This window comes from Dendronalium sp. ChiSLP03b (assembly GCF_034531165.2).
GTDB lineage: Bacteria > Cyanobacteriota > Cyanobacteriia > Cyanobacteriales > Nostocaceae > Dendronalium > Dendronalium minutum.
This window is the reverse complement of sequence record NZ_JAVRBR020000042.1, coordinates 1-57671: the sequence shown is the minus strand read 5'-3', so window position 1 is coordinate 57671 and position 57671 is coordinate 1. Positions and strand designations below refer to the sequence as shown.

Sequence of the window (57671 nt, the reverse complement as noted above, 5' to 3'; positions counted from 1 at the left end):
AACCAAAAGGTGCATCCCACTGGTTACCAGTGACGCGAGTACTGGTAAAGATTCCTCCTGGGGCTTCAAACAAGGAGAGATTTTTAACAACGCCCTGGGCTTGTGCATCTGAAGCTATCCCCAGCCAAAGGGGATAGAACGTGGTGGCAAACTCATAACGGCGGCGTTTTCCACTTTGGAAATGATAATCCAGATAAAGTCCCTTTTCTTCATCCCAGAGACACCGATCGATACGATCGCGGCGGATATCTGCGCGATCGCGCCATTGCTTCACTAGTTCTTCGTTCCCTAAAATATTGTATATTTGTGCCAAATCCTGTTCCATTTGATAAAGCAAACTGTTAAGGCACACAGGAGCGTAGTGGAGAATGTCAATACTGAAAGGGCCAAAGCGATTGGTGATATCAAAGCCGGACTCGCGCATAGTGCGATCGCCTTTGTAAAACAGGCGAGTCAGTTCATCATTTTCGCGATCGTAGAACAGAGTGACATCATAATCCTCAATTTCAAACCTTTGGTAGTACTCTTTCACGCGATCGTAGTGGCTGCGTCCTTCCTCATCCCGCTCGGAAAACAAGACTTCCGGGGCAGGGCCTTCGCCAAAAGCATAAAATCGGGACAGACCTGTGGCCGGATTCAAGTGGGGTGGCACTACCCAGTAGTAGTAAAACTGCTCTAACATTGGTAAAGCTGACTTGAGCCACTCTTCATCCTGGGTGTGTTGGAACAGCGCTAGCACCATCATGCTGAGAACGGGGGGCTGCGATCGCGACAGCATGTAAGTTCGGTTGGCATTGAGGATAGTGCCGTAATGCTGAACCTGATACAGCAGTTGATCTACTTGGCTTTGTGCCAGTTCCGATTCTCCATCTCGCAACAGCCCCAGTAATATAAAGTAGCTGTCCCAACCATACATTTCGTTAAAACGTCCGCCAGGCACGACATAAGGCCCTGGTAGGTACAGCAACCCATGCTCTTTAATCGCTTCAACTTCAGTCGGTAGAGTGCGAATTTCAAGTTGTTGCATATCCTTTGCAGATAGCGATCGCTCTAGCACAGACTGAACGTTGGGACTTTCTTCTGAGGGCGAAATATATACAAGCCAGCGACTTTCTTTTTTGTGTTCTAGCTTGGTATCCTTTGCAGATTGCAACAAGTGTTCGTGCGATCGCGTTAACGTTTTCCACGTTCGTTTGATATAGGCTCGCACAGCGTCAATCTGCGCGGTAGTGAATGGCGATGAAGTGTTGGTATTAGTAGTCATAATCTCGTTTTAAAAAGGCAGCTATGCTAGAGGCAGTGAAAGAGGACGCGGGGACACGGAGAATATTTCAGTACAGTTCTTTGCGTCTTCCCGTCTCTCCCTGTTTGCGTCTCTTAACTCCTTACTCAGCACTGACTAACAGGGCAACTGGAAAATGGGCGAGGGCTATGCCGATAGATAGCGTTCCTGTAGCCTGCAAGGTTTGCTCGGTTAAAACGTTTTTCCAGGCTGAGGAAGTACCATTGGGTAATTGCAGATGTGTATCTTGCCACACAGCTTCGCCTAAGGGATCGTCTCCAGGCTGAATCAGGCTAGTCAAAAAGCGTAGCGCGATCGCGATCGCTGTTTGATTGCCTTGTCGCCGTGCAAAAGCGATAATGCGATCGGCATGGGTTCCTTTGATTTCTAAGGGCAGATAGTCACCTTCTTGGAATAATGAGAAATAGTCTGTTCTGGCTTTGAGTACTTGAGCTGTTAAAAACAGTTTGATTCTGCCGTCTGTTTTGTGGTTAAGCAATTCCCGAATCAGTCCCAGAATGTCAGTTTTGAGCTGTTCTCGGATGGCACTCAAGTAAGCACGTCGCTGCTCAAAATCCACGGGACGACGGTTATCTGGATCGACTAGACTCAGTTCCCACAGTTCTGTTCCCTGGTAGAAGTCAGGTACGCCGGGTGCAGTAGCTTTCAATAGAGTCTGAGAAAGGGAATTGAACATCCCATAGTAGGCAATTCGCTGCTGAAAGGGGCGAAAAGCTTCTAGAAATTGCCCAGATATTGAGGGATCTAGTACTTTCTCAATAAAGGAGGCACATGCTTCTTCGTACTCGCTATCAGGACGCAACCATGCGGTATGGACTTTTGCTTCCCGAATCGCTTTAATCATGTAATCCTTCACCCGTTCCACTAAGGACGATTGTTCGCGATCGTCAAAGGGAAATGCACCTACCAAAGTTTGATATAGAAAATACTCATCGTTGCGGTCGGGCATTGCAAACCCGTGGCGATCGCTACGACGATCTTGGTTAAGATAACTCCAGGTATTTACCTGCTGTTCCCACTCTTCTGGAAGTTCCGATAACACATTCAACCTGGCTCGTAAATCTTCGCCGCGCTTGGTATCGTGGGTGGCTGTGGCGTTCATTGTATGAGGCCAAGTTGCTTGGTGCTTTTGGTTAAAAGCATGAAAGTCAGCTACGGAAATCCCAAAATGACTGGGATTACCACCAACTTCGTTGAGCGATAGCAAACGGTTGTAAACATATAGCGTAGTATCTTCTACGCCTTTGGCCATCAATGGGCCGCTGTATTGCTGCATCCTTAAGACAAAGTATATCCACTGCTCGCGTTCTGTCTGGGTAAGAGAGTCATCGAACTCCAGCAACATCACCTTTTCAATAAAGGTCAGCTCGTTTTGCAACAAGGGCACTTGTTCTCTAGCTTGACGAATTACTTCCTGGATGCAGGCGCGATCGCTATCTGAAATTCCATCGGAGGTGATGTAGGTGCGGTAAATAGGAAACAGCGTTAAAACTTCTGCGATCGCTCGTTTGAGTCCATTCAGGGTAAAGTCATTGCCATAGCGATATTTACTGGAAATATTCTTTAGCAAAATAGATAGATTATCAATGTCACCTGCTAAGTTTTTCTCCAGTATTAAATGTTTTTTATCCTTTACTAAAGATGCATAATCTACTCGCGAACCGATAAAGGCATGGTAAATTTTATCGAACGCTGATTGATTTTCTGTTTGGCAAAATATACCACTTACATAATTTAAAAAATCATATCCTGATGTACCTTGGATTTGCCAATTTTCCGGCAGGTCTTCGGTGAGTTCTAAGATTTTTTCAACTGTGATGTAAACATCACCCATCTTTTCCCGCAGCCTTTCCAGATATTGTAAGGGATTATAGAGACCATCGATATGATCGATTCGTAAGCCTGTAAATTTACCTTCTTCAACTAGTTTTTCAATCAGAGAATGGGTGTTATTAAATACGCGCAGTTCTTCTACTTTCACAGAAATGAGTTCGTTGACAGTAAAGAAACGGCGGTAGTTCATTTCTTCCGCTCCAACTTTCCAAAAGGAGAGGCGGTAAAATTGCTCTCTTAATAATTCATCTAACAAGTTAAAGCTATCTGAATTACCCACCTCACCATTAAAGATTTTCAGATTTTCCTCAATGAATTCGTGGATGGCATCGTTTGTATTGTAAAGTTCCCAAATCAATCCTTTGATAAATGCAATTTGGTCTTGTCGCTGTTTGCCGACAACCTCAGAAGGCACATTTTTCAGGATGTAGAGAATGCCCAGTAATTTGATGAAATCTGGATGATTGCGTCCTAGCGTGCGGGTGATTTTGCCCAGATTGTAGGTGAGAAATTTGGTGTAGGACTCTAGCCGTAACGGCAATTTCAAACTGTAATAATTGACAGTTAAGCCAGTTTGTGCGTATTGCAGTCGAATATCACCTTTTTCTAAGGATACTCCATAGAAATCTCCCAGCAGCGGAGCGAGAATTCGCTCTTGGCGATCGCCAAATGGAACATTCCAACTCAGGTCGAAGTAGTCGGTATAGTCAGAATCTGGCCCGTGTTCCAATACGTCCATTAAGTAGTGGTTTTCGCTACTATAAGCCATGTGGTTGGGCACAATATCTTGTAACCAGCCCATCCCCAAAGATTGTAGTTCGCTGACCAATGCCTCAAACTCTTCGGTAGTTCCGAGTTCTGAATTAAGTCGAGCAGCATCTACTACATCATAGCCATGAGTACTACCAAAGCGTGCCTGAAAAATCGGCGAAGCATATAAATCGGAAATGCCTAAATCTGCTAGATAAGCTGCGATCGCTCTAGCATTTTCAAAGCCAAATTGAGGGGTGAATTGAATTCGATAGGTTGTGGTCGGGATTCGCATAGATTTGTTTCTAGTCAAGGGGAGATGAGGGAGAAGGACACGGGGACGCGGAGATTAAGACAAGTGACTTTTAACTTCTGCCTTCTGCCCCCTGCCTCCTGCCTTCTAATTCATATAGCACTAGACTAGTGGGTTGGAGTTTGAGTTCTTGCGCCGCAGTCAAATGTTCGGGTGCTTGAGAACCTGGCCCGTTCCATGATGTGTCTGCTGAGTCTAATACTTTGCGAGCATTTTGCTGACTTGGCAGGATAAGTGTCACGGGAGAGTCATTGAAATTTAGCACAAAGATTAGTTCGCTTTCTTCGCACCAACGCCGCACTATAACTAGTTGTTGGTCTTCATCGCCAGTGGCTTGGATGAAGTTGCGGTCTTGATTGAGCAGTGCGGGATGAGTTTTGCGTAAATTAATTAATTGGCGATACCAATCCCACAAAACTTTATGTTGGCCTTCGTTGCGTAATTCCCAGTTAAGTTTAGAACGCAAAAAAGTTTCTGCTGATTCTGGATCTGGCGGGCCTTCTTCATAGTGAAACGCTTCAAATTCTTGTTTGCGTCCGGCGCGCACGGCTTGAATTAAATCTGGGTCGGAGTGACTGACAAAGTAAGTAAAAGGTGCAGTTTCGCCGTATTCTTCTCCCATAAACAGCAGCGGTAAGTACGGCGACAGCAGCACAGCGCCAGCAGCTAACTTCAGTCCTTCATATGAGATGCGATCCCACAGGCGATCGCCTTTCATTTGATTGCCAATTTGATCGTGATTTTGGATGCATACTACAAACTGTGACAGCGGGCGATCGCGGCAAGATACACCATGAAAGCGCTGGCGGTGGGGGGCGTATTTCCAATCGTAAACGAAGGTATCTGTATAAGCTTTTGCCAACTGGGCACATTGCCCGAAGTCTTGATAATAGCCTTGGCGATCGCCTGTTAAAAGTGCGTGCAATGCATGGTGAAAATCATCGCTCCACTGAGCATCGAGTCCGTAGCCACCCAGTTCTGGCGGCCGAATGATTTGCGGATTATTTAAGTCACTTTCTGCAATTAAGTAGCGTTTGCGGTTTTCTCCTTGGGAGAAGTGATGCACCGCTTCTGCCAGTTCCCACAAAAAATGTTTGGCTCCCAGATCGTAAATTGCTTGAATTGCATCTAGCCGCAATGCATCAATGTGAAATTCTCGCAACCAATAAAGTGCATTTTCGATGAAATAGTTTCGCACGCATTGACTGTGGGCATCGTCGAAATTCAGCGCACTGCCCCACGGTGTCTTATAGGTTTGAGTAAAGTAGGGCGCGAACTGAGACATATAGTTGCCTTCCGGGCCAAAGTGGTTGTAGACCACATCCAGCACAACAGCAATGCCGTGTTCGTGGCAAGCATTCACCAGTTGTTTGAGAGCCGCTGCGTTACCGTAAGAACTTTGCACCGCAAACGGGTAAACACCATCATAGCCCCAGTTGCGAAATGCTAAATTAGGCTCAATATGGGTGTCTCCCGGAAACTGAGCAATGGGCATGATTTCAATGGCATTAATTCCCAGTTTCTGCAAATCCGGCAAGCGGGAAATTATGGCAGTGAAGGTTCCTTCGGGTGTGAATGTTCCAACATGGAGTTCATAGAAAATCATCGACTCCAATGAAATACCAGTCCACGTCTCATCCGTCCATTCAAACTGATGCTCGACAACTTGAGACGGCCCGTGGACACCTTGAGGCTGAGACTGCGATGCTGGATCGGCAAAAGCGTTTTCATCATTCAAGACATACCGATAAAGCGTACCTGGATACACATCATTCACTTTTGCCTGCCAGTATCCCTCTGTTGAAGGTTTGAGCGGCATTACCTGCTGCTGTGGCGACAAAATTTGCACCCCGACGCTATTTGATGTTGGAGACCAAACTGTAAACTCACATTCTCCGTTACCCAAGTAGTGAGCGCCAATTCTCACGCCGTATCCCTCCCGTTAGCTAATGTGTTGTGCCGAATTTTGGTATGGTCGTCAATGCACTTTATTGCAAAGTGTTAACAAACACACCAGATAGCATCATGGTTGTTCTACCGGACAATTGGCTAGCACCCGGAGGCGTATTTTTTCTAGTGTTACAGCAATTACTAGTACTGCGATCGCTGCATCACTTGATAACTAAAATCTATGACAAAATAGTTTTATTGTCCTACAGCCAATGCAATCAGCTACAACCTATGGTTTCTACCATCAAGCGCCGCTACAGTTTGGACGAATATCGCGCGCTCGAAGAAAAAGCGGAAGGACGCAGCGAATATCGAGATGGAGAAATCGTACCGATGCCTGGAGGAACGCTTAAACATAGCCGCATCGGTGGTAATATTTTTGCCTTTCTCAAGTTTCTGCTGCGCGATACTCAATTCGAGCCAATTAACAGTGATTTACGGCTGTGGATTCCTGAATATCGACGCGGAGTATATCCAGACGTAATGATTTTTGATGGCGAACCGCAACTGAACGGCGACCGCTTAGATGAAGTTTTGAATCCTACCCTGATTGTTGAAGTACTATCTCCTTCCACCGCAGATTACGACCGACAAAACAAATTTCGGATATATCGATCGATTCCTGGTTTTAGCGAATATTTATTAGTCGAGCAGAATGAACCTTTTATCGAACGCTATAGCAAGCAAACCCAAGGTTGGTTGCTCAGTGAATTTAACAGCTTGGAGCAGTCTATTTCCCTAGAGTCACTAGGGATTGAGTTGCCGATGGCGGAAATTTATCGCGGCGTTGCTTTTGAGTAAAATAGCTCTGGCTGAAAGAGGCGATCGCTTTCTGTAAAAGGGTGTTTGAAAAGTTGTGAGAGGTAAAAATCTATGCCAAACGCCTCACCATGATGCGAATCATAGCAAGATAGATAAAAGTCTCCGAGGTTTGCGCTAATAGTTCATAGTCTTTGTTCAAACGCCGACAGCCAGTCAGCCAACCCAAAGTTCTTTCTACCACCCAACGTTTAGGCAATAAAACAAAACCCTTGTGTTCATGGGGTCGCAGCACAACTTGTACAATCCATCGGTAAAAATCCATCACCCAGTGCATGAAGGGATTGCCATCGTAACCACCATCAACCCAGATAGTATTCAGGCGTGAAACCTGATTTCCCATCTGTTTCACCTTCTGAAGTACTTGTTTACTGCCTGAGCGTTCGTCCACGCTAGCGGCGCTGACCAACACTCGCAGTAATAACCCCAGGGTATCTACTGTCAAAAACCGCTAGCGTCCTTTGATCTTTTTACCAGCATCATATCCTACATCTTGATTAACCCTCCAAAAGCTATTACTGCTGCTGCCCATAAAGAGCGCCCGTATTTTTTATCGCCTTTGGACTTCTGGCGATCAATAGACTTGTCCGAAAACTCCTCGCGCCAGATTGTTCAAAGCTTTGAGACTAAGCTTTGATATCTTCGTAAAAACGTAGTTATAAGGGTTTGAGATAGTTAGTTATAGTTTAGAGGCATAAAAATTAAATCCTTGTTTTTCAAAATTCCTTATTATTCCTAATAGCTAAGTTGGGAAAATTAAACTACCAATCATGAACCCTGACGTTGATGCTTATGAACAACGGTATCGAGAGCGGGTAGTTAATAACCTTAAAAAAAAGCTCAGGCTTTTGGTTTAGAACTTACCCCCATTTCTGACCCGACGCAATGTGTTTCTTGAGAGTTAATCAATGGCGCGTTTTTCACTCCCGCAAAATATGAAAGAAACACATTCCAATTCAAAACCCGAAATTTTTACTGGGTAAGGGTTATAAAATGTGTTTCTTAGGAGAAGTTTACTTATCCTCTCGCACAGGCAATGGCATATCCAGAATCTCCATCAGCAAATCCAGACGAGAGGGACGCGTTAGCAGTGGAACGAGATTTGGCAAGCTGTAATAGTCACCCTCGAAAGTAAACGTATCTACAGGTGCTTGCTGCTGCTTCAGTTGACTCTCAACCCAATTGTAATGAGTACCCACACGGACAATCACCACATTAGGCATTACTGCGAACTCCCGACAGTAGGTCTTGTAGACTTCACCGAAGTAAGGAGCCGCATTCTCGCCTTCATCCGTTACCAGAATTATCTGGTCAACTACCTGCTTCTTCTTGCGCATTGCTTCCAATCCACAGCCGATACTAGTACCACCGCCCGCCTTAATGTGCTGGAAAGCACGCTCCCAGTCAGTCAACTCCTTGCCCTTTGCCGTAACAGTGTAAGGAATGGTGTCGAAGGTGTAGACAAACAGTTCTGCCTGAGTGATACCAGAGATTAGGGCTGCGAGTTGCTTACCGATCGCGATCGCATTTTCCATTGAACCAGACTTATCTACCAGTAAGGCGGTTGGACGAGCGATCGCACCGCGCCGCTTCACCTGCTCGTTAGTCACTTTTTCCAAACGTGCAACAGTGTCTGCGTCGAAATTTGCTGTGTCTGACGCAATCTGTGCTTTGAATGCTGAGACACGCCCACTTTTAGAAGCCTCCTCCAGCTTGGAATCAATCAGCTTCTTGACTTCTGGGCGATCCATTGCACCTCTGGTCTGGAGAGACTTGAGGTTGTTGATCGCTTCTTGAGGAGTCATGCTGTCGATCAACGCCACCAGCACAACTGGTGTAAGTTGCTTGATTGCACCGATCGCGATCGTGTAGGGAATCTTGAACTCCACAATTAGCCGTGCCTGTTCTGCCGCACTTTCTACCTTAGCAAGCTGCTTAAGCATATCTGCTAACGAACCCTCTGGAGGAGTATCGCGGAACAGAATCGCATTTGCTCGCTCATTCGGCTTGATGTGCAGCGAAGCATACAAGTGCTTCATTGCTTTGCGACCTCTGAGGGCAGCGCGATCGAACAAAGCGGGATTGCTCTCCCGTGCCTTCAGGTAACGCCGCACCGCAGTACGAGCCGAACGAGGCAGCTTATTTTGCTGCTGCTTCATGAAGTCCACCACACGAGCCACCTGATAGGGTGGAAACTCTTGCAGCATGATAAATCCAGCATCTCGGTGTTCATTCAAATTGCTAGTTAGCAAGTGAGCAACAAACACTTCCTTGTGGTCACGAACATCACCATGACGCTGATACCAAACTGCCAGGTGTCCGTAGAAGATGGGATCGAGTTCAACAATTAACTTGTGAATTTCTGCGACTTGCTCAAGCTTGCGGTGAGGAGTTGTGAGCAAACTGTTGAGCATTTCCAAGCGCAGGTCACGTTCTGCGGTATTCATAGGAACCTCCTTTAAGAATTTTGGATTTTGGATTTACGATTTTGGATTGCAATCTAAAATCCAAAATTGAAGGAGGCAGATGTTGCACGCGGGGTGATAAAGTCACCGCGCAAGTTGTAGAAGCATTTTGTTTAACTTGTGCAGAGTTATGTAAGCTTCTGCGATCGGGGCGCGGCAACAACTGCCAAGTAAAAGGGATTGGGGATTAGGGATTGGGGACTGGGAAAGAGCGCGGAAAAATTATCGATGCTCTTACTCGCCGCTATTGCGACAGCACTTTTTGAAAGCAGCAACCAGAACCACAAGGACAAAGGTCATTGTTACCAAGCTTTTCTTGTAATTCCTTGTCGCCATGAACAAAGCGATCGCCACGTTTAACAGCTTTTTCAGATGGATAGCCACGACGACGTTTACTAGATGGTTCAAAAGCAGAAATCGTCAAATTTGTCGAAATCTTCAGGCTCTCGATCCAGTTTGATGTTGAAAGAATTAATCTTCTTCATCGTCCTCACCTCCATTTATTAAATAGATATCGAAACTACTTGAGAGAAACGACGGCTTCCGCTTCTTCTAATTGCTGCTTAAGTGTTTCAGCAGCTTCCTGATTTAGTTCTGCCTGAACTACTTGAGGAAGGGAATCTACAAAATCTTTTGCTTCTTTTAGTCCTAGTCCGGTCACCGTCCGGATGACCTTGAGTAAAGCAATCTTTTTGTCTGCTGGAACCGACACCAACAAGACATCAAACTCTGTCTGAATCTGCGGTTGAGCTTCATCTTGTTTGTCAATCCTAACGAGTTTAGGTTTAGAAATATCAACATTGAAGGTTGTTTCAATCTGCTTCACCAATTGAGTGGTTTCATTGAGAGTTAGAGACTTGAGTTGTTCTAAAATTTCTAGGGTTTTCACAGACATAACAACCTCCAAGAGTTGCAGTTAACTCATAGTTAATAATTTATAAAATCACCTCGTGCAAGTTGAAAAAGCTGTTGATTCACACACGGGATTTGAACCCGTAATCGCTTGATCTTCAGTCAAGTGCCTGTTCCAATTCGGCTAGTATGTAAGCTTTTTCTGTTAGGGCACGAAGTGAAAATTTTAGTTTTTAGCAAGTTGATTTAAAATAAATCGAATTTCCTTTTTGTTACACTGCTGTTTACTGGCAGCATAAATTTTTTGACCTTTAGACATTGCAGCAGAACGGTGAATCAGACCTTTGAAAACATCCATCACATAATCAGTTTGCGGTGGAAAATCTGCAAAGGTAATGAGATACCAAATTTCGTTCAGCTTGTGGTATTGATGATAATCATCAACGATGACAACATCCGTTTGCTCTGGCTTTTGCTTTTGCTTTCGAGGCACTTTCTGGACTGCACAAAGAATACCAGTTTGAGGATGAATATAGAAGCGATCGCGATAACTTCCATCTAACTGAATTTGACGGTTAGACTTGCTGTAAATACCACCATCAATTATTTCTACATGCCGTTCAACGTAATCCCACAAATGATCGAGAACATGCTGTCCTGCCATTGTGCTGGGATCTAAACGTTGACACAGTTCGCTGTAAATGTCATTCCAAGGCTGTCCGACTTTCGAGCGCAAAAACCTACGCAGGGGACCAAGATGATCTGAAAGATATTTGGATTTATTTATTGGTTTAATCAGGTAAGGATTCAACAATCCATCCTGACTCGCTTCTTCGGTGATTTTGTGTAATTGCTTTTTAAAGCCTGTCAGCTTTTTGAGACTGATTCTCCTCCCACCGCGAGGACGTTCAATCACAATTTCGCTCAAACGATGTTCGCTCATACCTCACGTTGTTGAAATATAGTTTTACTGATTGAGTTGCGCTCAAACATGAGTTAGCAAGCATCATCGAACTCACCTCCATATAAGTGATTGAGTTAAGGTTATAAACAAATACGATTTAAATAATTAGAATTCCGCGCAAGTTAGCAAAGCAATTTTCACAGTTGCCTTTACCATTTTGGCTACGCTCCCATCAAAGGAAGCGACAGGGATTGAACCTGCATATCCGTTGCCGGATAGTGTGTAGGCTTTACAAGTTAGGGCGCGGAATAAAACTTAAATTACTCCGTGCAAGTTCAAGAAGCTTTTTACAGCACGGTCGCTCTTACCAAAATATTGGCAGTGGGCACGCACGCTAAATCTGCGAGAGACTTAGAAATCATGCTTCGCTTGCTCGATCACTCGAATTTTGCTACCTTAGGGCCGTTATCAATATGTATGTATGCTTCTTGTGTTAGGGTACGGATGATTAAGCACTTTAACCATAAACAGCTTCAGGTCGAACGATCAAATCGCCACTAGGACGGCGATCTACTATGTAAGCAGAGAGGCGATCGCTATTCACATCTAAATGCCGAGCAACGCGTTCCTTTACTGTTACATCATTCATACCTGTTGTAATTCCCAATTGTGTTTCTACAACATCAACAGAACGTCCTTCAAATCGAATATGAACCATCACAATCACCTCTTTTTTTAATTACGAATTACGAATTACGAATTACGAATTATTAATGGATCTGATCGGAATTGAACCGATACCCTCCCTGTGAGAGTTGCACTCACACCTCGTGCAAGTTGAAAAAGCTGTGGTGACACACGCAGGAATCGCACCTGCAACTTATCGTTTTAGAGACGATTGCTCTACTATTGAGCTAGTATGTAAGCTTTTTCTGTCAGGGCACAAGTGAGATCCGGGATCTCTACCATTAGAGCTACAGACCCAAGTTTGAATGGTTGCGATGCTCTGATTGAGGCGATCGCAACTTTAATCAAAGTCAAGACAAGTGGAGCCGTCGGGAATTGAACCCGACTCCTGCAACCGTCCGTTTGTTGGTTTCGGAGCAGTCGAACGCCAATCGCGGCCCCAAAAAGTGATATCTATGCAGTTGTCAAGGTTCTGGGAGGTTTTGCCTCTTGGGGAGGCTTTTGTGTTGATACTACATTTATATTACATATAATACATAGTGTCAAGGGGATACTACAAATTTTTTCGGGAAGTGAGAGGGCAATTGTTAGTTAGTGCTTGTATTGCCCTCTATGTCTCAGGTTTAGCGGTTATGCCAATGAGGAGATGTGTAATTGGCTCTCGTTCCATAGCTTGTAGACAAAAAACTCTGCGCGAGCGCTCATCATAGTAAGAAATATCCCTTCATGAGCTTCAGCACTGTCAGCAATCCAGCTACCCCACAAGCTGACTTCTACAAACTCGTCATCTACTGTCATTACAGAAACCTTTGAATTGGATTCCTGCCACAGTGCTGCTTCTAGATGCGCCAGTTCGGGGATGTCCGCAGGCAGCAAGAAGGAAGCACGACCGGGTTCGACATGGAGGGTTTGCCCCAGACGCATTGCTAAAATGACTCGCTGAGCAATTAGCATCTCCAACGAAGTCATCACCCGCTCCATGTACAGTCCAACCTCGGTATAGTTTAGTTTCAACATCTGCTTCTCTCCAATCGTGTTGTTGGCGTTAGTGCTGAGTGAAGATACTCACTCGAAACTCAGCACTCATTACTCACTGTCCTGCTGTTTCCAAAACTGTTCTGCAAAGGCAACAGCAGGGTGAATCGGAGCCTTGGGCTTGCTTTTGAGCGTCATACCGATTTCGTGTAACAAGCGATCGCTTTTGGTTGAATTACACTTCTCGCAAGCTGTCACCACATTGTCCCAAGTGTGAGTTCCACCTTTAGAACGGGGAATGACGTGATCGATCGTCAGGCGCTTGGTGTTGCCACAGTACTGACAGGTGTGGTTATCGCGGCGAAATATTTCTTTGCTTCTCACCGCTGGAACTTTCCAATGCCGCTCAGGATTGCCGTTGGTCAAACGAATGTGTTCGGGAATCTCTAGTACGACATTGGGAGAGCGCACTTTCCATAGTTTCGTACTGCCAAACTCCAGTGATTCGGCCTGACCCGTGACCAGTAGCACGATCGCCCGTTTCAGGTTGATCCTTGCTAGGGGAAGATAGTTCTTGGAGAAGACAACTACTTGGTTTTGCAGTATGTGTAGTTGCTGACTTTGTTGTTGCGCTGGCATAAAATCCACTCCTCAAAAAATAATCCCCGCCTCTGATAGCCAGGAGCGGGGGTTTGGGGATACTACTGTTTGCCCTATATTGGTGTCAGGTTCGCCCTGCACCTCCCGCTCTTATCGATCGATCTGGATTGAGCCATCCAGCAATAGCTGTAAACTTGCTTTCACTGGCTGATTTAACGCCGACAAAACGATACGCACCCTCAAACGCAAACAGCACAGATTCTCTGCCCAAACTCGGATGAAGTTGGCATGGCATTGTGCTGCGTAAGGTCGAGGAGAGAAGGCGTATCATGGAAATTTTGTAGTACTTATATTACAATATTTATATACTACATTTGTAGCATTAAATTGTCCACCTTTTTATTTAATTCAGGTAGACCAGATATGGATACACGTAAACAAAGTTCCATTACGGAAATGCAGGTAACGAGTATCCGACTGGAAGCAGAGTTAAAAGAACGATTGCGTGAGATTGCAAAAGAGCAAGGGTATCAAGCACTAATACGAAACCTGCTCTGGCAATACGTTGAGCAACAAAATGCCCTCTCTCGTAAAGAATCATCCTCTCACACTCCGCTACTTTCTCTGTCGGATATTCGAGCTACTTTTGCAGCGATCGCTCAACAAGAAGAACAATGTGCCATAACAGGTCAATGTATTCGACCGCGACAGACCATGTGGTTGGGATTGACTAACGATGGCAACCTGGTTCCACTTGCCGCATTACCTACTTGATTCTAATTTGGAAGGGATGGCATTCTTCCCTTTCAAATTACTGCTAACGCTTTAGCTGCCCGTAATTTAGCAGGAATGATACAACTAGCAGATATTCTGTGAAAGCGATCGCTGATAGTGATATAAATGCACTACTAAAAGAGAACTGGGCTAAATCTATCGCACTTGCTTGGTGTTCAATTCAAAGCCAGCTTCTAAACTTGTTAGAAGATTTGGAATAGCTGCGTTTGAGTTTATATCTGCAACTAAACTAAGGAGAGAATTATGTTGAAATTGTTCAATAAGAAATTTCTAACATTAGCAGTTTTGATGGCAAGTTCAGTTACTGGATATATAAGTTGCGACCTACCAGCATTAGCAGAATCAGAAGCTTGTGAATACTGGGAAGTAACAGCTACATCTATCAATGTTCGAGATAACAATAGTACTCGTGCTAAAATTATTGCCACCTTACCTAAAGGAGCAGTGATTCAACTTCATGGTTGGTCACAGGATGGAAAGTGGGCTGATATTTCTACACAACAATATCAAGGTTGGGTATTCGCGGATTACCTAAAATGCTATGGCAAGTAACAATGAGCGCGTCATTAAGTGGCTAAAGCCTGCAATCAGATACCGATAGAGGAACGACAAGTTTTGCATGTAGCTTAGTTGCAGTCAACAGTTTGAGCGGATCAAAGTACACTCCTTAACCTTGAAGCATCGCTTTTTGCTACGTCGTATCTTCCCTAACACACCACCAGGTTGCCACCAAGGAGAAGGAATAACGATAGCGTTATGAGTGTTAGGAAGCTTGACGAGTGTATTTGAAATACTAGACATAAAATTTTTAGAGAATGTTGTTATCAAAGCGAACAAGTCATAGGAATTTCGCGGGTAGCAATACCCGCGAAAGTATTGATTGGGAGCGTATCCGAGTAAATATTAAAAGAATATAAAGAATAATCAAAGTTTAGCTGTTCTTTATGTTTGTTTTAATTTTCTACATCTTTGTTTACATAAAATTCAGCTTTTATGAGTCTGATGCTTCACGCGTCCGACATGGGTATGCGAAGCATCCGGATCGTAGTATCTTTAGTTTGAGAAGATGGGAGTACACTCATCTACTCTGAACCATCTCTTCTTACCACGGGGCATCTTTACTAACACACGACCAGGTTGCCACCAGGGAGAAGGAATAACGATACCGTTACGACCATTGGGGAGCTTGACGAGTGTACCTGGAATAATAGACATAAAACTTTTCTGAGAATTATTGTGATTAAAGCGAACAAGTCATAGGAATTTCGCGGGTATTGCTACCCGCGAAAGTATTAACCAGGAACGTATTTAAAGAATTATTAACAAAATCTGAAGAATAATCTAAGTTTAGCTGTTCTTTATATTTCCTTTTAATCTTTTACATATTTCTTTACTCAATGAGGTTGCATTGCAATGTCTCTATCTGGTTTAAGAATACTCAGATCTGTTTCGTAAATAAAATCTTAAGGATACCCAATTCATTGCTGGGCATGACTTTCAAAGAATAAACGCTTGATTTGCCCAAATTCCTGAAACCCTTACGAGACAAAGACTTTACTCTAGTTTACAAATTAGCTCTTACTACTTACTGTGATACTTAACTCAAAAACAGTTTTCAGACCGATCGCTTGGGTAAGCTGACAGTTACCTTTGTTCCTATATCTGCTTGACTTTCTAAAGTAATCTCGCCACTGTGTAACTCGACACAAGCTTTCACAATTGCTAATCCCAAACCGAGTCCGGGAATAATGCCGACATTACTCCCACGACTGAACGATTGAAATAAGCATTCTCGATCCTCAACGGGTATCCCGATTCCCTCATCTTTGACATCAAAGATGATGTGCGAATCGTTCCCCATCAAGTGAACTTCGATGTGCCCACCATCTGGAGAATATTTAATTGCGTTCGATAGTAAGTTGATCGTAATTTGTCGCAAAAGTTTGCGATCGCCCCAGAACCCCTTGGTGTTTCCGGTAATCTTGAATGTCAATTCATGGTCATCGCTGATGAATTGACGCTGTTCTTCAATAATGTCAGAGAAAAATCGCAGCAACTCGAACGGCACAGATCTAAATTCTGCTTTGCCGAATTCCAGTGTCTCAATTACCAGTAGGTCGTCTACCATTTGAGCCATTTGTCTTGCTTTGTCCTCAATAATCTGCAAGAACCGTTGTTGTCTAGCTTGACTCAACTTGTCGCTGTGTTGCTTCAGTGTTGATGCCGCCCCTAAAATAGCCGTCAGAGGAGTTCGATATTCGTGAGAAATCGTTGCTATTAACTGAGATTTGAGGACATTGAGTTGCTTTTCTTTTTCCAAAGCTACAAGAGCTTGGGTAACCTGGAGGTCTTGGTGGATGGCGATCGCTGTTGTCGTCAACTGCTGCCGTTCCTGCGTCTTAGCGAACCGATTTTGCTCTTGTGACTGCTGGATGACATTGCGGACGGTCAGTTGCAATACATCTGGTTGTAGATGTTGCTTAACTAAATAATCCAGCGCACCCCGTTTGATTGCTTGTACGGCAACGCGTTCATCACCTTGTCCGGTTAACATAATCACAGGGAGCGGCAGTTTCAATTGCTGCTGTTTAAGTTCATCCAAAAACTCCAGCCCGCTCATATCAGGCAAGCAAAAATCTAGCAAAATCGCGTCGCAACGCTTTTTCTGGCAGAGCGCTAGTCCAACCTCAGCAGAGGCGGCTTCCAAAATCTGGTAGGACTGGTGAGGATCGCTTAAAAGATATTCACGATAAACTTCTCGATCCTCTGCACAATCATCTGCAATCAGTAGTGTCCAGATATCTGACATGAAAAAAGGGAGGATATTTTTACATTAAAAAAGCTAAAAATTTCAGAGTTATTAAGAAACTTTCACCGACATAGTAAATCTAGCAAGCTCACTTGAGAAATGACCTGATGTTAGTCATCCAGGTTGTACTTTTGATATTTATGATACCGAATTCTTTAACTAAAAGACGTGAAATTTACTGTTTATTGGGATTTCAGGTTTTGTATCTCTACTGGGGAAATGGGTGTAAGGGTGTAAGGGAAAGACATTTTCGTCTTTTGTTTGTGTGATGAAATCAAATGGGGGTTTGACTAAACAAGTTAATTTTTCATTCCTCAATTCCCACTTTATGCTTTTTTAAATGGGGTGAAATGTTAGCTGCTAGCCAATAGTCTACAAATGCCTGAACCGTCTTTTCTAATTCACTAGAGTCTATGGGCTTGATCATATAGCCATTTGCCCCTTTCCGATAACAGAATTCAATATCTCTAGGATTTTTGGAAGTCGTAAAAACCACAATCGGGATTTCTTTAAGATTCTGGTCTTGCTTGAGTTGCTCTAGCACATCGCGACCATCAGTGCCAGGTAAGTTGAGGTCGAGCAGAATTACCGAGGGGCGAGGTGTATCAAATTGCCTGTCAGAGTCCCCTTCTTGATAAAGAAAATCTAAAACCTTATCGCCGTTTGTAAAGCGATAGATGGGATTCTGAACCTGCATTTGCTGCATCAGCAGTTGCAGTATCTCAAAGTCTTCATCACTATCCTCAGCAATTAACAGAGGTTCGTAAGATTTTGTTGCCATTTGCGTTATTAAAAACTGGTTATTATTGAAATTAATATTACGATATATTGCAATAAATTACAAAATGTTAAGAATAGTAAGTATGGGACTAAAGGCAGTTAAACCCTCTTCCATCATTTTTCTGCTTTTTACCCAATCCCTTTTACATTGGATTACGCGATCGCCTGCATCAGAGTAAAGTAAAACGTCGAGCCAGCACCGAGGGTAGACTCTACCCAAATTCGTCCGCCGTGACGCTCGATAATCTTCTTGGCAATTGTTAGTCCTACTCCTGTGCCGCCACCATACAGGTTTTGCTCGTGTAATCGTTTAAACAAACGGAAGATGATTTGTTGATGTCGTTCTCGAATGCCAATACCGTTATCCCTTACGTAGAAGGTAATTGGAGATTGGGAATCGGGGAAGAATCTAGCCTGATTCCCTTGTTTATCCAGATAGCCAATTTCAATCCACGGTTCTGCTTTGTCGTTATACTTCAAGGCATTGCTGAGCAAGTTTGTGAACACCTCTGATATGAGTATGGGGTCACAGCTAACTGTAGGCAACGGACGCGGAATGTAAATTTTAGGTTGCTCGTCCTGATGGCTGACGAGCAAATCTTCAAGCATCTGATTCACTAATAGGTTAATGTCTGTAGACACAAGATGCAGTTCTGCCTGTCCTAGGCGCGAAAACTTGAGCAGGGCATCAATGAGCGATTCCATGCGATGAGTCAGACGAACTAAGGTTTGCAGGCGAGCTTTGCCGATGTCATCTAGCAACTCTTTATAGCCTTTCAACAACAAGTTCGAGTAATTATGAATGCCTCGCAAGGGTTCCTTGAGGTCGTGAGAAGCGGCATAAGCAAAGAAATCAAGCTCTTGGTTGCTGCGCTCTAACTCTTGCTTGATGCAGACTAACTCATCTGCATTACTTAATTCTGAGGCGATGAATTGCCCCAACAACTCGCAAGCTTCCCGGACTTGAGAAGAAATGAATTTCGGTGTTTGATGATGGCAGGTAATTAATCCCCAAAGTTTCTGTTTGTGAACCAATGAGATGACCAAAATGGCTGCTACGCCCATGTTTTGATGGTAGGTAACACAGCTAGGGTTAACGCTCCTCAGTGCTACCAAGCTGAGATCGAGTGGTTGTTGTGTTACTGGGTTAAAAGCCGGAACTAACTCAACTGATGAGGCTGTCAAATCCGGAACAAATTGCAGCAATCCGCGTTTGTATAACTCCCTGACTGGTTTGGGAATATTTGTGGCAGGATAGTGCAATCCTAGGTAGGGTGACAAGTCATCCTGCTTGGCTTCTGCGATCGCCACACCTGTTCCCTGCGGGTCAAACTGATAAACTATAACTCGATCGAAGTCGGTGAGTTGACGAATATTTTGTACTGCTAACTCAAGAAATTCACGACTGTTGGATAGTTGTTTGAGTTTAGCGATCGCCCGTTTTACCCACGCATGGATATTAAAGAAATTCTCCTGTGTCAGAGCGATCGTTGGTTCTAACTCTAAAATAATACCTTCTTCAGTCGAGTGAACTGTGCCATTAAAGGAGCGATCGCCTGCTGAAGTGCAAATTGTCAGTTTTAGGGAAGTTACGCTGTCACCTTCCTGCAAATCTTGCTGAATAGCTTCAACCAGCTGGGTATTGAGGAGCGTATGCAGAGATTGACCTAACAACGTTTGAGGTTCTTTGCCTAGGTAATCTGAAGTATTGGCACTTACTTGCAAAACTCTTAATTCTGGGTGCGAGAGCAGTAGAAGAATGCCATGCGGCTGAATTGAACCAGAAAAGTAAATGGGTTCTTGAGTGTAACTCATCCAATCTCAGTTTGTTTAGTGGTGGTTTCAGACCCACTCATGACTTAACTGCTCTTAGCACTATCGTGAAAATGGTGTAGAGAGACATTCATGGGTAGCCAAGACTTCCTGATTAGCTACTTACAGCAGTATCACAGTTTCTCTACACAAATTTCGAGAATTTAGGAGTATTAAGTAAATCTAAATAAAATATTAAACTTTTTTCTAAAAAGCACAAATAAAATAGTACTATCAATAGAATCTAAAGAAAACATTAAATTTATCTGAAGAAGGGGTGGGCAATGGTTACTGACTCTTCGTTGCTACGGTTGACCTGGACTATCGTTGAAGAAACCCCAAATTTTGAGTTGCTTTCTCTTACAGATACAGGGTTAATTAAAGTACTCTTGCAACAAATCGCCAGCAAGATTCTCCTCAGCGGAGAGGATGTTTATGCCTTATATGGCTATATTGGCTCTAAAACGACTCTAATCCGCGATCTTGCTGAATCCCGTCTGACTTTTTAAAGCAACCTCCACAGCAATACTTGAAAGTGCCGAGTAATGAATGATAAGTAATCAAAATTAACCCCAATAATCAAACTGCCTCAGTTCAGCTAGTGTAACTAAGACAGTTTGAGTGCTATAGCAACTTTCTCTAAGATATACCAGATGTTTACTAGTCCAGACCGCTCTGATAAAGGGTTTAGCCTTACCTTCGTAGTAACCAAGTGGAGGAAGCGACAAAAACTCCACGCCATTGCTGGTAATATTTTTACTGTTCGTGTATATGACGGTCGCTCTCCTTCAATACACGACAATGGGCCACAGCGGCACAACGCCCATCCAGTAACGTTTGTTATGCAATAATAGTAGCAATTTGGTTAATTTGAATTACTCCTTCTATGGTTAGAACCGTAGTTATACTAAGGAAATAAGCTTTCACACTTTAGTTCTCTGAAACATTCGGCGCTGACGCTTATTCTCATCTTGGGGTCTTCGCAAAGGTACTATCTCAGCTTCACTACTTTCGCGGGCTACCCGAATCAGCAAGCCAGTAGCTACCAAGCTGGCAATCATGGAATTACCACCATAACTAAACATGGGTAAGGGTAAGCCTGTAGTTGGTAGGGAACCTGTAGCAACACCAATATGCAACAATGATTGTCCTACCATCAAAATTGTCACACCGATCGCTATCAGTCGATTTATGGGATTTTTAGCTTTCAGTGCCACGATTAACCCTAGGGTAGCGAATAAAGCTAAGAGTACCAACAACACCATACTGCCAACAAAACCAAACTCTTCGGCAAACACTGCAAAAATAAAATCGGTGTCTTGAATTGGTAAATAAAACAGTTTTTGTTGAGAAAGCCCAAATCCAGCCCCCCAAGTTTTACCAGAACCTACCGCTAGCAAACTTTGTACCAATTGGTAGCCATCTCCCGTAGCGTCTGCCCAAGGATTCAAGAATGACATCACCCGCTTGCGCTGATACTCTTTGATGCTGATACTGAGTAACGCTAGTAGTACTCCACCGACTGCTGTTCCTCCCAAGTACTTGTAAGGTAAACCAGCGGCTAGGGCAATTAGCCAAATGGTCATGCCGCACAGTGCTGTTGTACTCAAGTTAGGTTGGGCGAGAATTCCGATCAGTACCAAACAGAAAATACCCAGCCAAGTGAAGCGGACTCGCCAAGTCAGCCGTTCCCACTGTCCAAATAGTCGGGCACTTTGCAACACCAAAAAAGGTTTAATCAATTCGGAAGGTTGAATGGGGATAGGGCCGATAGCTATCCAGCGTGCCGCGTCAAAAGCCTTTTTACCCAATCCTGGTATCAGGGTGACGAAAATTAACGCTAAAAACAGTGCTAAAAACCAATGGGATATTCCCAAAATTTTTCGCAAGGGGAGATTAACTATGATGTTGAATCCGATTAAGGAAACTAAGACCCAAATGATTTGGCGCTTAAAGTAGTACAGTCCATCACCTTGACGCACATCAGCCACAACATAGGATGCTGAAAACAGCACGATCAACCCGACGAACAGCCAAATCAATGTTAACCAGCGCAGCAACCGCGCTTCTAATGCCCAGCTAGAAACAGAATCATCAAAAATTGGAATCAGGCGGCGTAGATTCACGATTCAGTACAGGTAATGAAGTTAGGAGTGGGGAGTTAGAAATAAAACTCATAAATGATAGCTTATAACTTATAACTGATATCTGTACTTAGTCTGGCGATCGCTGCTGTTAATTGTTAAATTGTTTAACTCAAACTACGAAAGTGACTTACGCTTAACCACTGGCAAGAGTATAAACCCCCCAGCTAAAATTGCAGTAATCCTCTTATAACCTCATTTTTAATGACTGGCGTTTTGAGTCAGGATTCGCTAAACTCACTAGATTAAATTTGCAAATTAAGGCTATCCTTTAGCAACCGCCAGCAGGTTAGGGTATGGATGTGGGAAATAAAATAAAACTTATAGATAGGCTGCGACTCGGTTTCGCGGTGTCCGTAGCAAAAACTGTTACTTTTATAGTGCGATCGCTGCGTCTAGGTGCTGCTAGTGTATTACCAGGCTTAATTGCCCGTCGCATCGAACCTCGACTCTTACAATTATTGAGTCAGCAAGTGAAAAACGGGGTAATTTTAATTGCTGGTACTAATGGCAAAACCACTACCTCGCTGCTTTTAAAAACGATACTAGAACGCAAAGGCTACCGCATAGCGCATAATTCTACAGGTGCAAATCTGGAAAATGGCTTAATGACAGCTTTATTAGAAAGCACCAATTTGGTGGGAACACTGGATGTTGATTACGCCATTTTGGAAGTCGATGAGAATATTGTACCGAAGGTATTGGCACCACTCCAGCCGCGAATCATCCTCTGTTTAAATTTATTCCGCGACCAACTCGATAGGTACGGGGAAGTAGACACAATTAGTAAGCGGTGGACAAAAGTAATCTCTACCCTCCCATCTGAAACAGTGGTAATTCCTAATGCTGACGACCCGACTTTATCTTATCTCGGTCAGCAGTTACCCCAACGGGTGTTATTCTTTGGCTTGAATGAACCAGAACAATATCTAGAAGCGATTCCTCACGCCGTCGATTCGATCTATTGTCCTAGATGCGGACATTCTTTAGATTACAAAGGTGTTTACCTATCTCATTTAGGAGATTTCACTTGTCCTAGCTGCGGCTTTAGTAAAAGTCAACCGACATTAGAAAGTAGTGAATGGCAACAAATTCTCGTTGGTTTGTACAATAAATATAATACTTTAGCTGCCGTCACCGCTGCTCAAGATTTAGGAATTGATGAAGCAATAATTAGAGATACTATTAATAATTTCCAAGCTGCTTTTGGTCGTGCAGAAGATTTGGTAATTGGCGGTAAACGAGTGCGGATTCTATTATCAAAAAATCCTGTGGGGACTAATGAAACAATTAGGGTAGTGAATCAAAGTACTGACACAACAACCTTGATGGTGTTGAACGATCGCACACCCGATGGCACGGATGTATCCTGGATTTGGGATGTCGATACCGAGAAATTAGTCGAACGGGGAGGAACTTTAGTAGTCAGCGGCGATCGCGTTTATGATATGGCACTGCGTCTGCGCTATAGTGAAAAGTCCACCCAAAGCAACTTAAATTTAATAGTTGAAGAAGATTTGCGACAAGCGATCGCTACTGCATTAGAACATACACCAGAACATGAAACCTTGCACATTCTACCTACCTATTCAGCCATGCTAGAAGTGCGAGAAGTTCTAACTGGTCGTAAAATTCTCTAAATCTGGGTATTGGTGACTGGGGATAAAAGGAAAAAATCTCTTTTACTTTTTCCCTTTAACCTTTTTACTTCTCTATTCCCCAATTTAATTGCGAATTACGAATTATGCAAGAATTAACAATCGGTTGGTTGTATCCGACGCTGATGAGTACATACGGCGATCGCGGTAATGTAATTACTATAGAACGTCGCACTCAGTGGCGAGGATACAGTGTCAAAGTATTACCCCTAGATCAAAACGCCACAGCAGCAGATATTAAATCTGTAGATTTGATTGTTGGTGGTGGCGCACAAGACCGCCAGCAAGAAATTGTCATGCGCGATTTGCAGGGTGCGAAAGCGGATGCTATGCGTGAGAAAATCGAAAATGGTACACCAGGAGTTTTTACTTGTGGTTCACCCCAACTATTGGGACACTATTATGAACCAGGATTGGGACAGCGTATTGAAGGTTTAGGAATACTCGATTTAGTCTCTATACATCCTGGGGAAAATACCAAGCGCTGTATTGGAAACTTGGTAATTGAAGTGACAGCCTCTCGCTTGGCGCGGGATTTAGAAGAAATGACTGGGGGCAAACCCTATTTAGTTGGCTTTGAAAATCACGGCGGACGTACCAAACTGTTAAAAGTGGAAGCTTTGGGGCGAGTCGTTTACGGCTTGGGCAATAATGGCGAAGATGGGACAGAAGGAGCATTTTATCAGAATGCCATAGCAACTTATTCCCACGGCCCTTTATTACCTAAAAATCCCTTTGTCGCAGATTGGTTAATTCAAACAGCATTACGGTTGAAATATCAGCAGGCGATCGCACTACAACCGTTGGATGATACTCTGGCAATGCAAGCAAGAGAAGCTATGTTTAAGCGCTTGAAAGTTAGTTTACCAACTCCAGCCTAGGAGTTAGTTGTCAATTATTATTCTTTTTATCCCCGTGTCCCCCTCGTTTCCCTCATCTCCGTCATTCCCCATCTCCGCGTCTTTGCGTCCCTCCATCCCTCATCCCCATAAATTTATTAAGCGGTGTTACGTGAATAGACAGGTTAGCCAAAAAGTTCTACAATCTGAACTTAATGTGGTAAAATTACCTATTGTGCAATCAACATAAACATAGTAAAGATTTTCTGGTGATTCCGCGTGCTAGTGGAAGCGGCCTATTAATATAGGAAAGTCTTTAGTAAAGGGCAGCAAATAACATGGATGTAAAGCTAATTTTAGTTGGGTTAACAGTTATATTCACTGTTTCGTGCCTATTTTTTGGGACGAAAAATGGATTTTATGATTCACAGAACTATCACGGCAATGGCTCTGCACATTGAAACAAGTCTTTTGCGCGGCTTCCTCTGCTCAGAACTTCGGAATGGCACAAAGAAAAGAGGCAAGTTCCTATATCCCTTAGCTTGAGGGCTTTTCGTTACGCAATTTTACCGAATCGGTGCGGGTTCAGTAAAGGTGTCCTCCCCAATCAAAAATCTGCATTCTCAGGGTGTAGAGGCGCACTACGAAACTTAGCCTTAGGTCACAAAAGCAAAATCCACGTAATTGTTGGCTTTTGGGATATGTCAATGTCGATGAGGTTGGAGGGGAGGAGAGCATGAGGGATAATCTGTCGTCATCCTCTCGTATTGATGCTGGGGAAGCCTCTAGCGAATTAGAATGTTTACCCTATAGTGTTCAGCATAACGATGAAGGCGTGTGTTTGTTGGTGCGGATGGGGCCAAACCGCATTTTATTAGACTGTGGTTTGGGAGATAGTTCATTATTGCTAAACACGCTGGCTAAATCGGCAAGCCGAGGTAATTCACCCTTACCAGCAGATTTTGTTTTAATCAGTCACGCCCACCCAGATCATGCGAGAGGTTTGCTATCACTACATGAAGCTTTTCCTCTTTTACCTATTTATGCTAGTGAGGTAACTAGTAAGTTACTACCGTTGAATTGGCTAGGCCAAGATACTAAAGAAATTCCGCAATTTTGTCATGCCTTGCCGCTGCGATCGCCTGTTGAGCTGCAAGAGGGTTTAGTCGTAGAGTTATTTCCCGCAGGACACTTACCAGGAGCAGTAGCGATTTTACTTACGTATACTACCGAGCAGCGCTCTTACAAGCTACTGTATACAGGAGACTTTTTCTTGTCGAACTCGCGGCTGGTAGAAGGTCTACGCTTAGAAGAATTGCGGGGACTGAATTTAAACGTGCTGATTATCGAAGGCACTTATGGCACATCTCGCCATCCCCACCGCCGTAACCAAGAAAATCAACTAGCCGAGCGTATTAATCGAGCGATCGCGGACAATTGTTCTGTACTACTCCCCACACCCGCTTTAGGTCTGGGACAAGAACTACTGATGCTTTTACGCAGTCATCACCATTTCACTGGTAGGGATTTAGATATTTGGGTTGATGGTGCAGTTGCCACTGGCTGCGATGCTTACTTGGAATTACTACCCCACCTACCTCCATCAGTACAGAACTTCGCCCGCCATCAACCCTTATTTTGGGATGAACGAGTGCGTCCGCGAGTACGTCGTTTGCAGCCAGAACATCGCGCTACCGTCGGCAATTCTCCTTGTATTGTTCTCACCGACTCAACATCAGATTTGGCAAAATACTGCCAACCCAACACAGGTCCTTGGCTAATTCTTCTACCAGAAAAAATTGATATAAAAGTTAACAAAAAATATTTCACACCCACAACTATCGAAAGCTATCTTCTCGCTCAACATAGTGATGGGCCTGGTACTACCCAGTTAATTCATAATTTGCGACCCCAGCACGTCGTTTTTGTTCACGGTTCCCCCACTTATTTAGCAGACCTAACTAGCTTAGAAGAGTTACAAAACCGCTACCACGTCCATTCTCCATCTGCTGGCATCTTAGTAGAATTGCCCATTGGCGATACATTTTTGCAACCAGCAGCACCAGAGACGAATTACGAAGGCGAATTAACAGAGCTGGGAACGGTAATCACAATTACCCTCCCCGATGCGATTACTGCTGATAACCGCTGGCGGCAATTTGCCGATACAGGCTTAATAGAAGCCCGTTGGCAGGGTGAAGAACTAGTATTGCGGGGGTTGTCTCAACGAGAACTGCTTAATCAAAGCAGCGATCGCTATACCTTATCTGATATAGACTGCTGCGGTAACTGCCGACACCAAAGGGGGCAAAGATGTTGGAATCCCGCTTCACCGTTGTATAACTTCAAAGTGACTCTTGAGGGTTACTGTCCTGCTTTTGAACGCTTATTAAATAATGAGTCCTGAGTAAAAATGTATTACTCAGGACTAAACATTTAATTATTCAGGATTTGAGTCTGGATAATGGTTGCGGATGCGCTCAGCTTCCGGACAATCTTCAGTCAGGAGAGGTTCTACATTGCCGCGTGGCACTGAGGCTAATTTTTGGGTTACAGCGCCGATGCTTTCGAGGCGAACCATCTCCTCCCAAGAACAAATTTCGTCTTCCTCTTCTGTTTCATAGCGTAGAGTCACTAAATCTCCCTCTATATCGAGGATGCGGGCGCGTTCTATCCAGCGTTGCTGGTCCCGCAAGAATACACATACCTCCCGCCCATCGCAACACAGTTGATAAATCTTGCGGTGTAGCATGTACTGCTTCTGCCTTTTTAAACAACGTAGTTAAACCTGTCGAAATCTGGGTTTTACCCCATAAGATAACACCTTTTAAGATGTCTGTTTCCTGGTTCAGAATTAGTGCGTCTATTGACCTCACCCAAAGACCTGCTTATAATTGTAAGTTCTAGGAAAATTTTGGTCATAAACCAGTAGTTACTGCACCAGTTGAACTCTATCTCTTTCAGGGTGATTCAGCAAATATCTACCTCATAGAAGTCACACAATTCGGGAGTTCTTCTAACAGGTTAATAGGTGCTGGTGAGTCTTTCCTACCATTATGTAATAAAAAATACTCCAAAACAAGAGGTGATTGCGGTTGTGTAAATTGCCTACTTGTAATCATTGGCATTACTGGGAAGTCTGGGGACTCGGCTTTACTTTTACCTCGTATGTACTTGATCTTAACTCATTCTCTTGCCGAGCTTCATGGTTTTCAACAACAACACCACAAGAGTTTTGATTTGAGGTTTTTTGCTTGATGTTAGGCGATCGCCTGCGCTCAATAGAGTTGAGGAGAATGAGGGAGATGGAAGAGATGAGGGGGACAAGGCGAAGAATAACAACTTCTACCTTCTGGAGACAGTGCGGTGAAGCACTTGCTGTCTTCTCCCAAAGGGGAGACGCTGGCGCGAAGGCGGTTTCCGTCGATAGCAAAGTGCTGTTAGCGCAGCGAAGCGCGAGTCCTCTCCCAAGGGGAGAAGCTAAGAGCGACCGAGCATCACCCGTAAGGGTCTTGGGGTCTCCCCAAGTGGAGCAACTGTCGTCCTTCTGCCTTCTACCTTCTGTTTCCTGTCTTGTGACTCCTGAATTCTGAATACTACTGTATTTCTTCAAGTTGTCTAATGCAGCCACAAAACCACGTATCGCAGCATTATTTAGAAGATTTGTACTGTGCAAGAAATTCTATTGGTAATTGTGAGGATGCTTCTCGTTTAATTTGACCTGCACTAACTGCATCATAAAGAGCGGCAAGTTCTGTCAAATCCTCTAACTGATAGCACTTAGTAGCTAGCACTTGATAGAGTAGACCCTCAGATTCAACACTAAGATACCCAGTTTGGAAAGCAGATTCAACGAGTGAGCGAATCATGTTGATTAGGGTGTAGAGAGGAATTTGTTACCTCCAGTGTGGAACATTTTTGTTCTCTACTGGTTGATATAAAACAGTAATGGTTAGTGATTATAGTTACATGTTTCTGTGATCTTTATCACAGTAATAGAAGATTATATGAATTCTTCAAAAAATTATATATTTATATACTTAAAGATAAAATATACAACCTTTTATATCTAAAGATAGCAATGCAAGACTGCTCTGAGTTAGACCCAAAGCAGCCTCGATTTATTAATTAGAGGGGCGAAACTCAGCTTTAATCTTCTCGGCAAGGTAGGTAACTTCACGGCGAATTTTATTGGAGTCAACCGTAAGCATCTCACGTTTGTGCATAAGAATTTGCCCATTCACAATAACGGTATCAACATCTTGGGCATCCGCTGCGTAAACGAGATGCGAGATGACATTATAAAGTGGATTCAGGTGCGGTTCTTGGAGTTGGACTTGAATTAAGTCTGCTTGGAGTCCCACCTTAATTGCACCAATTTTATCTGCTAAGCCAAGCGCTTCTGCACCGCCAAGTGTTGCCATACGCAAAACTGTCTTGGCAGGTACAGCAGTGGGGTCGAGTGTAGTTCCTTTATGGATGAGAGCTGTGAGGCGGATTGCCTCCCACATATCTAGATCGTTGTTTGATGCGGCTCCATCTGTACCCAAACCAACCTTAACTCCTGCTTTCAGCATCGCCGGAATTGGTGCAAAGCCAGAAGCCAGCTTCAAATTCGAGTCAGGATTGTGGATGACACCAACACCGCGTTTCGCCATCAGGGCAATTTCGCTTTCGTTGGGCCATACAACGTGGGCGGCAAATACCCGTGGATCTAGAAAGCCGAGATTTTCTAGGTGTTGTACTGGGGTGGCGTTATAGCGCTGCTGAACATCTTGCACTTCAGTTTGTGTCTCCGCTAAGTGAATTGTTAGGGGGACATCGTAATGACGTGCAGCCCGAATCGCTTGTGTTAGATGCTCTGGCGAGACAGTGTAAGGAGCATGTGGAGCAATGGCTGGAACGATCCGTTCATTCTTGCCCTTCCAACGTTTCAGGAAATTCACAGACGCGGCAAACGCATCATCCCACCCTTGGAAACCAGGGCTAGGGAAATCTATTGACGAGGGTGCAATAATGGCGCGCAAGCCACATTCATCAACCACTTCGGCGGCAACATCTGGCTCGAAATACATATCAACAAATGTTGTTGTTCCACCGCGTATCATCTCCCAACAGGCAAGCTGTTCGCCAATACGGACGAAATTTTCATCAACAAACTTCCCTTCCGCCGGAAATATATAATTCTGAAGCCAATCTTGCAATGCTAAGTCGTCTGCAAGACCGCGAAACATTACCATTGCCGAGTGAGAATGTCCGTTGATAAGACCCGGCATCAACACCATACCCTCGCCTGGCAGCGTTCTATCAGCTCTGTAAGCTGCTACGATCTTATCTCTCGTATCTACAGCAACAATTTTGCCGTTTTTGATGGCGATCGCACCATTTTCGATGACAGGTTGGGCATTGTTCATAGTCACGACGAAATCACCGCCCACAATTAGTTCTACTCTCTGCTTTCCTTGAGTGCCTAATTGATAATTGCTCTGAGCGATGACTACTTGACCGAAACAGACAAAAAGGGTTGTACAGATGAAAAAAATTAATAGCTTATAGTATTTCAGAAGCTGGCGTTTCACAGTATTATCCTTGTTTTTTTGTGGCTTTATTTTTGTCAAATTAAGCTTTGGCTTTTTGAGCAGCTTGGTTACGCTTCATTAGCCAGCCAATGCCGCCAGCAATAACTGTGCCACCCATTGTTAATGGTTCAGGGACTGGGGTCGTACCCGTAACATTAATCGCGCTGTTGTTGCTATCTATGGTTCCCTCAGTAGGATTTCTCAGGCTAAGATTTAAACCAATAGTTCCGAACAGATAATAATCTGTAGTTTGGTTGTTATCTTGACCGACATCAAAGAACCCAAATAAAGATTTCGTTGCTGGATTGTAATTAAAGTCTAAAAAATCATAAAAAATACTCTCGGTACTAATCGGAACGAAAGTATTTAACAATTTTTTACTTGGGTCAAAAAAAGAAACTGTGAGCGACTGAAGTTTTGATATATCAATGGTTGAGTAACCTTGAGTTTCATCATAGGTGAACGAGCCTTTAGCTGAATACCCAGCGTTGCCAGTCCAATCAAAGTTGAGTGTAACAGCTTGGGCTGGAGAAGCCTCCAGTACATATAAGCTAATCGCCACAGTAGTAGCGATACCCAGCTTTTGATTTAATCTCATCAGAAAATTTTCTACAATTTAAATAGGGTAATTGCAGTGTTAACAGATGTGTTAACGCTTCACAGATTACCACCAATGTTTTTGTGTAGTTAAAGGAAAATTATTATGTACTAATTCTTTACCGTTATACAAAATACGTAACTATATAATTAATTTACTCTTAACCAAAAATGTTTAATTTAATATACATAAAATCAAATTAAAAACTGACGAAAATCTTCATCATTGTGGCTTAATTGCACCCAGTCTAAATTTAAAGACTTAAATTTTTGCACCAAGCGATCGCAAGCAGGGCGTTCGGTTGCATAATGTCCAGCATCAATTAAGATCAAACCGCGATCGCGGCTTTCTTGGAATTGATGAAACTTACAATCAGAAGTCAGATAAGCTTGGGCATCAGTTTTTACTACTGCTGAGATAAAACTAGCCCCCGAACCACCCAAAACAGCAACTCGTGAAATCGTCTGGTGTAAATCAGCAGTTGGTGAAAAAATCAGATTAGGGGGAGCAAGTCGAGTTTGAATAGTGGCAAGTAATTCTTGTAATTTCAGAGATGGCTTGAGTACCCCCACACGTCCGTATCCCAATCCTGAGTGAGTGGGTACTATGGGAGTGACTTCCTGGAGTTCTAAAATCTGAGCTAAAACGTCAGCCGTGCCATCCTGTACTTGGTCAAAATTTGTGTGGGCGGTATAAATACCAATATTGTGGGTAAAAGCTAACCGTGCCATTTCGGCGATCGCCTCACCACTACGTAGCGACTTGGGAGGGCTAAAAATCAAAGGATGGTGAGCAAAAATTAAGTTAGCCTTGAAAGCGATCGCTTCTTCCATTACCGCCAAAGTTGGTGTCAAACACGTTAACACCCGTGCCTTTTCTTGTAATACTCCCGGCTCAATCTGCCAGCCACAATTATCCCAGCTTTCACACCAAGCAGGATTTGCCCATTCTTCAAACCAAGTTATTAAATCAGCAATTTTCATCTTATGAAATTCAAACTCGCCACTATATTGATTCTGAATTCTTATTTAATTTCTACTCTGTGGCTGAATATTCAATTGTAATGCTAACTGCTGGCGTATGTCCTGATAGGGTTTGTTCCAGACAGGTTGAGCATTCCAGTTCCATGCCGCCACGGGGATAAGTTCTTCCCCAGCAAGACAACTTAGCAAACGGCGTTCATCTTCTGGTTCGCGGGAGAAAGTAAAAGGATTACGAAAACCTGTATCGCATAGTTTATAAGTTATATTCTGACCGTGGCTGATACGTTGTAAAATGTCCTTACCTTTAATTAATAAATAATCTAAAAAAACTAAGCTGAAAGGATCTAAATGGGCGCGAGTCTCTGGTTGTTTTTGTACCCATCTCGCCCACTCAAACCCATAGATAAAATCGTGGACATAGCGAAAACGGATTTCTGTTTTAATTCCGAATAACTCGGTTAGAGACACCATTTTATTACCAAAGGATTGTAAAAAATCAATAGCGCGATCGCCTGCAACTAACGCCTGCCTTAGCATACTACTTACTATAAAATCAAAATCCCAGAAAATATTTTGCGGAAAGTTTTGCAACTGAGAATGGAGAATTTGTTCTAAGGTATCCCGCAAGGACGAAATCAATCGCAAGTCTGTGGTTGTTTCCACAATTAAATTGCCCAGTTCTGCAAAGCTGGTAGTAAAAGTTTTTTGAGGATTGAGTGATAACACATTAACAGACTGCTGGGCAATAATTTCATCAAGAAATTGGAAAGAATGAGATGGTGTGAGGTTATGCTTCATAGGAATTTCAATAGCATACACTGATTACAAAGACATTAGAGACTTAATTTAGATATATTGTTTCATCTTCATATAAATATTCTGGAAATACTCCAAAATATTCATTTTTTTTACTAGCTGAGTTTACTGCACATAAAAATTTAATGCCTTCTGATTCTAACTTGTCTTTTTGATTGGGAATATATGTTATAAGATTACCTTTAGAATCTAATATTCTATGAATTGGATAATTAATAAGAGAAGTTTTTTTAATGTAGATAGGAATAACTCGCATGTAGCTATTGTCTACTCCTATAGCTTGAATGATTTGTTTGTATGTTACTACTTTTCCACTAGGAACTTTTTTTATAAAACTTAAAAAACGTTCGTATACATTTTCCGATAATGCTGGAAATCTGTTAGGCTCTATTTGACAATTGCTACCAACTTGTATTGCCCCTGATTTAATAACTACACCTAAAATTCCTCTTCTACCTTGAATAACTTTCAAAGATTTTACTAAGTGAGCTATTCGCTTACACGGTTCGCAGTGAAAAGTTAGACGAATGGCAGCACCGCTATCAAAATTTATCAAAGCTCCAGGTACAAAATTTTTTGATTCTATACCTGTAATCACAACATTTTCTCGTAACTCTCCTGGTTGAATTGCGAGTTCTACAATATCTTCATGTCTGACTACTAGCACTTGTCTGGGACTGATAGGGTTAGCATTAATATCTCCTTTGATGCCATGAACTAATTTTAAGTTTAATGTTTGAACTTCCCTCATTGGAGAACTATGTTTTTGTTTTGTAAAAAGATGTAGTATAGAACCATACGTACTAAACATAATTATTTTTAAGTTCACCCCCAAAATAATAAATCCTAAACTGTTTTTATACTAAAACTTTTCCAGAGCGATCGCAGGCATAAAAATGTTTAGATTCTTAAAATTTAATCGTTATTTCAACTAGCAAGGAGTAACTTTTAATTGGCTTTACAGAAATTAGGAAAATTCAGATGTCGCATAAAAAATTTATATATTCGTGGCAAAAATGGTTACTTTCCATTATGGTAGGTATTGCTGTTAAAGCAGTAGTTACAATTTGTTTAACGGTAGTTATGTTAGGTATCTTGGTAAGCAATGCTCCTATAAGTAATGCTCAAGCTGTTTTGGCAACTTATGTTACAGCTAATACCCAACAAGGAACAGTAGCATCTGCTACTGTGTATCGTAGTCCTGAGTGTAACTGTTGTGGTAAGTGGATTGACCACTTAAAAACACAGGGTTTTGAAATTGAAGACTTTCTTACATCTGATATCGAGGCAGTCAAACAAAAGTACAAGGTGCCAGATAACTTGACATCTTGCCATACAGCAATTGTTAATGGATATGTTGTAGAAGGACACGTACCAGCAGAAGACATTAAACGTCTGCTTCAAGAAAAGCCAAAGATTGCCGGCTTATCTGTTCCCCACATGCCTGTAGGAACTCCTGGAATGGAAATCGGGAATCAAAAAGACCCCTATACTGTTTTTTCTTTTGATAACAAAAGCAAAGTTGAAGTATTTAACAAGTATCCGTCTTCTCAATCTAAACTATCAACAACTGGTATGGGTTAGTAAACTTAATTACCCAGAAATGTGAACGACTAACTCTCTTGCATGACTGCGCTGACGGTGTTCCCAAACATAAATTCCCTGCCAAGTTCCTAATACTAGATAACCGCGATTAATAGGAATATGTTCCGAAGTGTGGGTGAGGGCTGTGCGGATATGTGCAGGCATATCATCCGGCCCTTCAGCATCATGGATGTATTTACCAGATTCTGGTACAAGTTTTGCCATAAAGTTAGCTAGATCCACAAGTACATCAGGGTCTGCATTTTCTTGAATTACTAAACTAGCTGAAGTGTGACGCAAAAATAACGTACAAAGGCCAGTTTCCACACCCGATTCTGCAACTATGGCTTCAACTTTTGCAGTGATGTTGTGAAAAGATTTGCCAGTGGTAGAAATTCTGAGTAACTTTTGGTAGTGAGTCATCTGGAATACTGAGATTTATCTAGATAAAAGCTAATTAGCAGTTCAATTTTATCTATTTTTGAATAACTTCATTTAGCCTGGAAATAGTCGATAATAGCATGAGCGATCGCTTCATTACCGTCCTTAGCAATTGGTTGGGATTGTATTGGTTGTTGGGGTAGTTGATGAAGAAAATCCCAACTTCCTTGAAAAAACTCCGTTGGTGTGAGGATTTGATGCGAATTATAATTCACAATACCTTCTAAGAGAAAAGCTGCTTCGGCAAAGTCATCGCGTGGAATCGTGACAATAGGTACTCCTAAGCGTGTGGCTTCTGCAAAAGTGCCGTAACCGGGTTTAGAAATCACACGCCCGCAGACAGACATAAAATCTACAGGGCGGTATTTGGGATCGTTAATTTTTATCAAATTAGGTAAATCGGGGACAGATTTATCAAAGGTAATAAACTGCCAATCTGGAAAATGTCGCAGATTGTCGTAGGGAATTTGCTGTAAACCCAAACCACCAAAAGTCAGCAAAATGGTTTTTTCTATTGGTGCAGTTATACCCCAAATCGAGCGTAAATCATCAACAGAATAACGAGGAGAACCACCTGTTAAGCCGACATCTGTGATATTATTAAAAGCTTGCATTGATTCATGGAAGGGAAGACGAAATAAGCGATCGCACTTAGAGTAACAATCGCTAATCCAATCAGCGATCGCAATAAATTCACCTCCCCAATCTCGGTAAATAAAGTCCCAGCCGAAATTACTCATCATCCAGCAAGGGATATTTACCGCTTTGGCAAACAAAGGAGTAAGAAAAGGAATATCTGCCAAGATGAGATTGACACGATTTTGCCGGATAAAATTGACTTCCGAGGCAATTAGAGAATTCTGACGTTTCTGAATATTCAGTAACTTCTCCAAAGTCGCTGCTTTATCCATTTTCAAACTATCTGCCTGCACTACCCCCAAATCAAATGCACGAGGACGATGGATAAAATCGCTTTCTATGTAGCACTCTAGTAGCCACCGTGGGGCAGTCGTCACCATAATTAACAATATTTCTGGACACAACTTTTGAATTGTCGCCGCTACTGATGCCGTGCGAGTAGCATGGCCAAAGCCGTGGTTAGTTATAGCTACGTATAAAATCGGGCGTTCCATTTAAAGTTATTACTGGAGTTGCTTGAATTTATTATTTGCTGATAGTAACAACTCTTGAGCTTTTAAATAAACAGTTGTACCTTTCTCTACCTTTTCTAGTTGGTTGATTACGCTATGTAATTGACCGATTACACGATTGCGATTCAAATTTTGAGAGTCAGTGGGAATTGAAGCCACTAAGCTTTCTATTTCTCGTTGTGCAGTTGCTAAAGCCCTTACAGAATATGCCTCAGCTTGTCGTCTTACTTTGACCTGACCCAAATTAGTCTCATAAATTGCTAATAACTTTTGTGCCTGGGCATAACCTACCACATCTTCCGCAGAAATCTGTTTTAACCGATTAATGGCTTCTGACCATAAATTTTCTATCTGTTCCCATTCAGCGACTGTGTGCGGTGGATTTTGTCCAGCTTTAGCAGCTTGCCAAGAAAATTGCTTCGCTGCGGTAATTAAAGCGCTGACGCGTTCGTTTCCAGCTGCTAATCCCACAACTTCCTTAAAATCACGCTTGTAGGCATCTAGTTGATTTTGAGCTGTTTTTCCGGCTAGGGTTTGGCCGGGAATCTCTTCTAACTTATCCAATGCTGAACGCCAAGCTGCGATCGCAGACTTTTTATCAGTTACTGTTGTAGCTTGTTGATACTGCTGTTTTGCATTCAATAATGCTTGGCTATTATCAGTGAGTAAGGTTTGAGCATTTTTTTCCTGAAAAACCTTGGCTTCTAGTTGTCCTACTTGACGACGCGCTGCATTTAGACCGTAAACGCTGAACCGCCAGTCGTACCACCAATATTTATATTCCGGCCAATCGTTAACCAATCCAATTGGCAATTTATCCAGATGGGTTTTTGTCTGTTGCAGTTGCTGTTCGCCCAACGCTAAATCTGCTGCACTGGTAGGTTTTTCAATCAAGTATTCAGCTTGCTCAATTGATGCTAAGGCCTGCCGATAGTGTTGTTCCATGCTCATATAGCTAGGTAGCAACAAAAAAGGCGCATTTTGCACCACAGGACGGCGAATCATTGGGTAAGGCAGATTCGCCAGCCAAACCACACTTGCAGGAATGCCAATAAGTATTGCTATCCATATCAGCTTACTGCCCATACCTCCCTTGACTTTGCTATGTCTGTTTTGATGGGATGTATTGCTAACCTGCATTGATACTATTTCTTGTTCTAATTCAGTTAGAGTTTTTGGTTTTGGTGGTTTGATTACAGATGGATTGATCCCAGAGACATTTTGAGAGTTATTGCCTAAAAGCTTTTTAGTAAATTTGTGTAAAAATGCCATATATACATTCCGTGTTTGGCTTAGTATTCCCGAACTAAGCTGGAAACAAAAATAATATATGGCTTTTTAAAAAAGCTATATATTCAGGACTTTGGACAAAAATTCAAAGTAAGCACAAACAATACACGAAAGTTGTTTCCTAGGTTTGACAAAATTTTTGTACCTGCTCAACCAATAAATCGATTTCAGATTCCAAAGTAAAGTAATGAACGGTGGCGCGAATACAGTTAGGATCGGCAATTGTCCGGGTGAATATCCTTTGTGACTCCAAAAATTGTACTAACCTAAGGCTAGCTTGGGGTTCCTGCTGGATGAGTTGAAACGAGACTATACCACTTTCGGGTGGGGCAGTTCGCAGACATTTAACATCGCTTAGGGCTGCCAACCCTTGCCAAAGGTACTCACTGTTATGGCAAATTTGCTGGTAACGTTCCTCTGGCGTTCCCCATTGCTGATGGATGGCGATCGCCTCCTTTAACCCAACATACAATGGAAAAGCTGATGTCGATATTTCGTATTTTCGCCCATCTGATTGCCAAGTCACAGGTTGACCTTGACTATCTACAACAACGCCACGCAAACCGATAAATGTAGGTTGCAAGCTTTCTCGCGCTCCTGGTCGGATATACAAACCACCCAAACCTGCCGGACCGCATAACCATTTATGACCAGTAAAAGCATAAAAATCTGCCCCCAATTCACTCAAGTTTAAAGGCAATAAACCAGTAGACTGGGCAGCATCTACTAAAACTAAGGATTTTTTATCTCTACATACTTCCACAATCTTGTCAAGAGGTAAAACTTGACCCGTATTCCAGAAGACGTGACTTAGGATAACTAAGCGGGTATTGGGGCGCAAATGTTGAGCGATCGCTGTCACCGAGTCACCTTCATTTAAAGTTGCCATTAAGGGACAAGTGGTAACTTCCACAGAGAATCTACGAGCGATTTCTTGTGCTGTAGCAATAATACCTGGGTGTTCGCAGTCCGAAAGCAGCATATGGTCGCCAGGATGCCAGTCAATACCCCACATGGCAATATTGCAGCCAACAGTTACATTTTCAGTGAGGGTAATAGTTTCTAATGGTACGTGCAACTCAGAAGCGATCGCTTCTTTCATAGCTTGCTTTTCCTGGATAATCCAGATATACGCGTCATAACCAAAGGGGCCGATATGCTGCATATGTGCTTGGGCTTGAGTCATGGCATTCATTGCCCCTTGAGGCATCGGCCCTTGCCCTCCGTAGTTAAAATAAGTCTTATTCGCTAAAGCTGGAAATTGCTGGCGATGCTGATGCAATCTAGTTTGTACGGCAGAAATACTGGTCATAGTAAATTGTCAGTAGATAGTTGTCAGTTGTCCCCAATCCCAGTCCCCAATTTGTCCGAATTAATCACAGAGAGTGCTAATTCTTGTTAGCTTAAAGGAATGTTAATTAATGCTGAACTCCTACTGCAATACCAACGCTGTCAGCGCCGACCTTTTTTAGATACTCACGCTGACCGAAGCCAGCGAGATGTGCCTAATGAATTGTTACTTAAACTGCAACAAGATAAAACTATTCATCGACAGGGTATTTTGGCGCATTTTACCTGTCATAAGCCAGATTATCCACAGGGTAACTGGGAAAAGGGTCATGCAGCCACTTTAGAATTAATGCAGCGTGGAGTTGAGTACATCCATCAAGGAGTGCTGTTAATTAATTACCAAGAATTAGCAAATGCGACAAGTGAGAATATTGTATCCCCTCACTATGAAAGATATACTCTCCTCAGTCGTCCAGATTTACTTGTAAAACAGCCGGGACAGTCTTGTTTTGGAGATTGGATGTACGTTCCAGCCAACATTGAACTAGGTAAGCGTCCTAAGCAGGAATATCAAGTTGTCGCCGCTTTTCACGCCCTAGTGTTGGCAATGGTACAGAAAGTTGCACCCTCAACAGCTTGGTTGATATTGCGTACCAAAAAGATCGATCATCCAGTGGATTTAGCTAAATGGGCACCACAGACGCAACAAGTTCTGGAGGACTTCATTCAAGTTTTAGAGTCACCAGATGCGCCGGAAGTATTTATCTCCCGCCAGAAGTGTAATCTTTGCCATTGGTACAGTCAATGTTATGCGATCGCGCAATCGCAAAAACATCTCTCACTGTTACCAGGAGTCACACCCATTCGCTACAATCAACTGCAATCTCTCTCCATCACTACATTGGAATCTCTTGCCAATACCAGTCCCATCACCTTAGAAAACTTAGTTGGTTTCGATGGGGAAGTCGCACCCAAGTTGATAGTACAAGCGCAATCTGCACTGCAAAGACGGCCGTTTATCTTACCGAACTTGCCATCAATAGAGAATATTACAATCACGGCTCCTGTGGAGCTTTACTTTGATATTGAAGCTCAACCAGACTTGGATTTAAATTATCTTTTAGGGGTTTTGGTCGTTGATAGGCAAGCCAACACCGAACAGTTTTATTCTTTTCTTGCAGAAAGACCAGAAGAAGAAGAATTAATCTGGCAGCAATTTCTAGATTTGGTTTGGCAATATCCCGAAGCACCAATTTATCATTTTTGTGTCTACGAATTTGATACAGTCAAACGGCTGGCAAAACTTTATCGCACTCCCTACTCCTCAGTGCAGCCTGTACTGAATCGGTTTGTCGATGTCTATGAACAATTAACCCAAAGTGTAGCATTACCAATAGAAAGCTATGCCCTAAAAGCGATCGCTCGTTGGCTGGGGTTTGAGTGGCGTGACAAAGAAGTTAATGGAGCTAAGTGTATTTACTGGTACGACCAATGGTTAGAAACAGGCGATCGCACCTTGCTAGAAAGTATCCAAAGTTACAACGAAGACGACTGCCGTGCCACCCGCCAAGTGAAAGACTGGTTTGTCAACTTTGTTCGAGATGAATACGGTTGGCGACTTGCTTAAGTCAAATGGATCAAATATCGTGTTGGTGATTTTCACGCTTAAGCAACTAGTATCCATGAAGTTACTTAGAAAACTTTTGACCCTTCCAAAAATTTTTTATTTTGGTATAGCAATTCTCATTATCAGCATCTTCTTCACTAATTTATCTACAGGTGGTGTTGAGATAAGTGAGATAAAGTTTATCGGACAAGCCACTTTACCAAATAAATTAACTTTCCAAAAAACAGAAGTTGGAGGATTATCTGGAATTACCTACGATGCCAAAAACAATCTTTATCATGCCATCTCCGATGACCGTGGACAAAGAGCTACCGCCCGTTTCTACACCTTCAAAATCGACTTGAGCAAAGGTTCTCTCAAAAATGGTGGTGTTGTTCCTGTGGGTGTCACTACACTTTTAAATGATAATAGTAAAGCCTTTGCTGTTGGTGAGACTGATACAGAAGGTATTGCTTTCACCAACAAAAAAACTGTTTTTGTCTCTTCAGAAGGCGATGTTGGCAAATTAATTAAACCTTTTATTAAAGAGTTTTTCCTATCTTCAGGTAAAGCAACTACCACACTACCCATACCCAACAAATTTTTGCCAGATAAAACTGGTAAGCAAGGTATCCGCGATAATTTAGCGTTTGAAAGCCTTACTATCACACCCAACAACAAGTATCTGTTCACAGCCACCGAAAATGCTCTCATTCAAGATGGCTCAGTAGCTAAACCAAATATCAATACTTCTTGTCGGATTTTGCAATACAACCTACTCACTAATCAGCCAGAAAAAGAATTTCTCTACCAAACTGAACCTATCGCACCGTTTCTAAATCTAACTGGCAAGTTTGCTAGCGGATTACCTGATTTAGTCGCTCTAGACAATCAAGGACACTTCCTCAGTTTAGAGCGTTCTTTTACTGGCTTGGGGTTTGCGATTTTCTTGTTTCAAGTTTCTTTAGAAGGAACTGATGATATTCACAATATTGACAGCCTTTCAGCAGTTTACTCCACAAAAATCAAATTAGTTAAGAAAAAACTACTATTAGATTTAAGAACTTTAAACGTGCTACTAGACAACATTGAAGGCTTGACTATCGGCCCTAAGCTACCTGACGGACAGCGTTCCTTAATCCTAGTGAGCGACAATAACTTTAATGGGCTACAACGTACTCAATTTCTAGCTTTTAAACTGAAAATAGAACCGCCGTTTATCAGATTATTACGTCGTCTATTACCTAATTTTAAATTCTAACTCTTATCAATACTTGAGTAATAGTTACACGTTTATATCATAGAGTCAAGGCAAAACTCCTTGATATTTTCATGCTTTTCATGGTTTTTTACGTGGATTTACTGCTGTGTGAAAGCGAATCAGTCCAGCATATTAATGGATTCAGTAAATTTTCCCATACGTTTTGCTTAATTAATATGTTACATAATATTTAAGAAATTTTGCAGAAGACTTTGAATTAAATTTATGAAAAGTTAACTGTTTCTTTGAGTTATTTTTATCTACCATGATTAATTCTGTAATTTTCTGAAAATTTTTACTATATATAATTAAGAGTTGAGGGAAATTATTTTGATAATTTTCAGGGTATTATAAATTATTTTATAGCGTAAAATTTCCAAATATGCTAAAGCCAAAAATAGAAGTAGATGTTTATATTGGAAAGTTTTTAAACAATCGCTATTTAATAAGAGATTTGATTGGTAAGGGGGGAATGGGCAGGGTTTATTTGGCAGAGGATGCAGCAAAAGGTGGTATACCAGTTGCAGTGAAAATTTTGATGCTGAATTTGGCAAATCAGCAAATATCCCAACGCTTTGCTAGAGAAATTTTTATCGGCGCTCAATTGGGGCGTAAAAGTAAAAATATTGTTCGTGTATTGAGTTACGGGGTGACAGAAGACAAAACTCCCTTTTATGTAATGGAATATCTCCAAGGGAAAAACTTAAAACAGATTCTCAAAGTTCAGCCGTTAACGATCGCAAAATTTTTGGACATTTGTCAGCAAATTTGTTTAGGTTTACAGTGCGCTCACCAAGGTATCAGCCTCAAAGGAGAAATTTATCCCATTGTTCACCGAGATATCAAACCAGAAAATATATTCCTGATTGAAGATGCCAAAAGTGAGATTGTGAAAATTCTTGATTTTGGCATTGCTAAGTTTTTAACAGAGCGTAGTGGAATGACACTTACTGATTCTTTTATTGGTAGTTTACCTTACTGTTCTCCAGAACATATGGAAGGACGCAAACTATTAGATGTGCGCTCTGATATTTACAGTTTGGGAGTGTTGATGTTTGAGATGCTGACAGGTAAGCATCCATTTCATACGCAAAGTAACTCCTTTGGCACTTGGTATCAAGCTCATCGCTTTCAAGTTCCACCTGCATTTGCAGAAGTTAATTCTCAAGTAAAAGTACCCCAAGAATTACAACAATTAGTGATGAGTTGTTTGGCTAAAGAAGTGAGCGATCGCCCACAAAATATTAGCCAAATTTTAGAAACTTTAGAGCGTGTTAGATGGCAAAATCATGAGAATCAGTCGATTAATAATGATAATTTAGAAAACTTATCTACAGTACAACTAGTACCTGTTACTTCCGCATCTGAAAAAGAATGTTTGCAGAAAGCTTGGCCAAAAAATAAACCAATTGCTCCAATTGGTTTTCCTCATTTGTTACATACAACTCAAGGTACTGTACCAACTTATTGGGCAATGTTGTCACAACAAGAAATTGCCAAGTTTTTAGATAAAACATATGGTACTGAATTTATTGCCAAAATAAATGTATACCCAATGCTATTGTGGGTAACAGTGTTATATGATGCCCAGTTTTCTCTGACGCGGTGGCTATCTTATTTCTTAGATATGAAAGATAGTAGAGGCCAAAAGATAATCCGTATTCTAGCAGAGACAGGCTACTATCATTTGCTGTTTTTTGCTCTGGAAGAACCGACGCGTTGTGCCCATGTTATGACTTTAACCCTTACTGCTCGCCAGCGTCAGCAACTTGCAGATTGGTTAGCCATCAATCACAACTCAAATGAATTAATTTCGCCCAACCAAGCCAAAATTATTCTGAAAACCGAGTACGAAAAACTCAAGTTGGAAATTCTGCAAAACTTGGCAGTAAACCCACAAATTAGCAAAAACAGTTTTAGAAATTGGGTATCTAAATTGTTTGATAGATTTTTACAAATTTTAGCTCATAATTGAAGTGTGAGTAAATTATGTTTATATCATCTTAAATTGTGAATTATTAATTTTGAATTGCGGCAACAGCAGAGGTTGTAAAAGTGAATCAAAGTGCATTTGTGTCACCACACAGTACAGGGTTACTTGCCAATCGTTACCAACTTAAGCAGTTGATTGGTAGGGGTGGCATGGGTGAAGTTTTTTTAGCAGAGGATGTTTTACTAGGGGGGATACCAGTTGCCATCAAATTCCTCTCTCAGACTTTTGTAAACCACAAAATGCAAAAGGACTTTGAACGGGAAGCACGTACTAGTGCAGCTTTGAGTCAAAAAAGCATACATATTGTACGGGCATATGATTACGGTGTCAGCGAAGAAGGTAAACCGTTCTACGTCATGGAATATCTCAATGGCAGGAGTTTAAAAGATTTAATTCCCATGCCTTTACCCAAGTTTTTAACCCTAGCCCGCCAAATTTGTTTAGGATTACAGTGCGCTCATCAAGGTATTAATATCGACGGCAAAATTTATCTATTAGTTCATAGAGATATTAAACCAGCTAATATATTAGTTATTCCCGATCCTATATTGGGTCAGTTAGTAAAAATTCTCGATTTTGGTATCGCTAAATTTTTAAATTATGCAGCTACAATCAGCACAAATAAGGGTTTTAATGGCACCTTACCCTATTCTTCTCCCGAACAGTTAGAAGGAGGAGACTTAGATAGTCGCTCTGATATTTATAGCTTAGGCGTGATGATGTTTGAGATGCTTACAGGTGCTAAACCCTGGAAGCCAGAAACTGACTTATTTGGTGCTTGGTATAAAGCTCATCACTTTGAACCACCAAGAGCGATCGCAGACATTAATCCCCAGCTTAAAATACCTAAGCAACTCAATGACTTGATCGTGGCTTGTCTAGCCAAATCAGCTAGCGATCGCCCCCAAAATATCACCGTAATCCTGCAAATATTAAACAGTCTAGAACAGTCCAATTGTCCCATCCCCACAACTTTTTCCTCAAGACCCACTTCTAGCATTCCCTTGGGTTCTGGATTACCTCTAGCAGTAGAACAAGCCTGTTGGCAAGTTGTGTGGCCTCAAGATAAACCGATTCAGGAAATAGTTTTTCCCCAGTTACTAGACACCACACAAGGAACTATAGCAACACTGTGGCTGATGTTGCCAAAACAAGAAATTAAAAAACGTTCACTTTCTCAGCGTTACAACCAGTTTATCTTCGTGACATCCCCGCACCCAATGCTGCTGTGGGTGACAGTGCTTTACAATCGAGAACTTGGCCCTAAGTGGCTACCCTGCTACCTAGACATGCAAAATCCTCAAGTTCAGCGGCTGGTATATTCATTGGCAGAAAATGAACGCTACCCTTTGATTTGCTTTACCCTCGAAGCACCCCATTCCTGCGCTAATGTTCTTAGCAGTCCCATCGATCCTACCCAGCGGCAAATGTTGAAAGTTTGGGTAGAACAGAGCAAAAACCTACCACATTCTTCTCAACCTCAGTTAAGTAAACAACTATTGAAGCAGCAGTACAAACAATTGCAATCTCGGATACTACGGCATCTCGCATCAAAATTAAAGTTTGTAGTATCAGGCTCAATATAATGTGTTACAATAGAGCTTAGTATTAGGAAAGAAAACTTCAACAAAAAAGGCGCAAAAGAAAGCAGGCGAAAATAAGGTGGATGAGGAAGATGAGGGGGGACAAAGAAAGTAATTCCTGCCTTCTGGCTTTTAACTCCCAACTTCTTTTAAATTATTCACTCCTATATACTTGACAATTTAAAAAAAAATAGGCATAATAACAAAGTTGCCAATTAAGGGACTGTAGTTCAATTGGTTAGAGCACCGCCCTGTCACGGCGGAAGTTGCGGGTTCGAGCCCCGTCAGTCCCGTAGAAAGTAATAAGTGCTGAGTCCTGAGTATGATAGGAATTGGACGTAGGTAATATGGAGTACCGAAAAGTCCACAGTTCCTAGACTCAGTAAAGACACGACGAATCGCATCTTTACGGACTCAGGACATAAGCTAAATTTGTCATTCTTTGCGAAAGAGAGAATCAACTGTGACTGTTAGAGTCCGTATTGCTCCGAGTCCAACCGGAAATTTACATATTGGCACGGCCAGAACGGCCGTATTTAACTGGTTGTTTGCCCGCCACCACGGCGGGAAATTTATTCTACGAATCGAAGACACAGACCTAGAGCGATCGCGTCCTGAATATACCGAAAATATCCTCACAGGTTTGCGTTGGCTAGGACTGAATTGGGATGAAGGCCCATTTTTCCAATCTCAACGCTTAGATTTATACAAACAAGCGGTAGAAAAACTCCTAGAGCAAGGATTAGCTTATCGCTGCTACACCACCTCTGAAGAACTAGAAGCACTACGAGAAGCCCAGAAAGCTAGAGGCGAAGCTCCCCGCTACGATAACCGTCACCGCAATCTTACGCCAGAACAAGAAGCCGCCTATAAAGCCGAAGGACGTAGCTTTGTGATTCGCTTCAAAATTGCAGATGAGCGAGAAATTGTCTGGAATGACCTAGTACGAGGAACGATGTCTTGGCGAGGTAGCGATTTAGGTGGTGATATGGTCATCGCTCGTGCCTCAGAAGCAGGTATTGGTCAGCCACTGTACAACTTTGTAGTTGTGGTTGATGACATAGATATGCAAATTACCCATATCATCAGAGGAGAAGACCACATAGCCAATACGGCCAAGCAAATTCTGCTGTATGAAGCTTTAGGGGCAAAAATTCCAGAATTTGCCCACTCGCCTCTGATTTTAAATATGGAAGGACGCAAACTTTCTAAGCGGGATGGAGTCACTTCCATTTCTGACTTTAAGCAAATGGGCTTTACCCCTGAAGGCTTAGTGAATTATATGACATTGTTGGGTTGGTCGCCGCCAGACTCCACTCAGGAAATATTCACCTTAGAAGCAGCAGCCAAAGAATTTAACTTTGAGCGCGTCAATAAAGCAGGCGCGAAATTTGACTGGGCAAAACTGGATTGGTTAAATAGCCAGTATATCCATAACATGCCAATAGATAAATTGACAGATTTAGTTATACCTTATTGGCAAGAAGCTGGATATCAATTTGACAAAGGAAGAGAGCGTCCTTGGTTAGAGCAGTTAGTAACTTTAATTAGTCAAAGTCTGACTCGTTTGGTAGATGCCGTAGCTATTAGCCAACTGTTTTTCAGCGATACAGTTGAATTTAGCGATGAAGCTAGCCAACAATTAAAGCAAGAAGGTTCTGCTGCTGCTTTGAAGGAGATTCTTACAGCCTTAGAAAATCAACCTTTATCAGAAGCAACCGCTCAGGACATCATTAAACAGGTGGTGAAAGCACAAAACGTCAAGAAAGGCTTGGTGATGCGATCGCTTAGAGCAGCCTTAACCGGAGACGTTCATGGCCCAGATTTGATCCAATCCTGGTTACTCTTGAATCAGATTGGCTTAGACAAATTGCGTTTGAGTCAGGCGATCGCAGCAGCTAATTAGCAATTATTAGCAGATTTTGGAAATATTTGAGATTTTAGGGGCACGCATTTGTGCGCCCCTAAAATTTATTTTTGGTGAATTTCTCCTAAAAGAACTTCACAAGGCGCGCCAGTGGCAGCAGGAAGGTTGCCAGGAATACCCAGTTGTCGCCAGTAGGCTAAAACAGCAAAAGCGATCGCTTCTTTAAAATCTGCATTTAAACCGACTTCATCTGTGGTCAAGACTGGCACTGATGGCAACAATAACTGTAACCTTTGTTTTAAATAGAGATTGCGACTACCACCACCACATAATAGTACCCGCTGTGGCATTTGCGGTAAAAAAGTTTGGTAACTGTGAGCTATTGAAGCAACTGTAAGTTCTGTGAGTGTCGCCAGTAGATCGGCAGGACTGAGTTGGTATGGTTCGGCATCTTTTAAACACTCATGCAGGTAAGCTACGCCGAAAAGCTCTCGACCAGTAGACTTAGGTGGGGGCAAATGAAAGTAATCTTGATTCAGCCATTGTTCTACCAAGGGATAACAGGGAGTCCCACTCGCTGCCCACTTGCCGCTTTCATCGTAGGATTGAGCACCAGCGGTTAAATGCTGCACCGCCAAATCCAACAGGCTATTTGCTGGGCCGGTATCCCAACCGCGAATTTTAGCAAGCCAGTCATCACGACGAGGTGGAATATAAGCCACGTTACCAATACCACCTAGATTTTGAACACAACGTCCCTCTTGCGGATGACTGAGTAAATAAGCATCGACTCTAGGCACGAGAGGTGCGCCATGACCGCCAATGGCAATATCAGCAACGCGAAAATTACTAATAGTGGTAATTCCTGTGAGATGGGCAATCAAAGCACCACGCCCTATTTGCAGGCTGTAACCGAGTGAATTTTTCTTTCCCAGTCCCCAGTCTCTAGTCCCTAATCCCCAGTCCCCAGGAGGTCGATGGAAAACTGTTTGACCGTGAGAGCCAATTAATTTTGCTGGCTGATGACCAATTTGAATATTTTGGGCAGCCTGGGCAAAAGCAAAAGCGATCGCATCATCTAGTTCTGCCAATTCTGCCATTGAGATGGCTTCCCCAGCGCAAACTGCCAGTATTCTTTCTCTAATCTCGCCAGGATAGGGATATGTTTCTCCTACTAACAACTCAACTTTAAGATCCAATTCTGTACCAGAAATCTCTACCAAGGCGGCATCTATGCCATCTACGGATGTACCACTAATTAAACCGATAACGCGAGTAGGGATGGCAGCTTGTTCAGTCGGATGCATTGGTAGAGATTCTTTTTGTTGATTGCAAGAGTATAGTCTAATCCATGCTACTGCCCATTTAAAAAATGATCTATCAATTTCCAGTGCAACTGTTAGGTAGGGATGCTACTGTGTTTTGTCGCTAGTTGCCACCCCTAGCCAAAACATAGACAGCTTACATTAAGCGCTGGTTGGATTAAAAACAGTTAAACAAATCTAAAAAAAGCTAATTTTTGGCGTTAAACTTCGGACTGTCTAATCTTTTGCTCTGTCTTACTGATGGTATGGCAACTAGTTCCAGTTATGTCAGCAAGGAACAAAAGCACCGCAGAGCATTGTCAATATAGTGTACTAATCTATTGCATGTCTGTTATGGAGTAGCACGTATTATTTCAAGTTTTCACACCAGATCTCTTTTAATCTTTATTAGTCCTTAAAAAACACTAGTGGCAAAAAGACAAGTTTTTTACACACAATATTCTATTTTATCAGTCTTTCATATTTAGCTTAATTAGAGATATTTTCTTCACAGTTTCTAAAAGTAAAACTACTGCTTTTGAAGATTTTTTTATTAAAACAGTCACTAAATCTGTGAGTTGAAGACGAAATTTAAATCCAGTAATTACATCCTGTTGTTTAGGAATGAATTAATCACATAATTCATGTACCACATAAAAAAGCACAGGAGCTTAGAATAATGTTTCTCAAAAAAATTGCTTGTCTTGCCGCTCTATCTGTATCTGCGATCGCTTCGTTAACCTATGCAGGATCGGCACATGCTATAGGATTTACCTACGATCCTGGTTCTTATCGTCAAGCCACAACAACATCTGAAGGTGTTTTTTCTAAAAATGTAAATCAAGCAGGTTATACAACTTTTGATTTCAACAATGGTCAAACACCAGGCAACGATCAAGTGAAATATTCGTTTTCTAACGGTGGCTATTCTAGTACAGCTTATTCTGGGCAAACTGGTATTTACTCAGATGTTTGGGCACCCTCTGGCGCTCATGCAGAAGTAAACACATCTAATTATTTAGCGGTTTTTCAAGGTAACGATACCATCATTGAATCTAAAGGTAGTGATGCTTTTAGCTACTTTGGTTTTGATGCAGGCGCTCTGAGCGGTGGTAATACTTTGAAATTCTTCAATGGCAGCACTTTGATCAAAGAATTTACGTATGACATGATGAATGCAGCAGCTTCAGTTGCTGCTTCGCAGCATGGTGGCGAAAAGAATGGCTTCTTTGAGTTTTTCTCACAAAACAAGAATGATACCTTTAACAAAATTGTGATTTCTCAGAGCGGTGGTGGCGGATTTGAAAGCGACAACCACACATTCCGTGTTACTAGCGTGCCAGAACCTAGTGTTGCTATAGGTATGCTAGCTGTAGGCGGTATTTTTCTACGCAAGCGCAAGAACCAAAAATTGCAAAGCGTAAAGGAATCTGCCTAAATATAAAGTTGAGGCGAAGTTAAGTTATACCAATTCGTAATTTATAATTTGTAATCAGGAAAGTCAGATTAAATCTGGGTTTATAAGTTTGCATCTGTAGCTTTATTTTGAGAATTGGTATTAGACAAACCCATAGCTCATCAAAAATAAAATACAAAGTAATTTTTGGTGAGCGCGAGATTAGCTAAATAAAATTGAACTGAAAATACTAATATTTTATTTTAGCTAGTTATAAAACTTGTCATTATATAGAAGCGAGGGATCGCCAAGATTCTTCGCTTCTATTTTAGCTTTGAGATGAAAATCGATGCGGGGCTAAGATTTTTTTTCGCTAGCAATAATATGTAAATCGATGTTTTTCAGCAAACGCACCAATTTTTGAGTTAAAGAACCCTTGAGAAGGATCTGCCAGCGCGTTAGCAAAGCTCCTCCGAAGGAGGTTCGCTGACTCTCTCCAATTACAATCTGAGTAATCCGGTATTTCTCAGCTGTTTCAGCGATCGCTTGGGCTATATCATGGCTAGTAACTCGAAGAAAAGTGCCTTCAAATTCTTTACACAGCTTTTCACAATTGTGGATATGCAAGCTTTCCTCTTTGCTAAGAAAGCGTTCGGGATTGGCAACAAATAAAGTATAAAGCGGGGCATTCATATAACTGGCTAGTCTTGCACCTCGGCGTAACAGCTGCACTGAGTTGGGATAGGTGGAAACGCATACTAAAACCCGCTCGTGAATATTACAGAATTGCCCGTTGGGAGTCGTGGCGATCGCATCTTCTTCCACGTTGTCTGCGACTTCTCGCAAAGCCAATTCCCGCAAAGCAATCAAGTTGCGGCGTTGGAAAAAGTTATCGAGGGCTTGTTGGATTTTTTGTGGTGCGTAGATTTTCCCTTCTAATAACCGTTCTTGTAGCGTTTCCGGTGTAACATCTATTACTATCACTTCATCTGCTTCTTCTAGGATGCGGTCAGGAATGCGCTCTCTTACTACTACACCAGTAATCCGGGCTACCAAATCATTCAGACTTTCCAAATGCTGAACATTCATTGTGGAGTAGATATCAATGCCTGCTGCCAACACGATTTCGACATCTTCGTAGCGTTTTTCTCTTTGAGAACCAGGGACATTGGTATGAGCTAGTTCATCGATTAACACCAACTGAGGCGATCGCTTTAAAATTGCATCGGTATCCATTTCTGTCAGCGTCAACCCGCCTCTAGGAACTTGCTTGCGGGGTATAATTTCTAGTCCCTTTGCCTTTTCTGCCGTCTCCTTGCGATCGTGGGTTTCTAAAAGCCCGATGACAACATCAATTCCTTCGTGTTTAAGTGCATGTGCTTCTTCCAACATCCGGTAAGTTTTACCTACACCAGGAGCCATACCAATAAAGATTTTGTGTTTGCCCCGTCGTGCCGGATAAATGGAAGAACTCACAGAAGTCAAGGGTGTAGTGCTAACTAAACTTGTATTAATACGATCCAACATCTCAACGCCAATTATACAGTTGTAATTTTTGTTGCTGTTAATCAAAATTTTGCTAAAACCAATGGTGTTACTTGACGCACTGTGGATGTGAGTGCGATATCTGACTACAAGCAGCTACTCTATCTACCACTGTGAGACAGCTATGACTTCATCTAAACGCAAAGTACGCTCAACACCAAATTGGGGATTGAGGACAATTTTGCATAAGCAAATTTTGAATTTCCTAACCTTTAGTATGCATTTACATTTATTGATTTTGTTGACGGTTAATTTCTTGCAGGTCAAGAGCGTAATTTAATCGCAGAATATTGACTCCCGGCTCGCCAAAAATCCATAAAAATCTCCCATCAGTATATTTATTAAGTAAAGGTAATATCTCATCTTCTTTGATACCCCGAGCGCGAGCAACCCGCTCCACTTGCCGCCTCGCTGTTATCAAAGAAATATGTGGGTCTAAACCGGAGGCAGAAGTGTAAATTAAATCAGCAGTCGGTTGAATATTTTCTTCTTGAAATTGATTTGCTTGCTCAATAATTCGGTTTAGTAGCTCGGGATTACTGGGAGCCAGATTGCTAGCACCAGATATACCAGTCGGCTTGGCTTTTCTGCCTTGGCTATATCTCACCACACTAGGACGACCTTGAAAATATCGCTCAGATGTGAATATCTGACCAATCAAAGTCGAACCAATAGGTTGTGCTTCTATATTGACCATGACGCTGCCATTAGCTTGAAATGGAAAGAAAACTTGACCCACTACAAGAATTGCCAAAGGATAAATAATTGCCGTCAACAACCAAAGTATTAGAGTAATACGAATTGCTCTGCTAGTTTCTCGAATAAAAGACATCAACACTTTTCTACTTGCTCTCAAAATTTAGTTTTTAATTTTTAATCAAACAGAATTCAGCATATCTGTACCAAGCTGCGATGAATAAGTGGTGAAACATCGCACTAAATATTTAATTTATCTAAATCCCCCAGTAATTGATTCTGAATTCTGTATTCTGGCTTCTGAATTCTTCAATCTTAGAAGCGTTCTGGCTGAAGAACGACTATAAACAAGTAAACAACAACTGCCAGAGTCACTCCACCTAAAATGCCAATAGCCCAAACAGAACGGCGTTCCAGTATGCCATCAGCAGCAGCATAAACGACCGGAGCAACTACCAAATTCAAGCACAGCCCAATAAAAATTGCGAGTGGCAGTTTGTGCCTACGCCATTGTGACCCAATATCAGAAACAGTCTGGATGAAATCCATCGACAAAAACTTTTCTGGTAAATCAGCTCGTTTCATGATTTTCTTTTTTCTTTGGATTTTTGCCTGCCATCTTGGCAGTTATTTTTAATTTTTAATTTTTAAGTAGCCGTCATGAACTTCATGCTGGGAGTGGGGAGATGAGGGGGATGAGGAGAAACAATTCAATATTCCTTCTGCCTTCTGCCTTCTGTCTCCTGCCTTGCTTAAACTAACCCGATTGCCGTAATCAGTACATCTATTAACTTAATGGCGATAAATGGCGCGACCACCCCACCTAAGCCATAAATTAAAATATTGCGTTGTAGTAGTTGATTAGCACTTAGAGGTCTAAACCGCACACCCTTCAAAGCTAAGGGAATTAAAGCGGGAATAATCAAAGCATTGTAAATCAGTGCTGAGAGAATAGCAGAATTAGGGCTGCTCAAGTTCATAATATTCAGGCTTTGCAGGTTAGCGGCAGCAAAGATAACTGGAATAATTGCAAAGTACTTAGCAATATCATTGGCGATGGAAAATGTAGTCAAGGCTCCACGCGTAATCAGCAATTGTTTACCAATCCCGACAATATCGATTAGCTTTGTGGGATCGGAGTCCAAATCCACCATATTGGCTGCTTCTTTAGCTGCTTGAGTACCTGTATTCATGGCTAAGCCAACATTTGCCTGTGCCAGTGCGGGAGCATCATTAGTACCGTCTCCTGTCATCGCCACTAGTTTACCTTCTGCTTGTTCCCGTTGAATGACGTTGATTTTGTCTTCTGGTGTGGCTTCGGCAATGAAGTCATCGACTCCCGCTTCCTTGGCAATGACGGCTGCGGTAATTCGGTTGTCCCCGGTTAGCATGATGGTACGTACTCCCATCCTGCCTAACTGGTCAAAGCGCTCGCGGATACCAGATTTAACAATGTCTTTGAGATAGATGACACCGTAGATTTCGTTATCCAAGCAAACTGCTAGGGGTGTACCTCCCTGTTGGGAAACTCGTTGATAGGCAGCATCCAGTTCTAGGCTATCATCGTCTCCGTTGCGCGAACGTACAAATCCTTTAATTGCTCCTACTGCTCCTTTGCGTGCTTCACGTCCACCAGGCAAGTTTGTACCGCTCATGCGCGTCTTGGCAGAAAATTCCACTCCTTCTACCCGGTCTGGGTCGAAGTCAAATCTTGCGCCTAACATTTGTGCCAGTCGGACAATAGATTTACCTTCGGGTGTATCATCGAATACGCTAGCCACCAAAGCAATATAAGCAATTTCCTCTATTGAGTGACCGTCAATTGGGATAAACTCTTCTGCCAAGCGGTTGCCGAGGGTAATTGTGCCTGTTTTGTCGAGAACTAGAGTATTGACATCTCCACAGGCTTCTACGGCTCGTCCTGAGGTGGCAATCACATTAAATTGGGCAACTCTATCCATCCCAGCGATACCAATGGCACTGAGTAAGCCTCCAATGGTCGTGGGGATCAGCGCTACCAACAAAGCTATTAAAATTGGCACGCTAACTGGACTATTAACATAGTAGGCAAGTGCAGGTAAGGTAGCAACAACAAACAAAAATACTAAGCTGAGTACTGCTAGTAACACCGTCAGAGCAATTTCATTTGGTGTCTTAGTGCGTTCTGCCCCTTCTACTAAGGCAATCATTCGGTCGATAAACCCTTTGCCTGGGCCGGCAGTGATGCGAATAATCAGCTCATCTGAGATGATGCGCGTACCACCGGTAACGGAACTGGCAACATCCGAGCCTGATTCTTTGAGGACTGGTGCAGACTCCCCAGTAATTGCCGATTCATCCACCGAAGCAACACCCATGATGACTTCCCCATCAGCGGGAATGATATCGCCCGCTACTACGTAGATGTTGTCACCTTGTTGCAGGCTAGTGGAAGATACTTCTGTAATTGTGCCATCGGCGGCAAGTTTTTTAGCGATCGTTTCTGACTTGGTTGACCGCAAGGCATCGGCTTGTGCTTTCCCACGCCCTTCCGCCACAGCTTCGGCAAAATTGGCAAACCAAACGGTAAAGAATAAAATCCCAGTTAACAAGCCGTTGAAAAGTCGCGGGTTTTTCTGGGTAGTTGGCCCAAACAGGTTGGGATCGATGGTGACTGCTAGGGTGATGAGTGTCCCTACCCAAACCAAAAACATCACTGGATTTTTAATTGCATTTTTGGGATTGAGCTTAATAAAAGCATCCCTAATGGCTCTGGGGTAGAGTCCTCTGGTATCGATCCTAGCTTTTTTACGGGCTTGGCGGCGATCGCTAGGACGAGAACGAGATGATTTCGGTTTGGGGGTAGGTGCAACAGGATTCATAAATCAAGTTAGAAGTAAGGAGTTAGGAGTGAGGAATTAAGAATTAAGAATTAGGAGCTATTATTCATTCAAAACTCAAAACTCACAATTCATAACTTATAACTCTTAACTCCTAACTTTTTTTAGCTGCCAGAGGCTAATTTAAAACCTTCGGCAATCGGGCCTAAAGCCAAAACGGGAAAGAAGGTCAGTACCCCTAAAATTAGAACTACGCCAGCTGTGACAGTGGTAAATATCAGAGAATCTGTTTTCAGCGTGCCGGGAGTTTCTGGTACTTTTGGTTTGCGAGACATGCTGTCCGCTAATAGTAGGATGGCAATAATCGGGATGTAGCGTCCTGCCAACATACTAAAACAGGTACTTAAATTCCACCATAGGGTGTTATCTCTCAATCCCTCTAAGCCAGAGCCATTGTTTGCACCCGCAGAGGCATATTCATAAACTACTTGGGAAATACCATGATAGCCAGGGTTGGTAATTCCAGATAGAGAAACAGGATAAGCCAATACAATGGCACTGGGAATTAAAATTACGATTGGGTGAATCAGCAGCACCACGCTAGCAAGGACGATTTCGCGCTTTTCAATTTTGCGCCCTAAAAATTCTGGGGTGCGTCCCACCATCAGCCCAGTCAAGAAAACGGTGAGAATTAGGTAAATGAAGAGGTAAGCTGTCCCAGTTCCCTGACCCCCCCAAATAATTTGGATAAATAAGTTGAAGAGGGTGGAAAATATCCCTGATGGCATCAAGGAATCGTGCATCCCATTGACGGCACCACACATCGTAGCGGTGGTCATTACTACCCACAGAGCTGTTTGCGCCCAGCCAAATCGGACTTCTTTACCTTCTAAATTGGGTATTTCTAATTTTAGAGCGTTATTAACAAGGGGATTGCCTTGTTGTTCTCCACCAGCTGTCACCCAAACCAGAATCACAAAAATCACGAACACCATCCAGAACAAGAGCCAAGCCTGTTTGATGTTTTTGGTAAAAATACCGTAGGCGTAGATTAAAGATGCGGGAATAGAAACCATGGCAATGATTTCTATCAGATTAGAGGCACCATTGGGATTTTCAAAGGGGTGGGCAGAGTTAACGCCAAAAAAGCCGCCACCGTTCTCACCCAACATTTTGATCGTTTCAAATGATGCGACTGGACCTCTGGCTATATATTGCGTGCTTCCTTCCAAGGTCTCAACAACCAGTGTTTCGCGTAATGTTTGTGGCACGCCTGATAAAACTAAAGCGATCGCCCCAATTACTGAGATAGGCAATAATATCCTTGTGATAGCTAGGGTGAGATCGACGTAAAAATTTCCCAGTTTTTTGCCTGTCAACCCGCGAATAAAAGCAATTCCTACCGCTAAGCCAGTAGCTGCTGAGGTGAACATTAAAAAGCCTAAAGCTGCTACCTGGCTAAAATAACTTAAGGTTGTCTCACCACTGTAATGTTGCTGGTCGGTATTCGTCACAAATGAAACAACTGTGTGCAGCAGTATATCCCAAATAGGCGCACCCAAGCCGTTAGGATTCCAGGGTAACAATCTCTGAAAATAGATCAGCGAATACACTAGAATGCCCATCAACAGGTTGGTGTACAGTATGGCTCTAACATACTGCCAACCGGTCATATCATCTTTCCTGCGGACACCCACTAATACGAACAGACTCCGCTCTATAGGGTTCATTAAGGGATCGAGTAGCGTTTTTTCTCCCAAGAAAACGCGCGCTATGTATCTTCCAAAAATAGGAGTGATTGCGATCGCGATACACAACGTCAAGCCAATTTGTAAAAAACCTTGTCCCATTTATTTCGCGCTCAATTTCAATGCATGGCTAGAAAGCCGATTATTAGATATAGCAAATTCACTACTTGGTAATTAGATGGTGAGATATTTGGCAATATCTCATATAACCTCAATCCATTTATCTGGATTTACTCTTTTCCGTCCTTACTATTTTCTAGGTGCTTGTTAAAGTTTCTGTCAAGAATATTTAAATTTTACTCTGAGTTATCTGTCTGGCGTGTTACCATCATCTGTCTATACAATACCTTCTAAAAATTAGCTACTCCAAAAGCTATAACGAATTATGATAACCACGTTCTGAAAATTTAGTATAAATTTACACTACAAATGTTATGTAGCTTTAATTAGAACTGAAGTTATCAAAAAATTATAATATTGCGTGATTAAACAATGTTTTAGATATAAATAAGTATTTTTTAATTACATTCAATACTCAAGTTAAACAAGTAAAAAATATTTTTTAATATTTTTATATTTATTACACTGAGCTATTGTTTTATTTTACGACAACTTTTTGTCTGACTTATCTACAAGTTTTATAATAAGAATAATTATGCTTTGTTTAATATGATTTTAGATTTTAAATAAGTCTGAATTACGAATTAGTATTACTTCCGAGCAAGCAAAATATAAGTAGTTATTTTACCTTTGTTTTTGATTTCAATTTCTCGAGATTTTTCCAACAAAAATTCATCACGCAAGTATTTAGTAGGAGCTTCAGTAACTTGAATTTTGCCAAGCACTCCAGATAATTCCACACATCTGGCAGTGTTTGCTATATCTCCCCAGTAAACATCCATAAAATTTTTTAGACTTATTACTTCTGTTGCTACAATGTCACTATGGATAATAATGCTGATGTGAAAATTTTGGTCATTCTCAGCATTAAAGGTAGCGATTGCTGTTTGCATATCCAGCGCCATATGGGCGAGCGCTTGAGTACAATTTGAGCCTTGTCCAACTACCATATAAGCATCAGTAATAGTCTCAATCTTCTCCAAACCGTAGCGATCGCTCAGGCGATCAAAAACTGTCATAATTGGGTTGACTAAATTTACTAATTGAATCGCACTTATTGCAGTAGCGCTTTCATTAAAGCCAACGATGTCTGCAAATAAAACTGTGACATCAGTAAAATTTTCCGTAGTGCTGTCTGCTGGTTGTTGCAGATTGCCGGAGATTGATAGCAACGTATTATGTGATTGTTCTTGTTGCTGATGCAGTGTTTTTTCTGCTATTACCTGTTGGGTAATTTTGCGAAAAATGCTGCGAGTGGCAACTGGTTTACCGCTGACGAATTTACAGTTAATATTTCCTTCTAGATAGATTGGTTGACCATCCTTAGTAATGAATGCAGTTTTAACTTGCTCTAGCTGTTCTCCTGACATCAAGCGATAAAATATTTGCCGACAGTGTTCTTGAAAATCGGGATGGATAATGTCAAATAATTTCATGTTAGCAACTTCGGTTTCGCTATATCCCAAGACCAGGGAAAACGCACCTTATTTCCTAATAAAAACGTAATAAGGATTTCAAAGTCATCTATACAAGTGCAAAACTTAACAAAATTATAAACAAAATAAATAGATTTTTCTGCAATCGCATAAATTAACTTATCTCTAATAAAAAAACTCTTATTTAAGGATGAATTAGCTAACTATTCAGCCATGAATAAGTCAACTTATCCTTAAAAATAAGCAACAATCTTAACTAAATTATTGACAAGTTAGT

Annotated in this window: 50 protein-coding genes, 2 tRNA genes and 1 pseudogene (1 of these 53 running past the window's edge); 16 read left to right on the top strand and 37 right to left on the bottom strand. The window is 42.1% G+C overall.

Annotated features, from left to right (window positions below; genetic code table 11):
* The 3 genes from RMY31_RS10175 to treZ form a co-directional block, all read right to left on the bottom strand.
* Positions 1 to 1264, bottom strand: the 5' portion of a protein-coding gene (locus RMY31_RS10175; protein WP_322658809.1) for a trehalase family glycosidase. Its footprint begins 269 nt before the window's first position; only the first 1264 of its 1533 coding nucleotides appear in the window; it begins with the start codon at positions 1262 to 1264; its stop codon lies beyond the left edge, outside the window.
* 121 nt (positions 1265 to 1385) lie between these two features.
* Positions 1386 to 4181: a malto-oligosyltrehalose synthase gene (gene treY, locus RMY31_RS10170; protein WP_322658808.1), complete on the bottom strand. Its 2796-nt coding sequence runs from the start codon at positions 4179 to 4181 to the stop codon at positions 1386 to 1388.
* 70 nt (positions 4182 to 4251) lie between these two features.
* Complete coding sequence (gene treZ, locus RMY31_RS10165; RefSeq protein WP_322658807.1) at positions 4252 to 6126, bottom strand: malto-oligosyltrehalose trehalohydrolase; 1875 nt, start codon at positions 6124 to 6126, stop codon at positions 4252 to 4254.
* A gap of 254 nt (positions 6127 to 6380) precedes the next feature.
* Here treZ and RMY31_RS10160 point away from each other — a divergent pair, with 254 nt between their 5' ends.
* A complete protein-coding gene (locus RMY31_RS10160) occupies positions 6381 to 6950 on the top strand; it encodes a Uma2 family endonuclease (protein ID WP_322658845.1) in 570 nt (189 codons plus the stop codon).
* 70 nt (positions 6951 to 7020) lie between these two features.
* Here RMY31_RS10160 and RMY31_RS10155 read toward each other — a convergent pair.
* The 10 genes and pseudogenes from RMY31_RS10155 to RMY31_RS10110 all read right to left on the bottom strand — a co-directional run.
* Positions 7021 to 7470 (bottom strand): annotated as a pseudogene (locus RMY31_RS10155) (transposase); the annotation flags it as partial.
* Positions 7471 to 7981: 511 nt separating this feature from the next.
* Complete coding sequence (locus RMY31_RS10150; RefSeq protein WP_409877822.1) at positions 7982 to 9415, bottom strand: vWA domain-containing protein; 1434 nt, start codon at positions 9413 to 9415, stop codon at positions 7982 to 7984.
* A 262-nt stretch (positions 9416 to 9677) separates the two neighbouring features.
* Positions 9678 to 9857 (bottom strand): hypothetical protein, encoded by a 180-nt coding sequence (locus RMY31_RS10145; RefSeq protein WP_322658805.1) that lies wholly within the window; start codon positions 9855 to 9857, stop codon positions 9678 to 9680.
* Positions 9858 to 9953: 96 nt separating this feature from the next.
* Entirely contained in the window at positions 9954 to 10328 is a 375-nt protein-coding gene (gene rplL / locus RMY31_RS10140; protein WP_322658804.1) for a 50S ribosomal protein L7/L12, read from the bottom strand.
* 80 nt (positions 10329 to 10408) lie between these two features.
* Positions 10409 to 10479 (bottom strand) — tRNA-Phe (locus tag RMY31_RS10135).
* A gap of 32 nt (positions 10480 to 10511) precedes the next feature.
* Positions 10512 to 11228, bottom strand: a complete 717-nt coding sequence (locus RMY31_RS10130) for a hypothetical protein (RefSeq protein WP_322658803.1) — start codon at positions 11226 to 11228, stop codon at positions 10512 to 10514.
* A 478-nt stretch (positions 11229 to 11706) separates the two neighbouring features.
* The gene (locus RMY31_RS10125; protein WP_322658802.1) at positions 11707 to 11907 is read right to left on the bottom strand and encodes a hypothetical protein; all 201 of its coding nucleotides are present in this window, start codon (positions 11905 to 11907) and stop codon (positions 11707 to 11709) included.
* Between the two features lie 599 nt (positions 11908 to 12506).
* Positions 12507 to 12893 (bottom strand): alr0857 family protein, encoded by a 387-nt coding sequence (locus RMY31_RS10120; protein ID WP_322658801.1) that lies wholly within the window; start codon positions 12891 to 12893, stop codon positions 12507 to 12509.
* Between the two features lie 69 nt (positions 12894 to 12962).
* Positions 12963 to 13490 carry an HNH endonuclease gene (locus tag RMY31_RS10115; protein ID WP_322658800.1) on the bottom strand — a complete coding sequence of 176 codons (528 nt, stop codon included), beginning with the start codon at positions 13488 to 13490 and terminating at the stop codon, positions 12963 to 12965.
* Positions 13491 to 13575: 85 nt separating this feature from the next.
* Positions 13576 to 13782: a hypothetical protein gene (locus RMY31_RS10110; RefSeq protein WP_409877821.1), complete on the bottom strand. Its 207-nt coding sequence runs from the start codon at positions 13780 to 13782 to the stop codon at positions 13576 to 13578.
* Between the two features lie 92 nt (positions 13783 to 13874).
* Here RMY31_RS10110 and RMY31_RS10105 point away from each other — a divergent pair, with 92 nt between their 5' ends.
* Together RMY31_RS10105 and RMY31_RS10100 are read left to right on the top strand one after the other, a co-directional pair.
* Positions 13875 to 14225, top strand: a complete 351-nt coding sequence (locus tag RMY31_RS10105) for a hypothetical protein (RefSeq protein WP_322658798.1) — start codon at positions 13875 to 13877, stop codon at positions 14223 to 14225.
* 264 nt (positions 14226 to 14489) lie between these two features.
* Positions 14490 to 14798, top strand: a complete 309-nt coding sequence (locus tag RMY31_RS10100; protein ID WP_409877820.1) for an SH3 domain-containing protein — start codon at positions 14490 to 14492, stop codon at positions 14796 to 14798.
* Between the two features lie 501 nt (positions 14799 to 15299).
* On the opposite strand, the gene RMY31_RS10095 is transcribed toward RMY31_RS10100, so the two are convergent.
* The 4 genes from RMY31_RS10095 to RMY31_RS10080 all read right to left on the bottom strand — a co-directional run bounded on the left by RMY31_RS10095 (position 15300) and on the right by RMY31_RS10080 (position 19650).
* The gene (locus RMY31_RS10095) at positions 15300 to 15461 is read right to left on the bottom strand and encodes a hypothetical protein (protein ID WP_322658796.1); all 162 of its coding nucleotides are present in this window, start codon (positions 15459 to 15461) and stop codon (positions 15300 to 15302) included.
* A gap of 400 nt (positions 15462 to 15861) precedes the next feature.
* Positions 15862 to 17055: an ATP-binding protein gene (locus RMY31_RS10090; protein WP_322658795.1), complete on the bottom strand. Its 1194-nt coding sequence runs from the start codon at positions 17053 to 17055 to the stop codon at positions 15862 to 15864.
* A 307-nt stretch (positions 17056 to 17362) separates the two neighbouring features.
* Positions 17363 to 17836 carry a response regulator gene (locus RMY31_RS10085; protein ID WP_322658794.1) on the bottom strand — a complete coding sequence of 158 codons (474 nt, stop codon included), beginning with the start codon at positions 17834 to 17836 and terminating at the stop codon, positions 17363 to 17365.
* A 152-nt stretch (positions 17837 to 17988) separates the two neighbouring features.
* The gene (locus RMY31_RS10080) at positions 17989 to 19650 is read right to left on the bottom strand and encodes an ATP-binding protein (RefSeq protein WP_322658793.1); all 1662 of its coding nucleotides are present in this window, start codon (positions 19648 to 19650) and stop codon (positions 17989 to 17991) included.
* A 281-nt stretch (positions 19651 to 19931) separates the two neighbouring features.
* On the opposite strand from RMY31_RS10080, the gene RMY31_RS10075 reads away from it, so the two are divergent.
* Positions 19932 to 20156: a hypothetical protein gene (locus tag RMY31_RS10075; protein ID WP_322658792.1), complete on the top strand. Its 225-nt coding sequence runs from the start codon at positions 19932 to 19934 to the stop codon at positions 20154 to 20156.
* Between the two features lie 144 nt (positions 20157 to 20300).
* Entirely contained in the window at positions 20301 to 20498 is a 198-nt protein-coding gene (locus RMY31_RS10070) for a hypothetical protein (RefSeq protein ID WP_322658791.1), read from the top strand.
* Positions 20499 to 20570: 72 nt separating this feature from the next.
* Here the strand turns inward: RMY31_RS10070 and RMY31_RS10065 are convergent, their stop codons facing one another.
* Entirely contained in the window at positions 20571 to 21773 is a 1203-nt protein-coding gene (locus RMY31_RS10065; RefSeq protein ID WP_322658790.1) for an FtsW/RodA/SpoVE family cell cycle protein, read from the bottom strand.
* 314 nt (positions 21774 to 22087) lie between these two features.
* On the opposite strand from RMY31_RS10065, the gene RMY31_RS10060 reads away from it, so the two are divergent.
* The 3 genes from RMY31_RS10060 to RMY31_RS10050 all read left to right on the top strand — a co-directional run bounded on the left by RMY31_RS10060 (position 22088) and on the right by RMY31_RS10050 (position 26695).
* A complete protein-coding gene (locus RMY31_RS10060) occupies positions 22088 to 23431 on the top strand; it encodes a Mur ligase family protein (protein ID WP_322658789.1) in 1344 nt (447 codons plus the stop codon).
* Between the two features lie 104 nt (positions 23432 to 23535).
* Positions 23536 to 24330 carry a type 1 glutamine amidotransferase gene (locus RMY31_RS10055; RefSeq protein ID WP_322658788.1) on the top strand — a complete coding sequence of 265 codons (795 nt, stop codon included), beginning with the start codon at positions 23536 to 23538 and terminating at the stop codon, positions 24328 to 24330.
* Positions 24331 to 25024: 694 nt separating this feature from the next.
* A complete protein-coding gene (locus RMY31_RS10050) occupies positions 25025 to 26695 on the top strand; it encodes an MBL fold metallo-hydrolase (protein WP_322658787.1) in 1671 nt (556 codons plus the stop codon).
* Positions 26696 to 26728: 33 nt separating this feature from the next.
* Here the strand turns inward: RMY31_RS10050 and RMY31_RS10045 are convergent, their stop codons facing one another.
* From RMY31_RS10045 to RMY31_RS10010, 8 genes are all read right to left on the bottom strand, one after another.
* Positions 26729 to 27040 carry a DUF6679 family protein gene (locus tag RMY31_RS10045; RefSeq protein ID WP_214433176.1) on the bottom strand — a complete coding sequence of 104 codons (312 nt, stop codon included), beginning with the start codon at positions 27038 to 27040 and terminating at the stop codon, positions 26729 to 26731.
* A 375-nt stretch (positions 27041 to 27415) separates the two neighbouring features.
* A complete protein-coding gene (locus RMY31_RS10040; RefSeq protein WP_322658786.1) occupies positions 27416 to 27919 on the bottom strand; it encodes a hypothetical protein in 504 nt (167 codons plus the stop codon).
* A 19-nt stretch (positions 27920 to 27938) separates the two neighbouring features.
* On the bottom strand, positions 27939 to 28157 hold the full coding sequence (locus tag RMY31_RS10035; RefSeq protein WP_322658785.1) for a hypothetical protein: 219 nt from the start codon (positions 28155 to 28157) through the stop codon (positions 27939 to 27941).
* A gap of 255 nt (positions 28158 to 28412) precedes the next feature.
* On the bottom strand, positions 28413 to 29867 hold the full coding sequence (locus tag RMY31_RS10030) for an amidohydrolase (protein ID WP_322658784.1): 1455 nt from the start codon (positions 29865 to 29867) through the stop codon (positions 28413 to 28415).
* 40 nt (positions 29868 to 29907) lie between these two features.
* Positions 29908 to 30465, bottom strand: coding sequence for a PEP-CTERM sorting domain-containing protein (locus RMY31_RS10025; RefSeq protein ID WP_322658783.1), 558 nt, complete (start codon positions 30463 to 30465; stop codon positions 29908 to 29910).
* Positions 30466 to 30659: 194 nt separating this feature from the next.
* Complete coding sequence (locus tag RMY31_RS10020; RefSeq protein ID WP_322658782.1) at positions 30660 to 31448, bottom strand: Nif3-like dinuclear metal center hexameric protein; 789 nt, start codon at positions 31446 to 31448, stop codon at positions 30660 to 30662.
* 45 nt (positions 31449 to 31493) lie between these two features.
* Positions 31494 to 32246 (bottom strand): hypothetical protein, encoded by a 753-nt coding sequence (locus RMY31_RS10015; protein ID WP_322658781.1) that lies wholly within the window; start codon positions 32244 to 32246, stop codon positions 31494 to 31496.
* Positions 32247 to 32289: 43 nt separating this feature from the next.
* Complete coding sequence (locus RMY31_RS10010) at positions 32290 to 33015, bottom strand: MGMT family protein (RefSeq protein WP_409877819.1); 726 nt, start codon at positions 33013 to 33015, stop codon at positions 32290 to 32292.
* A gap of 230 nt (positions 33016 to 33245) precedes the next feature.
* Here RMY31_RS10010 and RMY31_RS10005 point away from each other — a divergent pair, with 230 nt between their 5' ends.
* The gene (locus RMY31_RS10005) at positions 33246 to 33848 is read left to right on the top strand and encodes a DUF411 domain-containing protein (protein WP_322658779.1); all 603 of its coding nucleotides are present in this window, start codon (positions 33246 to 33248) and stop codon (positions 33846 to 33848) included.
* Positions 33849 to 33857: 9 nt separating this feature from the next.
* Here RMY31_RS10005 and RMY31_RS10000 read toward each other — a convergent pair whose 3' ends face one another.
* From RMY31_RS10000 to RMY31_RS09985, 4 genes are all read right to left on the bottom strand, one after another.
* On the bottom strand, positions 33858 to 34271 hold the full coding sequence (locus tag RMY31_RS10000) for a secondary thiamine-phosphate synthase enzyme YjbQ (RefSeq protein WP_322658778.1): 414 nt from the start codon (positions 34269 to 34271) through the stop codon (positions 33858 to 33860).
* Between the two features lie 68 nt (positions 34272 to 34339).
* A complete protein-coding gene (locus RMY31_RS09995) occupies positions 34340 to 35422 on the bottom strand; it encodes a glycosyl transferase (RefSeq protein ID WP_322658777.1) in 1083 nt (360 codons plus the stop codon).
* A 9-nt stretch (positions 35423 to 35431) separates the two neighbouring features.
* A complete protein-coding gene (locus RMY31_RS09990) occupies positions 35432 to 36712 on the bottom strand; it encodes a hypothetical protein (RefSeq protein WP_322658776.1) in 1281 nt (426 codons plus the stop codon).
* A 139-nt stretch (positions 36713 to 36851) separates the two neighbouring features.
* A complete protein-coding gene (locus RMY31_RS09985; RefSeq protein ID WP_322658775.1) occupies positions 36852 to 38042 on the bottom strand; it encodes an aminotransferase class V-fold PLP-dependent enzyme in 1191 nt (396 codons plus the stop codon).
* A gap of 99 nt (positions 38043 to 38141) precedes the next feature.
* Here RMY31_RS09985 and RMY31_RS09980 point away from each other — a divergent pair, with 99 nt between their 5' ends.
* The 6 genes from RMY31_RS09980 (at position 38142) to gltX (ending at position 46369) form a co-directional block, all read left to right on the top strand.
* Positions 38142 to 39647: a TM0106 family RecB-like putative nuclease gene (locus RMY31_RS09980; protein ID WP_322658774.1), complete on the top strand. Its 1506-nt coding sequence runs from the start codon at positions 38142 to 38144 to the stop codon at positions 39645 to 39647.
* A 55-nt stretch (positions 39648 to 39702) separates the two neighbouring features.
* Entirely contained in the window at positions 39703 to 40887 is a 1185-nt protein-coding gene (locus RMY31_RS09975; protein ID WP_322658773.1) for an esterase-like activity of phytase family protein, read from the top strand.
* Between the two features lie 382 nt (positions 40888 to 41269).
* A complete protein-coding gene (locus RMY31_RS09970; protein WP_322658772.1) occupies positions 41270 to 42862 on the top strand; it encodes a serine/threonine-protein kinase in 1593 nt (530 codons plus the stop codon).
* Positions 42863 to 42942: 80 nt separating this feature from the next.
* Positions 42943 to 44466 (top strand): serine/threonine protein kinase, encoded by a 1524-nt coding sequence (locus RMY31_RS09965; RefSeq protein WP_322658771.1) that lies wholly within the window; start codon positions 42943 to 42945, stop codon positions 44464 to 44466.
* 216 nt (positions 44467 to 44682) lie between these two features.
* Positions 44683 to 44756: transfer RNA gene (locus tag RMY31_RS09960), tRNA-Asp, on the top strand.
* A 170-nt stretch (positions 44757 to 44926) separates the two neighbouring features.
* A complete protein-coding gene (gltX, locus tag RMY31_RS09955) occupies positions 44927 to 46369 on the top strand; it encodes a glutamate--tRNA ligase (protein WP_322658770.1) in 1443 nt (480 codons plus the stop codon).
* A 65-nt stretch (positions 46370 to 46434) separates the two neighbouring features.
* On the opposite strand, the gene RMY31_RS09950 is transcribed toward gltX, so the two are convergent.
* A complete protein-coding gene (locus RMY31_RS09950; RefSeq protein ID WP_322658769.1) occupies positions 46435 to 47637 on the bottom strand; it encodes an anhydro-N-acetylmuramic acid kinase in 1203 nt (400 codons plus the stop codon).
* Positions 47638 to 48313: 676 nt separating this feature from the next.
* On the opposite strand from RMY31_RS09950, the gene RMY31_RS09945 reads away from it, so the two are divergent.
* Positions 48314 to 49072 (top strand): PEP-CTERM sorting domain-containing protein, encoded by a 759-nt coding sequence (locus RMY31_RS09945; RefSeq protein WP_322658768.1) that lies wholly within the window; start codon positions 48314 to 48316, stop codon positions 49070 to 49072.
* Between the two features lie 315 nt (positions 49073 to 49387).
* Here RMY31_RS09945 and RMY31_RS09940 read toward each other — a convergent pair whose 3' ends face one another.
* The 6 genes from RMY31_RS09940 to RMY31_RS09915 form a co-directional block, all read right to left on the bottom strand.
* Entirely contained in the window at positions 49388 to 50557 is a 1170-nt protein-coding gene (locus RMY31_RS09940; RefSeq protein ID WP_322658767.1) for a universal stress protein, read from the bottom strand.
* 247 nt (positions 50558 to 50804) lie between these two features.
* Positions 50805 to 51407, bottom strand: a complete 603-nt coding sequence (kdpC, locus tag RMY31_RS09935; RefSeq protein ID WP_322658766.1) for a K(+)-transporting ATPase subunit C — start codon at positions 51405 to 51407, stop codon at positions 50805 to 50807.
* 179 nt (positions 51408 to 51586) lie between these two features.
* Positions 51587 to 51856 (bottom strand): potassium-transporting ATPase subunit F, encoded by a 270-nt coding sequence (locus tag RMY31_RS09930; protein WP_322658765.1) that lies wholly within the window; start codon positions 51854 to 51856, stop codon positions 51587 to 51589.
* Positions 51857 to 52023: 167 nt separating this feature from the next.
* Positions 52024 to 54132 (bottom strand): potassium-transporting ATPase subunit KdpB, encoded by a 2109-nt coding sequence (kdpB, locus tag RMY31_RS09925; RefSeq protein WP_322658764.1) that lies wholly within the window; start codon positions 54130 to 54132, stop codon positions 52024 to 52026.
* Positions 54133 to 54254: 122 nt separating this feature from the next.
* Positions 54255 to 55940 carry a potassium-transporting ATPase subunit KdpA gene (gene kdpA / locus RMY31_RS09920; RefSeq protein WP_322658763.1) on the bottom strand — a complete coding sequence of 562 codons (1686 nt, stop codon included), beginning with the start codon at positions 55938 to 55940 and terminating at the stop codon, positions 54255 to 54257.
* A 608-nt stretch (positions 55941 to 56548) separates the two neighbouring features.
* Positions 56549 to 57430, bottom strand: coding sequence for an adenylate/guanylate cyclase domain-containing protein (locus RMY31_RS09915; RefSeq protein ID WP_322658844.1), 882 nt, complete (start codon positions 57428 to 57430; stop codon positions 56549 to 56551).
* Positions 57431 to 57671 lie beyond the last annotated feature (241 nt).

Bases quoted from the DNA above. Each gene is read 5' to 3' on its own strand.
- treY (WP_322658808.1), bottom strand. From the start codon at position 4,181: ATGCGAATCCCGACCACAACCTATCGAATTCAATTCACCCCTCAATTT.
- RMY31_RS10160 (WP_322658845.1), top strand. From the start codon at position 6,381: ATGGTTTCTACCATCAAGCGCCGCTACAGTTTGGACGAATATCGCGCG.
- RMY31_RS10150 (WP_409877822.1), bottom strand. From the start codon at position 9,415: ATGAATACCGCAGAACGTGACCTGCGCTTGGAAATGCTCAACAGTTTG.
- rplL (WP_322658804.1), bottom strand. From the start codon at position 10,328: ATGTCTGTGAAAACCCTAGAAATTTTAGAACAACTCAAGTCTCTAACT.
- RMY31_RS10130 (WP_322658803.1), bottom strand. From the start codon at position 11,228: ATGAGCGAACATCGTTTGAGCGAAATTGTGATTGAACGTCCTCGCGGT.
- RMY31_RS10125 (WP_322658802.1), bottom strand. From the start codon at position 11,907: ATGGTTCATATTCGATTTGAAGGACGTTCTGTTGATGTTGTAGAAACA.
- RMY31_RS10120 (WP_322658801.1), bottom strand. From the start codon at position 12,893: ATGTTGAAACTAAACTATACCGAGGTTGGACTGTACATGGAGCGGGTG.
- RMY31_RS10115 (WP_322658800.1), bottom strand. From the start codon at position 13,490: ATGCCAGCGCAACAACAAAGTCAGCAACTACACATACTGCAAAACCAA.
- RMY31_RS10110 (WP_409877821.1), bottom strand. From the start codon at position 13,782: ATGATACGCCTTCTCTCCTCGACCTTACGCAGCACAATGCCATGCCAA.
- RMY31_RS10105 (WP_322658798.1), top strand. From the start codon at position 13,875: ATGGATACACGTAAACAAAGTTCCATTACGGAAATGCAGGTAACGAGT.
- RMY31_RS10100 (WP_409877820.1), top strand. From the start codon at position 14,490: ATGTTGAAATTGTTCAATAAGAAATTTCTAACATTAGCAGTTTTGATG.
- RMY31_RS10095 (WP_322658796.1), bottom strand. From the start codon at position 15,461: ATGTCTATTATTCCAGGTACACTCGTCAAGCTCCCCAATGGTCGTAAC.
- RMY31_RS10090 (WP_322658795.1), bottom strand. From the start codon at position 17,055: ATGTCAGATATCTGGACACTACTGATTGCAGATGATTGTGCAGAGGAT.
- RMY31_RS10085 (WP_322658794.1), bottom strand. From the start codon at position 17,836: ATGGCAACAAAATCTTACGAACCTCTGTTAATTGCTGAGGATAGTGAT.
- RMY31_RS10080 (WP_322658793.1), bottom strand. From the start codon at position 19,650: ATGAGTTACACTCAAGAACCCATTTACTTTTCTGGTTCAATTCAGCCG.
- RMY31_RS10075 (WP_322658792.1), top strand. From the start codon at position 19,932: ATGGTTACTGACTCTTCGTTGCTACGGTTGACCTGGACTATCGTTGAA.
- RMY31_RS10070 (WP_322658791.1), top strand. From the start codon at position 20,301: ATGTTTACTAGTCCAGACCGCTCTGATAAAGGGTTTAGCCTTACCTTC.
- RMY31_RS10060 (WP_322658789.1), top strand. From the start codon at position 22,088: ATGGATGTGGGAAATAAAATAAAACTTATAGATAGGCTGCGACTCGGT.
- RMY31_RS10055 (WP_322658788.1), top strand. From the start codon at position 23,536: ATGCAAGAATTAACAATCGGTTGGTTGTATCCGACGCTGATGAGTACA.
- RMY31_RS10050 (WP_322658787.1), top strand. From the start codon at position 25,025: ATGAGGGATAATCTGTCGTCATCCTCTCGTATTGATGCTGGGGAAGCC.
- RMY31_RS10045 (WP_214433176.1), bottom strand. From the start codon at position 27,040: ATGCTACACCGCAAGATTTATCAACTGTGTTGCGATGGGCGGGAGGTA.
- RMY31_RS10035 (WP_322658785.1), bottom strand. From the start codon at position 28,157: ATGATTCGCTCACTCGTTGAATCTGCTTTCCAAACTGGGTATCTTAGT.
- RMY31_RS10025 (WP_322658783.1), bottom strand. From the start codon at position 30,465: ATGAGATTAAATCAAAAGCTGGGTATCGCTACTACTGTGGCGATTAGC.
- RMY31_RS10020 (WP_322658782.1), bottom strand. From the start codon at position 31,448: ATGAAAATTGCTGATTTAATAACTTGGTTTGAAGAATGGGCAAATCCT.
- RMY31_RS10015 (WP_322658781.1), bottom strand. From the start codon at position 32,246: ATGAAGCATAACCTCACACCATCTCATTCTTTCCAATTTCTTGATGAA.
- RMY31_RS10010 (WP_409877819.1), bottom strand. From the start codon at position 33,015: ATGAGGGAAGTTCAAACATTAAACTTAAAATTAGTTCATGGCATCAAA.
- RMY31_RS10005 (WP_322658779.1), top strand. From the start codon at position 33,246: ATGTCGCATAAAAAATTTATATATTCGTGGCAAAAATGGTTACTTTCC.
- RMY31_RS10000 (WP_322658778.1), bottom strand. From the start codon at position 34,271: ATGACTCACTACCAAAAGTTACTCAGAATTTCTACCACTGGCAAATCT.
- RMY31_RS09995 (WP_322658777.1), bottom strand. From the start codon at position 35,422: ATGGAACGCCCGATTTTATACGTAGCTATAACTAACCACGGCTTTGGC.
- RMY31_RS09990 (WP_322658776.1), bottom strand. From the start codon at position 36,712: ATGGCATTTTTACACAAATTTACTAAAAAGCTTTTAGGCAATAACTCT.
- RMY31_RS09985 (WP_322658775.1), bottom strand. From the start codon at position 38,042: ATGACCAGTATTTCTGCCGTACAAACTAGATTGCATCAGCATCGCCAG.
- RMY31_RS09980 (WP_322658774.1), top strand. From the start codon at position 38,142: ATGTTAATTAATGCTGAACTCCTACTGCAATACCAACGCTGTCAGCGC.
- RMY31_RS09975 (WP_322658773.1), top strand. From the start codon at position 39,703: ATGAAGTTACTTAGAAAACTTTTGACCCTTCCAAAAATTTTTTATTTT.
- RMY31_RS09970 (WP_322658772.1), top strand. From the start codon at position 41,270: ATGCTAAAGCCAAAAATAGAAGTAGATGTTTATATTGGAAAGTTTTTA.
- RMY31_RS09950 (WP_322658769.1), bottom strand. From the start codon at position 47,637: ATGCATCCGACTGAACAAGCTGCCATCCCTACTCGCGTTATCGGTTTA.
- RMY31_RS09945 (WP_322658768.1), top strand. From the start codon at position 48,314: ATGTTTCTCAAAAAAATTGCTTGTCTTGCCGCTCTATCTGTATCTGCG.
- RMY31_RS09940 (WP_322658767.1), bottom strand. From the start codon at position 50,557: ATGTTGGATCGTATTAATACAAGTTTAGTTAGCACTACACCCTTGACT.
- kdpC (WP_322658766.1), bottom strand. From the start codon at position 51,407: ATGTCTTTTATTCGAGAAACTAGCAGAGCAATTCGTATTACTCTAATA.
- RMY31_RS09930 (WP_322658765.1), bottom strand. From the start codon at position 51,856: ATGAAACGAGCTGATTTACCAGAAAAGTTTTTGTCGATGGATTTCATC.
- kdpB (WP_322658764.1), bottom strand. From the start codon at position 54,132: ATGAATCCTGTTGCACCTACCCCCAAACCGAAATCATCTCGTTCTCGT.
- kdpA (WP_322658763.1), bottom strand. From the start codon at position 55,940: ATGGGACAAGGTTTTTTACAAATTGGCTTGACGTTGTGTATCGCGATC.